At 69.9% G+C, this 57,671-nt stretch carries 52 protein-coding genes and 4 pseudogenes; 15 read left to right on the forward strand and 41 right to left on the reverse strand.

Features of this window, described 5'->3' with window-relative positions:
• The 7 genes from ACWDKQ_RS12730 to ACWDKQ_RS12760 form a co-directional block, all read left to right on the forward strand.
• On the forward strand, positions 1–294 hold a 294-nt coding region (locus ACWDKQ_RS12730; protein WP_450138901.1), incomplete at its 5' end, for a transketolase-like TK C-terminal-containing protein.
• Positions 295–502: 208 nt separating this feature from the next.
• Entirely contained in the window at positions 503–1,609 is a 1,107-nt protein-coding gene (gene tal, locus ACWDKQ_RS12735; RefSeq protein ID WP_450138902.1) for a transaldolase, read from the forward strand.
• A 165-nt stretch (positions 1,610–1,774) separates the two neighbouring features.
• Positions 1,775–3,409 (forward strand): glucose-6-phosphate isomerase, encoded by a 1,635-nt coding sequence (locus ACWDKQ_RS12740; protein ID WP_450138903.1) that lies wholly within the window; start codon positions 1,775–1,777, stop codon positions 3,407–3,409.
• Positions 3,406–4,941 (forward strand): glucose-6-phosphate dehydrogenase, encoded by a 1,536-nt coding sequence (gene zwf / locus ACWDKQ_RS12745; RefSeq protein WP_450138904.1) that lies wholly within the window; start codon positions 3,406–3,408, stop codon positions 4,939–4,941. Before ACWDKQ_RS12740 ends, zwf begins: the two co-directional genes overlap by 4 nt.
• Positions 4,938–5,903: a glucose-6-phosphate dehydrogenase assembly protein OpcA gene (opcA, locus tag ACWDKQ_RS12750; protein ID WP_450138905.1), complete on the forward strand. Its 966-nt coding sequence runs from the start codon at positions 4,938–4,940 to the stop codon at positions 5,901–5,903. Before zwf ends, opcA begins: the two co-directional genes overlap by 4 nt.
• Positions 5,900–6,664, forward strand: a complete 765-nt coding sequence (gene pgl, locus ACWDKQ_RS12755; RefSeq protein ID WP_450138906.1) for a 6-phosphogluconolactonase — start codon at positions 5,900–5,902, stop codon at positions 6,662–6,664. The genes opcA and pgl overlap by 4 nt, the downstream gene beginning before the upstream one ends.
• Before the next feature lie 225 nt (positions 6,665–6,889).
• Positions 6,890–8,104, forward strand: coding sequence for a glycoside hydrolase family 10 protein (locus ACWDKQ_RS12760; RefSeq protein WP_450138907.1), 1,215 nt, complete (start codon positions 6,890–6,892; stop codon positions 8,102–8,104).
• Between the two features lie 35 nt (positions 8,105–8,139).
• On the opposite strand, the gene ACWDKQ_RS12765 is transcribed toward ACWDKQ_RS12760, so the two are convergent.
• From ACWDKQ_RS12765 to uvrC, 15 genes are all read right to left on the reverse strand, one after another.
• The gene (locus ACWDKQ_RS12765) at positions 8,140–8,364 is read right to left on the reverse strand and encodes a hypothetical protein (RefSeq protein WP_450138908.1); all 225 of its coding nucleotides are present in this window, start codon (positions 8,362–8,364) and stop codon (positions 8,140–8,142) included.
• 39 nt (positions 8,365–8,403) lie between these two features.
• On the reverse strand, positions 8,404–9,390 hold the full coding sequence (locus ACWDKQ_RS12770; RefSeq protein ID WP_450138909.1) for a bile acid:sodium symporter family protein: 987 nt from the start codon (positions 9,388–9,390) through the stop codon (positions 8,404–8,406).
• 90 nt (positions 9,391–9,480) lie between these two features.
• The gene (locus ACWDKQ_RS12775; protein WP_450138910.1) at positions 9,481–10,341 is read right to left on the reverse strand and encodes an isocitrate lyase/PEP mutase family protein; all 861 of its coding nucleotides are present in this window, start codon (positions 10,339–10,341) and stop codon (positions 9,481–9,483) included.
• A gap of 474 nt (positions 10,342–10,815) precedes the next feature.
• On the reverse strand, positions 10,816–11,289 hold the full coding sequence (rraA, locus tag ACWDKQ_RS12780; protein ID WP_450138911.1) for a ribonuclease E activity regulator RraA: 474 nt from the start codon (positions 11,287–11,289) through the stop codon (positions 10,816–10,818).
• A gap of 126 nt (positions 11,290–11,415) precedes the next feature.
• On the reverse strand, positions 11,416–12,672 hold the full coding sequence (locus tag ACWDKQ_RS12785) for an RNA polymerase sigma factor (RefSeq protein WP_450138912.1): 1,257 nt from the start codon (positions 12,670–12,672) through the stop codon (positions 11,416–11,418).
• Positions 12,673–12,713: 41 nt separating this feature from the next.
• Positions 12,714–13,136, reverse strand: a complete 423-nt coding sequence (locus ACWDKQ_RS12790) for a YciI family protein (RefSeq protein WP_450138913.1) — start codon at positions 13,134–13,136, stop codon at positions 12,714–12,716.
• A gap of 339 nt (positions 13,137–13,475) precedes the next feature.
• Positions 13,476–13,820, reverse strand: coding sequence for an RNA polymerase-binding protein RbpA (locus ACWDKQ_RS12795; RefSeq protein ID WP_450138914.1), 345 nt, complete (start codon positions 13,818–13,820; stop codon positions 13,476–13,478).
• A 55-nt stretch (positions 13,821–13,875) separates the two neighbouring features.
• On the reverse strand, positions 13,876–14,109 hold the full coding sequence (secG, locus tag ACWDKQ_RS12800) for a preprotein translocase subunit SecG (RefSeq protein ID WP_010310736.1): 234 nt from the start codon (positions 14,107–14,109) through the stop codon (positions 13,876–13,878).
• A gap of 208 nt (positions 14,110–14,317) precedes the next feature.
• Positions 14,318–15,103 carry a triose-phosphate isomerase gene (gene tpiA, locus ACWDKQ_RS12805; protein WP_450138915.1) on the reverse strand — a complete coding sequence of 262 codons (786 nt, stop codon included), beginning with the start codon at positions 15,101–15,103 and terminating at the stop codon, positions 14,318–14,320.
• A gap of 2 nt (positions 15,104–15,105) precedes the next feature.
• Positions 15,106–16,308, reverse strand: coding sequence for a phosphoglycerate kinase (locus ACWDKQ_RS12810; protein WP_450138916.1), 1,203 nt, complete (start codon positions 16,306–16,308; stop codon positions 15,106–15,108).
• 261 nt (positions 16,309–16,569) lie between these two features.
• Positions 16,570–17,580, reverse strand: coding sequence for a type I glyceraldehyde-3-phosphate dehydrogenase (gap, locus tag ACWDKQ_RS12815; RefSeq protein ID WP_450138917.1), 1,011 nt, complete (start codon positions 17,578–17,580; stop codon positions 16,570–16,572).
• 332 nt (positions 17,581–17,912) lie between these two features.
• On the reverse strand, positions 17,913–18,899 hold the full coding sequence (gene whiA / locus ACWDKQ_RS12820) for a DNA-binding protein WhiA (RefSeq protein WP_450138918.1): 987 nt from the start codon (positions 18,897–18,899) through the stop codon (positions 17,913–17,915).
• Positions 18,890–19,858, reverse strand: a complete 969-nt coding sequence (locus ACWDKQ_RS12825) for a gluconeogenesis factor YvcK family protein (protein WP_450138919.1) — start codon at positions 19,856–19,858, stop codon at positions 18,890–18,892. The genes whiA and ACWDKQ_RS12825 overlap by 10 nt, the downstream gene beginning before the upstream one ends.
• Positions 19,855–20,733 (reverse strand): RNase adapter RapZ, encoded by an 879-nt coding sequence (gene rapZ, locus ACWDKQ_RS12830; RefSeq protein ID WP_450138920.1) that lies wholly within the window; start codon positions 20,731–20,733, stop codon positions 19,855–19,857. The genes ACWDKQ_RS12825 and rapZ overlap by 4 nt, the downstream gene beginning before the upstream one ends.
• The gene (gene uvrC / locus ACWDKQ_RS12835; protein WP_450138921.1) at positions 20,726–22,768 is read right to left on the reverse strand and encodes an excinuclease ABC subunit UvrC; all 2,043 of its coding nucleotides are present in this window, start codon (positions 22,766–22,768) and stop codon (positions 20,726–20,728) included. The genes rapZ and uvrC overlap by 8 nt, the downstream gene beginning before the upstream one ends.
• A 92-nt stretch (positions 22,769–22,860) precedes the next feature.
• Between uvrC and ACWDKQ_RS12840 the strand changes: the two genes are divergently transcribed.
• Entirely contained in the window at positions 22,861–23,844 is a 984-nt protein-coding gene (locus tag ACWDKQ_RS12840; protein WP_450138922.1) for an MBL fold metallo-hydrolase, read from the forward strand.
• Positions 23,845–24,014: 170 nt separating this feature from the next.
• Here the strand turns inward: ACWDKQ_RS12840 and ACWDKQ_RS12845 are convergent, their stop codons facing one another.
• The 4 genes from ACWDKQ_RS12845 to ACWDKQ_RS12860 all read right to left on the reverse strand — a co-directional run bounded on the left by ACWDKQ_RS12845 (position 24,015) and on the right by ACWDKQ_RS12860 (position 28,663).
• Positions 24,015–25,094, reverse strand: coding sequence for a glycoside hydrolase family 172 protein (locus tag ACWDKQ_RS12845; RefSeq protein ID WP_450138923.1), 1,080 nt, complete (start codon positions 25,092–25,094; stop codon positions 24,015–24,017).
• Positions 25,095–25,186: 92 nt separating this feature from the next.
• Complete coding sequence (locus tag ACWDKQ_RS12850; protein ID WP_450138924.1) at positions 25,187–26,695, reverse strand: hypothetical protein; 1,509 nt, start codon at positions 26,693–26,695, stop codon at positions 25,187–25,189.
• Entirely contained in the window at positions 26,692–27,507 is an 816-nt protein-coding gene (locus ACWDKQ_RS12855) for a hypothetical protein (RefSeq protein ID WP_450138925.1), read from the reverse strand. The genes ACWDKQ_RS12850 and ACWDKQ_RS12855 overlap by 4 nt, the downstream gene beginning before the upstream one ends.
• 133 nt (positions 27,508–27,640) lie before the next feature.
• Positions 27,641–28,663, reverse strand: coding sequence for a dihydroorotate dehydrogenase (locus tag ACWDKQ_RS12860; protein ID WP_450138926.1), 1,023 nt, complete (start codon positions 28,661–28,663; stop codon positions 27,641–27,643).
• Positions 28,664–28,798: 135 nt separating this feature from the next.
• Between ACWDKQ_RS12860 and ACWDKQ_RS12865 the strand changes: the two genes are divergently transcribed.
• Together ACWDKQ_RS12865 and ACWDKQ_RS12870 are read left to right on the forward strand one after the other, a co-directional pair.
• Positions 28,799–29,554, forward strand: coding sequence for a DeoR/GlpR family DNA-binding transcription regulator (locus ACWDKQ_RS12865; protein WP_450138951.1), 756 nt, complete (start codon positions 28,799–28,801; stop codon positions 29,552–29,554).
• On the forward strand, positions 29,547–30,704 hold the full coding sequence (locus ACWDKQ_RS12870; protein WP_450138927.1) for an MFS transporter: 1,158 nt from the start codon (positions 29,547–29,549) through the stop codon (positions 30,702–30,704). The genes ACWDKQ_RS12865 and ACWDKQ_RS12870 overlap by 8 nt, the downstream gene beginning before the upstream one ends.
• A 166-nt stretch (positions 30,705–30,870) precedes the next feature.
• Here the strand turns inward: ACWDKQ_RS12870 and ACWDKQ_RS12875 are convergent, their stop codons facing one another.
• Positions 30,871–31,626 (reverse strand): nucleotidyltransferase domain-containing protein, encoded by a 756-nt coding sequence (locus ACWDKQ_RS12875; RefSeq protein WP_450138952.1) that lies wholly within the window; start codon positions 31,624–31,626, stop codon positions 30,871–30,873.
• A gap of 329 nt (positions 31,627–31,955) precedes the next feature.
• Between ACWDKQ_RS12875 and ACWDKQ_RS12880 the strand changes: the two genes are divergently transcribed.
• Complete coding sequence (locus tag ACWDKQ_RS12880; protein ID WP_450138928.1) at positions 31,956–32,090, forward strand: hypothetical protein; 135 nt, start codon at positions 31,956–31,958, stop codon at positions 32,088–32,090.
• A 216-nt stretch (positions 32,091–32,306) separates the two neighbouring features.
• Positions 32,307–32,681, forward strand: coding sequence for an FKBP-type peptidyl-prolyl cis-trans isomerase (locus ACWDKQ_RS12885; protein ID WP_450138929.1), 375 nt, complete (start codon positions 32,307–32,309; stop codon positions 32,679–32,681).
• A gap of 550 nt (positions 32,682–33,231) precedes the next feature.
• On the opposite strand, the gene ACWDKQ_RS12890 is transcribed toward ACWDKQ_RS12885, so the two are convergent.
• The 13 genes and pseudogenes from ACWDKQ_RS12890 to ACWDKQ_RS12950 all read right to left on the reverse strand — a co-directional run bounded on the left by ACWDKQ_RS12890 (position 33,232) and on the right by ACWDKQ_RS12950 (position 45,222).
• The gene (locus ACWDKQ_RS12890) at positions 33,232–33,678 is read right to left on the reverse strand and encodes a PH domain-containing protein (protein ID WP_450138930.1); all 447 of its coding nucleotides are present in this window, start codon (positions 33,676–33,678) and stop codon (positions 33,232–33,234) included.
• Positions 33,675–34,172 carry a 6,7-dimethyl-8-ribityllumazine synthase gene (gene ribH, locus ACWDKQ_RS12895; protein ID WP_450138931.1) on the reverse strand — a complete coding sequence of 166 codons (498 nt, stop codon included), beginning with the start codon at positions 34,170–34,172 and terminating at the stop codon, positions 33,675–33,677. Before ribH ends, ACWDKQ_RS12890 begins: the two co-directional genes overlap by 4 nt.
• The gene (locus tag ACWDKQ_RS12900) at positions 34,169–35,467 is read right to left on the reverse strand and encodes a bifunctional 3,4-dihydroxy-2-butanone-4-phosphate synthase/GTP cyclohydrolase II (RefSeq protein ID WP_450138932.1); all 1,299 of its coding nucleotides are present in this window, start codon (positions 35,465–35,467) and stop codon (positions 34,169–34,171) included. Before ACWDKQ_RS12900 ends, ribH begins: the two co-directional genes overlap by 4 nt.
• Positions 35,467–36,114 carry a riboflavin synthase gene (locus ACWDKQ_RS12905; RefSeq protein ID WP_450138933.1) on the reverse strand — a complete coding sequence of 216 codons (648 nt, stop codon included), beginning with the start codon at positions 36,112–36,114 and terminating at the stop codon, positions 35,467–35,469. Before ACWDKQ_RS12905 ends, ACWDKQ_RS12900 begins: the two co-directional genes overlap by 1 nt.
• Positions 36,115–36,137: 23 nt before the next feature.
• On the reverse strand, positions 36,138–37,160 hold the full coding sequence (gene ribD / locus ACWDKQ_RS12910) for a bifunctional diaminohydroxyphosphoribosylaminopyrimidine deaminase/5-amino-6-(5-phosphoribosylamino)uracil reductase RibD (RefSeq protein ID WP_450138934.1): 1,023 nt from the start codon (positions 37,158–37,160) through the stop codon (positions 36,138–36,140).
• Between the two features lie 75 nt (positions 37,161–37,235).
• A complete protein-coding gene (rpe, locus tag ACWDKQ_RS12915; RefSeq protein ID WP_450138935.1) occupies positions 37,236–37,916 on the reverse strand; it encodes a ribulose-phosphate 3-epimerase in 681 nt (226 codons plus the stop codon).
• Between the two features lie 139 nt (positions 37,917–38,055).
• Positions 38,056–39,450: an amino acid permease gene (locus ACWDKQ_RS12920; RefSeq protein WP_450138936.1), complete on the reverse strand. Its 1,395-nt coding sequence runs from the start codon at positions 39,448–39,450 to the stop codon at positions 38,056–38,058.
• 106 nt (positions 39,451–39,556) lie between these two features.
• Positions 39,557–39,964, reverse strand: coding sequence for an OsmC family protein (locus ACWDKQ_RS12925; protein WP_450138937.1), 408 nt, complete (start codon positions 39,962–39,964; stop codon positions 39,557–39,559).
• A gap of 173 nt (positions 39,965–40,137) precedes the next feature.
• Positions 40,138–40,423: pseudogene (locus tag ACWDKQ_RS12930) on the reverse strand (NF041680 family putative transposase); the annotation flags it as partial.
• A gap of 259 nt (positions 40,424–40,682) precedes the next feature.
• Complete coding sequence (locus ACWDKQ_RS12935) at positions 40,683–40,892, reverse strand: hypothetical protein (protein WP_450138938.1); 210 nt, start codon at positions 40,890–40,892, stop codon at positions 40,683–40,685.
• A 288-nt stretch (positions 40,893–41,180) separates the two neighbouring features.
• Entirely contained in the window at positions 41,181–42,491 is a 1,311-nt protein-coding gene (locus ACWDKQ_RS12940) for an MFS transporter (RefSeq protein WP_450138939.1), read from the reverse strand.
• Between the two features lie 133 nt (positions 42,492–42,624).
• Positions 42,625–43,845 carry a PucR family transcriptional regulator gene (locus tag ACWDKQ_RS12945; RefSeq protein ID WP_450138940.1) on the reverse strand — a complete coding sequence of 407 codons (1,221 nt, stop codon included), beginning with the start codon at positions 43,843–43,845 and terminating at the stop codon, positions 42,625–42,627.
• Between the two features lie 66 nt (positions 43,846–43,911).
• Complete coding sequence (locus tag ACWDKQ_RS12950) at positions 43,912–45,222, reverse strand: NAD(P)/FAD-dependent oxidoreductase (protein WP_450138941.1); 1,311 nt, start codon at positions 45,220–45,222, stop codon at positions 43,912–43,914.
• Positions 45,223–45,798: 576 nt separating this feature from the next.
• Between ACWDKQ_RS12950 and ACWDKQ_RS12955 the strand changes: the two are divergent.
• Positions 45,799–46,044: pseudogene (locus ACWDKQ_RS12955) on the forward strand (gamma-glutamyltransferase); the annotation flags it as partial.
• 95 nt (positions 46,045–46,139) lie between these two features.
• Here ACWDKQ_RS12955 and ACWDKQ_RS12960 read toward each other — a convergent pair.
• From ACWDKQ_RS12960 to ACWDKQ_RS12985, 6 genes and pseudogenes are all read right to left on the reverse strand, one after another.
• Positions 46,140–46,310: pseudogene (locus ACWDKQ_RS12960) on the reverse strand (hypothetical protein); the annotation flags it as partial.
• A gap of 93 nt (positions 46,311–46,403) precedes the next feature.
• On the reverse strand, positions 46,404–47,816 hold the full coding sequence (locus tag ACWDKQ_RS12965; protein ID WP_450138942.1) for an RsmB/NOP family class I SAM-dependent RNA methyltransferase: 1,413 nt from the start codon (positions 47,814–47,816) through the stop codon (positions 46,404–46,406).
• The gene (gene fmt / locus ACWDKQ_RS12970) at positions 47,813–48,745 is read right to left on the reverse strand and encodes a methionyl-tRNA formyltransferase (protein WP_450138943.1); all 933 of its coding nucleotides are present in this window, start codon (positions 48,743–48,745) and stop codon (positions 47,813–47,815) included. Before fmt ends, ACWDKQ_RS12965 begins: the two co-directional genes overlap by 4 nt.
• Position 48,746: 1 nt before the next feature.
• The gene (def, locus tag ACWDKQ_RS12975; RefSeq protein ID WP_450138944.1) at positions 48,747–49,292 is read right to left on the reverse strand and encodes a peptide deformylase; all 546 of its coding nucleotides are present in this window, start codon (positions 49,290–49,292) and stop codon (positions 48,747–48,749) included.
• 477 nt (positions 49,293–49,769) lie between these two features.
• A complete protein-coding gene (gene ggt / locus ACWDKQ_RS12980) occupies positions 49,770–51,563 on the reverse strand; it encodes a gamma-glutamyltransferase (protein WP_450138945.1) in 1,794 nt (597 codons plus the stop codon).
• 155 nt (positions 51,564–51,718) lie between these two features.
• Positions 51,719–53,326, reverse strand: coding sequence for a putative glycoside hydrolase (locus ACWDKQ_RS12985; protein ID WP_450138946.1), 1,608 nt, complete (start codon positions 53,324–53,326; stop codon positions 51,719–51,721).
• Between the two features lie 185 nt (positions 53,327–53,511).
• On the opposite strand from ACWDKQ_RS12985, the gene ACWDKQ_RS12990 reads away from it, so the two are divergent.
• The gene (locus ACWDKQ_RS12990) at positions 53,512–54,552 is read left to right on the forward strand and encodes a polysaccharide deacetylase family protein (RefSeq protein ID WP_450138947.1); all 1,041 of its coding nucleotides are present in this window, start codon (positions 53,512–53,514) and stop codon (positions 54,550–54,552) included.
• On the opposite strand, the pseudogene ACWDKQ_RS12995 reads toward ACWDKQ_RS12990, so the two are convergent.
• Positions 54,540–54,803: pseudogene (locus ACWDKQ_RS12995) on the reverse strand (GNAT family N-acetyltransferase); the annotation flags it as partial. The gene ACWDKQ_RS12990 and the pseudogene ACWDKQ_RS12995 sit on opposite strands and share 13 nt — an antisense overlap.
• 109 nt (positions 54,804–54,912) lie before the next feature.
• Between ACWDKQ_RS12995 and ACWDKQ_RS13000 the strand changes: the two are divergent.
• Positions 54,913–55,401: a GNAT family N-acetyltransferase gene (locus ACWDKQ_RS13000; protein ID WP_450138948.1), complete on the forward strand. Its 489-nt coding sequence runs from the start codon at positions 54,913–54,915 to the stop codon at positions 55,399–55,401.
• A gap of 3 nt (positions 55,402–55,404) precedes the next feature.
• Here ACWDKQ_RS13000 and ACWDKQ_RS13005 read toward each other — a convergent pair whose 3' ends face one another.
• Positions 55,405–57,432 carry a primosomal protein N' gene (locus ACWDKQ_RS13005; protein ID WP_450138949.1) on the reverse strand — a complete coding sequence of 676 codons (2,028 nt, stop codon included), beginning with the start codon at positions 57,430–57,432 and terminating at the stop codon, positions 55,405–55,407.
• Positions 57,433–57,671: the final 239 nt, after the last annotated feature.

The following is a 57,671-nucleotide window of genomic DNA, read 5'->3' on the forward strand; positions in this document are numbered from 1 at the left end:
ATCCTGGAGGCCGACGGTATTGCCACCCGCGTGGTGTCGATGCCTTGCGTCGAGTGGTTCGACGCGCAGGACGAGGCCTACCGCGAGCAGGTGCTACCGGGTGCGGTCAAGGCCCGCGTCTCGGTGGAAGCCGGCATCGCCATGCCGTGGTACCGGTTCGTCAAGGACGCAGGTGAATCGGTGTCCATCGAGCACTTCGGCGCCTCGGCCGACTACAAGACCCTTTACAACGAGTTCGGCATCACCGTCGACGCAGTTGTCGCGGCGGCCCGACGCAGCCTGGAAAAGGCTTGACAAATTAGTTTTGCGTAGGTGGTCACCCAGCGGAAACTCAGACGCTCCCTGGACTGTGGGACCCCTCCTCGGAGAGGCTGTCCTCGCCAAGAAGCGCCTGAGAACCCGCTGCGAGGGTGGGCTACGCGGCTGACGCCGCTTCAAAACAAGATCACGATTACCTAGAGGCTCTAAACAACGCCCACTAGGCGTGAGCGGAGGAATTCCTTTGACCACCAACCCGAACCTCAAGGCGCTGCGCGAGGCCGGGGTTTCGATCTGGCTGGACGACCTGTCCCGGCAGCGGATCTCCTCGGGCAACCTCGCCGGGCTGATCACCGACCAGGCGGTCGTCGGCGTCACGAGCAACCCGACGATCTTCGCCAACGCGCTGTCCAACGCCGCCGACTACACCGAGAAGGTGCGCGAGCTGGCGGCCCGCGGCGCGAGCGTGGACGACACGGTGCGCGAGCTGACCACCGCGGACGTCCGGGACGCGGCGGACATCTTCCGCAGCGTCTACGAGTCCACCGGCGGTGTCGACGGCCGGGTCTCGCTGGAGGTCGACCCGCGGCTGGCGCACGACACCGAGCGCACCGTGGCCGAGGCCGTGGACCTGTGGAAGGCCGTGGACCGGCCGAACCTGATGGTCAAGATCCCGGCAACCGTGGAGGGCCTGCCCGCGATCACCCGCGTGCTCGCCGAGGGCATCAGCGTCAACGTCACGCTGATCTTCTCGGTGCAGCGCTACCGCGACGTGATGGACGCCTTCCTGGCCGGCTTGGAGCAGGCCAAGGCAGGCGGTCACGACGTCGCCCAGATCTCCTCGGTCGCGTCGTTGTTCGTGTCCCGGGTGGACACCGAGATCGACAAGCGGCTGGAGAAGTTCGCCGGTGGCGAGGAGCTGCGCGGCAAGGCAGCGATCGCCAACGCGCGGCTGGCCTACGCGGCCTACGAGGAGGTCTTCGGCACCGAGCGCTGGAAGGCGCTGGAGACCGCGGGAGCGAAGGCGCAGCGTCCGCTGTGGGCGTCCACCGGGGTGAAGGACCCGGCCTACTCCGACACGCGCTACGTGGACGAGCTGGTCGCGCCGAACACGGTGAACACCATGCCGGAGGCGACCCTGAAGGCCACCGCCGACCACGCCGACGTGCGCGGCGACACTGTCACCGGCACGGCCGCCGCCTCGCAGCAGGTCTTCGACGACCTCGCCAAGATCGGCATCGACCTCGACGACGTGTTCGCGGTGCTGGAGAGCGAGGGCGTCAAGAAGTTCGAGAAGTCCTGGACCGAACTGCTGGAGACCGTGGGCCAGCAGCTGGACCAGGCGAAGTAAACAACTGCCGAATTCTCCGGGAAATCCGGGCCGGTGCGCACCTGCCGCACCGGCCCAGATCGGCGACACTGTGGTCGCACGAAGTTGGCTTCCAAGATCGAACCCAGGATCGACTGGATCGAACTAGGGTTCGAGTCCAACTGGATCGAGCGCTGAAGGAAGTAAATGGCAACCGAAACCTCCGTCGACATTTCCGATGTGGCGCTAGCGTCCGAGGCCCGACCGCTGGTCGAGGATCTGGCCGCCGATGAGGTTGCCGGCAAGCTCGCCGCCCAGGACGCCACGCTGTGGGGTCCGGACGCCGAGAGCGAGGCATCCATCCGGCTGTCCTGGACGACGCTGCACGAAAGCTCGCGTCCGCTGCTCGCCGAGATCGACGCGCTGCGCGCCGAACTGCACTCCGAGGGCCTGGACCGCATCGTGCTGGCCGGGATGGGTGGCTCGTCGCTGGCTCCGGAGGTGATCACCGCGACCGCCGGCGTACCGCTGGTCGTGCTGGACACCACCGACCCCGGGCAGGTCGCGGACGCGCTGGCCGGTGACCTCGACCGCACCGTGCTGGTCGTCTCCTCGAAGTCCGGGACCACCGTCGAGACCGACAGCCACCGCAGGATCTTCGAGTGGGCTTTCACGCAAAACGGAATCGATCCTGTGACCCGCATCATCGTGGTCACAGACCCCGGTTCGCCGATGGAGTCGATGGCTCGCGAGGCGAGCTACCGCAAGGTCTTCACCGCCGACCCGCACGTCGGCGGCCGCTACTCGGCGCTGACCGCCTTCGGGCTGGTGCCCGCTGGGCTGGCCGGTGCCGACGTCGCGGCGCTGCTGGACGACGCCGCTGCGGCGTTCCGGCGGCTGAGCACCGAGGACACCGATAACCCGGCGTTGCAGCTGGGCGCGGCGCTGGGTGCGGCGCACGCCAATGGCGCCGAGAAGGTCGTCTTCGCCGACACCGGCTCGGGCATCGCGGGCTTCGGCGACTGGGTCGAGCAGCTGATCGCCGAGTCCACCGGCAAGAACGGCACCGGCCTGCTGCCGGTCGTCGTCGAGAACATCGACGCCCCCGGCTTCGCCGACGCCGGTGCCGACGCGACGACCGTGGCCGTCGGGCCGGCCGTCGACGGCGCGCGGATCAGCACCGCGGGCCCGCTGGGCGGCATGTTCCTGCTGTGGGAGTTCGCCACCGCGGTGGCCGGTCGGCTGCTGGGCATCAACCCCTTCGACCAGCCGGACGTGGAGGCCGCGAAGAAGGCCGCTCGGGCGTTGCTGGACGGCCCGGCCGGCGGTCCGCCCGCGACCGCGGCGCTGGTCGACGGCGCGATCGAGGTTCACCCCTCCGGCGACTGGCTGACTGCAGGCGTCGGCAACGTGACCGAGGCGCTGCGGGCCTTCCTGTCCACCGCGCCGAAGGGCGGTTACCTCGCCGTCCAGGCGTACCTGGACCGCCTCGATGACGCCTCGACCGCGGTGCTGCGCCCCGAGTTGGCGCGCCGCACCGGGCTGCAGACGACCTTCGGCTGGGGACCGAGGTTCCTGCACTCCACCGGCCAGTACCACAAGGGCGGCCACCACAACGGCGTGTTCCTGCAGATCACCGGTGCGGCCGAAGAGGACCTGGAGGTCCCGGACCGGCCGTACACTCTGGCCGGGCTGCAGCGCGCCCAGGCGCTCGGCGACTGCCAGGTGCTCGCCGACCGCAACCGGCCGGTGCTGCGACTGCACCTCACCGACCGGGCGGCCGGGCTCGTCGAGCTGGTCAAGGCCGTGCAAGACCTGCGCTCTTTGGAGGACCGGGCGTGACTCGAAGCGAACAGTGGCACAACCCGCTGCGCGATCCGCGGGACAAGCGGCTGCCGCGGATCGCTGGCCCGTGCGGGTTAACGATCTTCGGCGTGACAGGTGACCTTTCCCGCAAGAAGCTGATGCCGGCGATCTACGACCTGGCCAACCGGGGCCTGCTGCCACCGGGCTTCGCGCTGACCGGCTTCGCCCGCCGCGACTGGGCCGACCAGGACTTCGGCCAGGTCGTCTACGACGCGGTCCGGGAGCACGCGCGGACCCCGTTCCACCAGAACGTCTGGGACCGGCTGGCTGAGGGCATCCGGTTCGTGCCGGGTTCGTTCGACGACGACGGCGCCTTCGACCGGCTCGCCGAGACGGTCAAGCAGCTCGACGCCGAACGCGGCACCGGCGGCAACCACGCGTTCTACCTGTCGGTGCCGCCCTCGGCGTTCCCGACGGTGCTCAAGCAGCTGTCCCGCTCGGGGCTGACCGACCAGTCCGGCGACAGCTGGCGGCGGGTGGTCATCGAGAAGCCGTTCGGCCACGACCTGGAGAGCGCGCAGCAGCTCAACGGCATCGTCAACGAGGTGTTCCCCGAGGAGTCGGTGTTCCGCATCGACCACTACCTCGGCAAGGAGACGGTGCAGAACATCCTGGCGCTGCGCTTCGCGAATCAACTGTTCGAGCCGATCTGGAACGCCCACTACGTGGACCACGTGCAGATCACCATGGCCGAGGACATCGGCCTGGGCGGGCGCGCCGGCTACTACGACGGCATCGGCGCGGCCCGCGACGTGATCCAGAACCACCTGCTGCAGCTGCTGGCGTTCACCGCGATGGAGGAGCCGGTCTCCTTCTCCCCGCAGGACCTGCGCGCGGAGAAGATCAAGGTGCTGTCGGCGACCAAGCCGGTCGGCCCGTTCGACCAGACCACGGCCCGCGGCCAGTACACCGGCGGTTGGCAGGGCGGTTCGCTGGTGCCGGGCCTGCACGAGGAGGGCGGTTTCGCGTCCGACTCGATCACCGAGACCTACGCGGCGATCACCCTGGAGGTGGCGAGCAGGCGGTGGGCCGGGGTGCCGTTCTACATGCGCAGCGGCAAGCGGCTGGGCCGCCGGGTCACCGAGATCGCGGTGGTGTTCAAGCGCGCCCCGCACCTGCCGTTCGACAGCACGATGACCGAGGAGCTCGGACAGAACGCCCTGGTGATCCGGGTGCAGCCGGACGAGGGCATCACGATGCGCTTCGGCGCGAAGGTGCCGGGCACTTCGATGGAGGTGCGCGACGTGACCATGGACTTCGGCTACGGGCACGCGTTCACCGAGTCCTCGCCGGAGGCCTACGAGCGGCTCATCCTGGACGTGCTGCTCGGCGAGCCGTCGCTGTTCCCGGTCAACGAGGAAGTCGAGCTGTCCTGGCAGATCCTCGACCCCGTGCTGGACCACTGGGCAGCCAAGGACAAGCCCGAGCCGTACAGGGCCGGGACGTGGGGTCCGCCGTCGGCAAACGCGATGCTGGCCCGAACCGGACGCGTCTGGAGGCGACCGTGATCATCGATCTGCCGTCCACCACCACTTCGCAGGTCAACAAGAAGCTGGTGGAACTTCGAGAGACCGGCGGTGCCGTCGCGCTGGGCCGGGTGCTGACGCTGGTGATCGTCATCGGTGACGGCACCGAGGTGGAGAAGGCCATCCAGGCCGCCAACGACGCCAGCCGGGAGCACCCGTGCCGGGTGATCGTGGTGGCCAGCGGGGCGCGGCAGGCCGCGCCCAGGCTGGACGCCCAGATCCGCATCGGCGGCGACGCGGGGGCCTCGGAGGTCATCGTGCTGCGGTTGTACGGGCCGCTGGCCGACGAGGGCGCCGGCTCCGTGGTGCCGCTGCTGCTGCCGGACGCGCCGGTCGTGGCGTGGTGGCCCACCGACGCCCCGGAGTTCCCCGCGAAGGACCCGATCGGCGCGCTGTCCCACCGCCGGATCACCGACGCGGCGGCCGAAGCGGACCCGATCGCCTCGCTGCACAAGCGCGTGAAGTCGTATGCGGACGGTGACACGGATCTGGCCTGGACCAGGCTGACCTCGTGGCGCGCGATGCTGGCGGCGGCGCTGGACCTGCCGCCGCACGAGGCCGCCACGGCCGCCACGGTTACCGGCTCGGCGGACTCTCCGTCGACCGACCTGCTGGCCGCGTGGCTGGCCAGCTACCTGGGAATCCCGGTGCGCCGGCTTGAACACCCGAATGGGCCGGGCATCGTCTCGGCGATGCTGGAGCGCCCGTCGGGCAACGTGGAGATCGTCCGCCCGGACGGCAAGGTCGGGACGCTGACCCAGCCGGGCCAGCCGGACCGGCGGGTGTCGTTGCAGCGCCGCGAGGTGCGCGACTGCCTCACCGAAGAGTTGCGCCGCCTCGACCCGGACGAGATCTACGAGGCCACTCTGCAGGGCCTGGACGCGATCGTCCGCGGCGAGGAAGAACCGGCGGCGCAGACCGAGTCCGCAGAGGCCGGTTCATGACCCGGCCGGAAGTGGTCGTGCACTCCACCGGCGAGCTGCTCGCGGCCGCTGCGGCCGCCCGGCTGATCACCAAGATCGTCGACGCGCAGGCCGCGCACGGTGTGGCGTCGGTGGTGCTCACCGGTGGCCGCACGGGCATCGGCGTGCTCGAACAGGTCAACGGTTCCCCCGCCCGCGACGCGGTGGACTGGGCGAACGTGGACGTGTACTGGGGCGACGAGCGGTTCCTGCCCTACGGCGACCCGGACCGCAACGAGACTCAGGCTCGACACGCCCTGCTGGACCACGTGCCGGTCAACCCGGAACGGGTGCATCCGATGGCCCCGTCGGACGGCAAGTTCGGACCGGACGCCGACGCGGCGGCGGCGCACTACGCGGAGGTGCTGGCGACCACGGCCTCGCGGGAGACCGACATCGCGGTGCCCCGCTTCGACGTGCTGCTGCTCGGCGTAGGCGAAGAGGGGCACACGGCGTCGCTTTTCCCGGAAACGCCGTACGTGCAGGAATCCGGGCTGACGGTGGTGGGCGTGCACGACTGCCCGAAGCCGCCGCCGACGCGGATCTCCCTGACGCTGCCGGCGATCCAGGCGGCGTCCGAGGTGTGGCTGATGACCACGGGTTCAGCGAAGGCGGGGCCGGTGGCAGCGGCGCTGGGCGGCGCGAAGCCGGCGGACATCCCTGCAGCGGGAGCCCACGGCCGGGACCTGACCCTCTGGCTCCTCGACCGGACCGCAGCATCGGCCATCCCCACCAGAGGCTGATCCCGCCAAGGGTGAAAGGGCACCTTCGGCCGGCGAAGGCCGACCGGAGGTGCCCTTCGCCTTTCGGCGCTTCCTGGCACGCGACGAACCCGCCAATTCGGACCTTCGGCCTGCCAGGACCGACCGGATCAGGTGACGTGGTAATCCTCGCCACTTCAGCGCCGGAAGCGCCGTGGTCGTACCCTGTGGCGCGCAGTTGTCGATCAGTGGCGAAGGCGAGCTGGGATGACCCGCACTCAGGGATTGCGTCGGCTCCGGGCGGACGTGTTGGGCTTGGCGCTGGGATTGGTGGCGATCCTCCTCGGGGTCCTCGGCACCACCGGGGCCGCGGCGAAGGCGCCGAGCACCGCGATGCGCGGGATGTGGATCGCCGGTGTCGAGAACATCGACTGGCCGAGCAAGCCGGGGCTTTCCGTCGCTGCGCAGCAGGACGAGTACCGCAAGCTGCTCGACCAGGCCGTCGCGAACAAGCTCAACGCCGTGTTCGTCCAGGTTCGGCCGACGGCCGACGCCTTCTGGCCGTCGCCGCTCGAGCCGTGGTCGCACTGGTTGACCGGCAGGCAGGGCCAGGACCCGGGTTACGACCCGCTGCGGTTCATGATCGACGAGACGCACAAGCGGGGCCTGCGGTTCCACGCCTGGTTCAACCCGTACCGGATCAGCATGACGGACGATCCGCAGGCCCTCGTCCCGGAACACCCGGCGCGCCGGCACCCGGAGTGGACGTTCGCCTACGGCGGCAAGCTGTACTACGACCCCGGCGTGCCGCTGGCCCGCGCGTTCGTGACCGACGCGATCATGAACGCGGTCGAGAACTACGACGTCGATGGCGTGCACCTCGATGACTACTTCTACCCGTACCCGGTCGGGGGCCAGCAAATCCCGGACGAGAAGACTTTCGCCGAGCACGGCAAGGACTTCGCCGACATCGCGGACTGGCGGCGGCACAACGTCGACCAGTTGGTGTCCGGCCTGGACGCCCGGGTGCACCGGGCCAAGCCGGACGCGGCGTTCGGCGTCAGCCCGTTCGGAATCTGGCGCAACGCCGCCAGCGACCCGGCCGGCTCGGACACCAAGGGCCTGGAGTCGTACTCGGCGATCTACGCCGACAGCCGCAAGTGGGTGCGCGAGGGCTGGGTCGATTACATCGCCCCGCAGGTCTACTGGCAGATCGGCCACCCGGCCGCCGACTACGCCGCCCTGATCCCTTGGTGGTCCAAGACGGTCTCGGGCACCGGCGTGGACCTCTACATCGGCCAGGCGGCGTACCGGGTCGGCCGCGAGGGCTGGACCGATCCCGGGGAGCTTTCCGCTCACCTGACGCTCAACAGCAAGCACCGCGGCGTCAATGGCGACATCTACTTCAGCGCCAAGTCCCTGACCACCAACGCCGCCGAAGCCATGGCCCGGTTGGTCCGCGAGCACTACGCGGACCGGTAGCGGGCCACACCGGACGCGAGGGTGTGGACGGTCGGTCAGTTGTCGTTGTCGGATCCGGCGCTGCCATCGCCGGAGTTGAAGTTGAGCGTCCGGTCGACCTCGATCAGGCTGTCGCCGTTGTTGCTGAACTGGACGAGCGCGACGCCCCGCGTGTCGCTGTGCCCATCGCTGCTGGGTCCGGCGTGCGCCGTCCCGGCAGCGGCGGCCAGCAGGACCCCGGACATCGTTGCGAGACCCGCCGAAAGACCGAAAAGCCGCATTGCAGAACTCCTTTCCAGTAGACGATCTCGGTCGAGGCGTCAGCCGACGCCGACGGGTTCGGCCGCCTGCTTGGCGAAGCGGCGGGCCAGCCAGGCGCACCCGATCAGCTGCATCTGGTGGTAGACCATCAGCGGCAGCACCATCAACCCCAACTCCGCGCTCCCGAACAGCACCGAGGCCATCGGCAGCCCACTGGCCAGGCTCTTGTTAGAACCGCAGAAGACCAGCACGATCCGGTCGCCGCGGGAGAACCCGAACCAACGCGCGAGCAGCACGGTCCCGACGAGCGCCGCGGCGAGCAGCGCGCCGTCGACGACGATGAGCACGCCGAATCCCGCCGGGCTGAGCCGCTGCCAGACACCGGAAACCGTTCCCTCGCTGAACGCCAGGTACACCACGGCGAGGATGACGCCGCGGTCCAGGAACCCGAGCACCTTGGCGCGGCGGCGGATCCATTCCCCTGCCAAGGGCCGCAGTAACTGTCCGGTGCAGAAGGGCACGAGCAGCAGCAGGACGATGTCGCGCACCGCCTGCACGGTGAAACCGCCGGTGCTGCTGGTCATCAGCAGCCCCACCAGCAGCGGCGTGAACAGCACGCCGAGCAGGTTGGAAAACGACGATCCGCAGATCGCCGCGGCCACGTTCCCGCCTGCCAACGAGGTGAAGGTGATCGCCGACTGCACCGTCGACGGCAGCAGGCACAGGAACAGCACCCCGAGGTACAGCGACTGCGGCAGCGCCGCCGGCACCAGCACCGAAGCGGCCATGCCGAGCAGCGGAAAGAGGACGAACGTGGTCGTCAGGGTGGCCACGTGGAGCTTCCAGTTCCGCAGCCCCTCCAAGGCCGCGGCGGTCGACAACCGGGCCCCGTAGAGGAAGAACAGGAACCCGATCGCCACCTTGACCGCCTGGTCCAGGACGAGGGCCGGCTCGCCGCGGACGGGCACCAGCACGGCTGTCACCGCCACCAGCAGCAGTGCGACGACGTACGGGTCCGGGCGCGCTCGGGCGAGAATCCTGGTCATCGAGAGTTCAACTCCCCGGTCGTGAGCGACCACCGGCCGGGCGCGCCGGATGCCGCGGCCGGCCGGTGGATGCGGATGTTCACCTCCCGATCACACGCCCAGCGGGACGCGCTTCGAGTGGTGCCTGCTGATGTTGTGCTCCAAAAGGCCCTGCGCGGCCGCGATGCCGCCCCGGCCGTCCCGCACCTCCGGCAACCGCCCGTCCTGCCTGCGCAGTTCGCTGAGCGCCTCGTCGATCGCCTGCTGCGCGGCGAACAGGCACGGGGTGCTGTAGATCGCGACGTCGACCCCGAGGTCCTGCAGTTCCGGCAGCGACACGCGCGGCGACTTCCCGCCCGCGATCTGGTTGAACAGCAACGGCTTGTCGCCGATGACCTTGCGGACCTTCTCGATCCACTCGATGCTGCGCACCCCGTCCACCAGCAGCACGTCCGCGTCGGTCTCGGAGAGGGCCTCGGCGCGCCGCAGGATCTCCTTCTCCTCGGTGGCGTCCGTGCGGGCGACCACCACGAGGTCACGCCTGGTGGAGAGGACGAGTTCGAGCTTGTCGAGGTACTGCTCCAGTGGGAGCACTTGCTTGCCGTCGACGTGGCCGCACCGGCGGGGCCGCTTCTGGTCCTCCAGGATCACGCCGGAGGCGCCGGTCAGTTCCAGCTGCTCGATCACGTGGCAGGCCACCTCGGGGTCGACGTAACCGTCGTCGATGTCCACCAGGAGGTGCTGCTGCGGGAAGGCGAGCCGCAGGCGCTGCACGAAACCGACGATGTCCGGCCACGCGATGAATCCGATGTCGGGCAAACCGTAATACGAGGCGGCGAAGCCGAAACCGGAAATGAACATTCCGGAATAGTGCTTGGCGGAAATCGAGGCTGAGAACATGTCGTAGACACCGATTAGCGGAGTGATCTCCTCGGACAGGATTTCCCCGCGAAGCGCGGTTCCGTAGTTCAACTCTTCTCCCGTTCGTATTCCTGGAGCATTTTGCGGCGGACGACGTGAGCAGCCGGAAGAACGGGCCGAAAGACCCGTGTCCGGCGATGTATCGCTTCCTCCCGTACCAGCTCGGACACCCCCGCCATCTCGCCACGAAGATTATTGGAACGCAACGGTAGAAAACAAATCACAAATGGGTGCAACCGGACATTACCCCAATGGGAGCAGGTAACCGTTGTCGAATCATTTTCCGGAACAGATTTCGGGAATGATCGTAACGCGCAAACCTCGCCGCAATAACGATGCGATAAATCGACGGGTGAACCTGACGAAGGCGCCGCGCGCCTCGGGGACACCGGCCCCGCAGACCTGGTAGCCCGCGACGCGGCGCCAATTCGCGCCAAACTAACCCAATCGGGCATTGCGTGACACATGGTCATCAAACGGTCGGAGCGGACGCGCCCAACCGCCCTGACTCGCGACCCGCAGGCGCTACGGCTCGGTGATCACCACGACGCCGTCTTGATCGGACACCACGTACTCGCCGGGGACGAACCGGACTCCGCCGAGCTCGACCACCTCGTCGACGGTGCCCTCACCGGTCTTGGTGCTCTTGCGCGGGTTGGTGCCCAACGCCTTGACGCCGAACTCCATCCCGGCCAGCACCGCCGAGTCCCGCACCGCGCCGTTGATGATGACCCCGCTCCAACCGCTGGAGCGGCCGATCTCGGCGATCACGTCGCCGATCAGCGCGGTGTGCAAGCAGCCGCGGCCATCGATCACCAGCACCTGGCCGTCGCCCGGCTCGGACAGGACCTTCTTGAGCAGGGCGTTGTCCTGGAAGCAGGCGACCGTGCGGATCCTGCCTTCGAACGCCGCGCGTCCGCCGAGATTGCGGAACTGCACGTCGCAGCTGCGCACCTTCGGGCCTTCCCGGTCCGCCAGATCAGCCGTCGCCTGAGCCATGAGCCCTCCCGGTCACCACTACGTGAACGGCGAGCGTACCCACCAGTAGCCGGACCTCGTCCAGCGCCGCGATGAACGCCACACCCCGCCGCGCGCTTGAATCGCAGTTCCAATTAAAACCGGAGCTCAGTCACGGGACCGGGCGCGGGCGCGTTCGAGGAGCAGCGTTCGTTCGCGGGAGTTGGTGGCGAGGTCCGCGGCTAGTTCGAACTCGACGCGGGCCTCGTCCTGCCGACCGAGCTTGGCGAGCAGATCGCCGCGGACGCTGGGCAGCAGGTGATAGCCCTGCAGCGATCCTTCGGCGGCCAGCTGGTCGACCAGGTGCAGGCCGTGCTCGGGACCGAACGCCATCGACACCGCCACCGCTCGGTTCAGTTCCACCACTGGCGACGGCGACACCTCGGACAACGCCTCGTAGAGCGCCGCGATGCGCGCCCAATCGGTCTCCTCCGGTGTCCGCGCCCGCGCGTGGCAAGCGGCGATCGCGGCCTGCAACGCGTACGGACCAGGCGCGCCACCCAGTTCATCGACCCGGGCGAGCGCCGCCAGCCCACGCCTGATCAGCAGCTGGTCCCAACGGGAGCGGTCCTGTTCCAGCAGCAGCACCGGCTCGCCCGACGGCCCGACGCGCGCAGCGGCGCGGGACGCCTGGATTTCCAGCAACGCCGCCAGCCCGTGCACCTCGGGCTCGTCCGGCACGAGCCCGGCCACGATGCGCCCTAGCCGCAGCGCGTCCTCGCACAGCTCGGTCCGCATCCAGTCGTCGCCCGAGGTCGCGGCGTAGCCCTCGTTGAAGACGAGGTAGACAACCTCCAGCACCGACGGGAGGCGGGCCGTCAACTCGTCACCGCTCGGCGCTTCGAACGGAATCTTATTTCGCGCCAAGGTTTTCTTGGCCCGCACGATGCGCTGGGCGATGGTCGCCTCCGGCACCAGGAACGCGCGGGCGATCTCCTTGGTCGTCAACCCGCACAGCACGCGCAGCGCCAACGCCACGCGCGCCTCGGTGGACAGCACCGGATGGCACGCCGTGAACACCAGGCGCAGCAGGTCGTCGCCGAAGTCCGGACCGGTGGCAACGTCGATCTCGACGAGCCGGGCGTGTTCGAGCTCGCGGCCGAGTTCCCCCTGTTTGCGCTCCAGGCGCTGGTTGCGGCGCAGCTGGTCTATGGCGCGGTGCTTGGCGGTAGACATCAGCCAAGCTCCCGGATTCGGCGGTACACCGGTGTCCGGCCATTTCTCCAGGGCTATGACCAGCGCGTCCTGCGCGAGCTCTTCGGCCAGGCCGACGTCCTGCACCAGCCGCGCCAGGCCGGCGATGAGCCGGGCCGCCTCGATCCGCCAGACTGCCTCGATGGCGCGGTGCACTTCGGAACCTGTCACCGCGCCATCTCAGCGCGCCGACCCCGAGGACAGCAAGCGCGTCAGCCGATACCGCCTTGCCTGCGCGCCTCTTCGCGCAGCCGGCGTTCGCGCTCGGCTTCCTCCGGCGTCAGCACGTCCGCCGCGAAGTCCTCGGCGGCGTAGACCTGCCGCACCTCGACCGGCCCCGGGCAGCGCTTGGCCCACTCCAGCATTTCGTCCCGGGACCGGACCTGGAGCAGCCAGAACCCGGCGATCAGCTCCTTGGTCTCGGCGAACGGACCGTCCACGACGGTCCGGCCGCCGCCAGTGGCGATCTCGGTGCGGAACCCCTTCGAGCTGGGGTGCAGCCCCTCGGCGGCCAGCAGCACGCCGGCCTTGACCAGCTCCTCGTTGTAGTCGGTCATCGCCTTGATGATCTCCTGGTCGGGCATCACGCCGGCTTCGCTGTCTTCGTTGGCCTTGACCATCATCAGGAATCGCATCGCGGGTAGCTCCCTCGTCGGTGGCGCCGGTCTCTCCGGCCGCTCACCAACGCATCGAACGAGCACCCCGCAAATCGACACGTCCGGCGAATTTTCTTCTGCGAATCCCTAGCCCGCGAGGTGCCGCCTGGTGAACTCGTTGACCAGCCGCGGATTCTCCGATTTCGACATGTGCCCGCAACCAGCGACTTCATCACCTGGTGGTCAGATGCGAGTCGGAGCTGTTCATCCCACATCTGCACCCCATGCGCGCCGGGTCAACGACATCGACGTCGACTGACCTCGAACAACAACCGGGCCGGGCGGGCGATTTCTCGCCCACCCGGCCCGGTTGTTGATTCAGCGGCCCTTGCGTTCGCGGAGCTTGGTCAGCGCTTCCTCCAGGATGGCCATCCCGTCGGCGTCACTGCGCCGCTCCTTCACGTACGCGAGGTGGCTCTTGTACGGCTCGTTTCGCCGCGCCTCGGGCGGATTCTCCTGGTCCAAGCCCGCCGGCAGTCCGCAGCGCGGGCAGTCCCATTCCTCCGGCACCTCGGCGTCCATCGCGAACGACTGCCGGCTGTGGTGCCTGTTGGCGCACCAATAGTCGACCCGTTTGCGCGGCGCGGCTTCCCCCCGCTCCGACTCGCCTACCGTGGGGCCCGAGCCCACACGAGTGCCGCGAATGGCGTTACCACCAGTCATCCATCCTCACCCACCAAGCGGCCCGAGGTCATCGACCGGCTAGGAGCCGGGTCGATCAACCGATCTTGATCAACAGGCCGACTCCGATGATGGAGATGACCCAAAGCGCCATGACGAACAACGTCATCCGGTCGAGGTTCTTCTCCGCCACACTGGAACCGGCCAGGTTGGACTGCATACCGCCGCCGAACAGCGAGGAGAGACCGCCGCCCTTGGCCCGGTGCAGCAGCACCAGCAGCACCAGCAGCACACTCGTCACGATCAACATGATCTGCAGGAAAAGAGTCATCACGTCCTCGTTCGCACAGCGGTCCGCAACCAAGCGTACCGGGCCACCAACAGCGAGTTGACCACCGTCCACCCGTTTGCTTCCAGGACCGTCTCACACTGCTGGAGCCCGGCGGATCCCAGGGGGTGGACACCACGCCGATCGGGCGAGGAGTGAGGGGCGCCCTCCACCAACTCGCTTGGCCGCGGGCACCCCCACTCCTAGAACATCACGGCAGCGGGCCGCCGGCCGCCATCGCGGAGAGCTTGGCGAACTCGTCGCCGTTGAGGCTCGCGCCACCGACCAGTGCGCCATCCACGTCCGCCTGGCCGATCAGGTCGCCGATGTTGCTCGACTTCACCGAGCCACCGTAGAGCACCCGAACCTCGTCGGCGATCTCCTTGCCGTACTTCTCCGTCAACGCCGCCCGCAGCGATGCGCAGACCTCCTGCGCGTCAGCGGCGGTGGCGACCTTGCCGGTGCCGATCGCCCACACCGGCTCGTAGGCCACCACGACCTGGCGCACCTGCTCGGCCTTGAGGCCCTTGAGCGCGTTGATCAGCTGCGTGGCGCAGTGCTCGACGTGGCCGCCGGCCTCGCGCACGTCCAGCTGCTCGCCGACGCACAGGATCGGCGACATCCCGTGCTTGAGGGTGGCGCGCACCTTCTTGCCGACCAGTTCGTCGGTCTCGCCGTGGTATTCGCGGCGCTCCGAGTGACCGACCACCACGTAGCTGCAACCCAGCTTGGCCAGCATCGGCCCGGACACGTCACCGGTGTAGGCCCCGGACTCGTGCTCGGAGATGTCCTGCGCGCCGTGCTTGAGCAGCAGCTTGTCGCCGTCGATGAGGGTCTGCACGCTGCGGATGTCGGTGAACGGCGGGAGCACCGCCACCTCGACCTTGGCGAAGTACTTCTCCGGCAACGCGAAGGCGACCTTCTGCACCAAGGCGATCGCCTCCAGGTGGTTCAGGTTCATCTTCCAGTTGCCGGCGATCAGTGGCTGCCTGGCCATGTTCAGCGCTCACCTTCCAGGACGGCCACTCCGGGCAGTTCCTTGCCTTCCAGGTATTCCAGCGACGCACCGCCGCCGGTGGAGATGTGCGAGAAGCCGTCCTCGGGCAGTCCGAGGGTTCGCACCGCGGCGGCCGAGTCGCCGCCGCCGACGACGCTGAACGCGTCGGAATCCACGACGGCCTGCGCGACACCGCGGGTGCCGTCGGCGAATGCCGGGAACTCAAACACCCCGGCCGGGCCGTTCCAGAACACGGTGGCGGAGTCGCGGAGGATCCCGGCGAACAGCTCGACGCTGCGTGGCCCGATGTCCAGGCCCATCCAGTCGGCCGGGATCGCGTCCGCGGCCACGACCTGCTTCTCCGCGTCAGCGGCGAAGCGGTCGGCGGCCACCACGTCCACCGGCAGCACCAGCTTGTCGCCGTGGCTGGCGAGCAGCTGCTTGGTGGACTCGATCTGGTCCTCCTGCAGCAGCGAGTTGCCGACGTTGTGGCCCTGCGCGGCCAGGAACGTGTAAGCCATGCCGCCGCCGATGAGCAGCTTGTCGATCTTGGGCAGCAGCGCCTTGATGACGCCGAGCTTGTCGGAGACCTTCGAGCCGCCGAGCACCACGACGTACGGGCGCTTGGGGTCGCCGGTCAGGGTGCGCAGCACCTCGACCTCGGCGAGCACCAGGCCACCGGCGTAGGCGGGCAGCCGCTTGGCGACGTCGTAGACCGACGCCTGCTTGCGGTGCACGACGCCGAAACCGTCGGAGACGAAGGCAGCGTTCGGGCCGACCAGCGCGGCCAGCTCATCGGCCAGCGCGCCGCGCTCGGCGTCGTCCTTGCTGGTCTCGCGGGCGTCGAAGCGGACGTTCTCCAGCAGCGCGACCGATCCGTCGGTCAGGCCCGCGACCACGGACTTCGCCGAGTCGCCAACCAGGTCGGTGGCCAGGGCGACGTCAGCGCCGAGCAGCTCGCCGAGCCGCCGCGCGACCGGGGCCAGGGAGAACTTGGGGTCCGGCTCGCCCTTCGGGCGCCCGAGGTGCGCGGTGAGCACTACCTGTGCACCGGCCTCGGTCAACTTCCGGACGGTCGGCAGGGAGGCGCGCACCCGGCCGTCGTCAGTGATCTTCTCGCCGTCCAGCGGCACGTTCAGGTCGGCGCGCACCAGAACACGCCGACCCCGAACGCCCTCGGACAGCAGATCGTCGAGGTTCTTCACGTCTGCTCCTACGCAGTTATGGAAAAGGCCCGCACCAGCCGGGGTCTGTCGAACGGCTCATGCGGGCCTTCAGAGTCTCGCCCTGGCAAGCGGCGAAGCCGCTTAGCCCATCTGCGCAACTGGCATCGTCGGCGGTTCCTCAGAAGCTTTATCGCAAGGACAGCCCCGACACGACGTATTGGTCATACGTGTGCCGGGAATCCCGCAGTCACTTCTGGGATTGCGCTACCTGCACCGCTACGCAAAACGAGCATGGAACCCTCAGGAGAGCTTCTTGGCGACCAGGTCGACGAGGTCGGCTAGGCGGTTGGAGTAGCCCCACTCGTTGTCGTACCAGCCCACGATCTTGACCTGGTTGCCGACGACCTTGGTCAGCGGCGCGTCGAAGATCGTCGAGTGCGGGTCGGTGACGATGTCGCTGGAGACGATCGGGTCCTCGTTGTACTTGAGGATGCCCTTGAGCTTGCCATCGGCGGCAGCCGTCTTGAACGCCTCGTTGACCGAGTCGACCGAAACGTCCTTCTGCACGGTCGCGGTCAGGTCGGTGACCGAACCGGTCGGCACCGGCACCCGCATCGCGTAGCCGTCCAGCTTGCCGTTGAGCTCCGGCAGCACCAGGCCGATGGCCTTGGCCGCACCGGTGCTGGTCGGCACCACGTTGACCGCGGCGGCGCGGGCGCGACGCAGGTCCTTGTGCGGGCCGTCCTGCAGGTTCTGGTCCGCGGTGTAGGCGTGGACCGTGGTCATCAGGCCCTGCTCGATGCCGAAGGTGTCGTTGAGCACCTTCACCATCGGGGCGAGGCAGTTGGTGGTGCAGGAGGCGTTGGAAATGATGGTCTGCGAGCCGTCGTACTTGTCGTCGTTGACGCCCAGCACCACGGTCAGGTCTTCGCCCTTGGCCGGGGCGGAGATGATGACCTTCTTCGCGCCACCCTCGTCCACGTGCTTGCGGGCGTCCGCGGCGTTGGTGAAGAAGCCGGTGGATTCCACGACGACGTCGACGCCCAGGTCTGCCCACGGCAGCTTGCCCGGGTCGCGCTCGGCGAGGATCTTGATGAGCTTGCCGCCCACCTCGATGCCCTCACCGGTGACCTTCACCTCCTGGTCGAGGCGGCCGAGGATGCTGTCGTACTTGAGCAGGTGGGCCATGGTCGCGACATCGCCCAGGTCGTTGGCGGCCACGATCTCGATGTCGTGCTCACTGGCGGTCGCGGCCCGCCAGAAGTTCCGCCCGATCCGACCGAAGCCGTTGATACCTACGCGAACGGTCACGCCGATCTCTCCTCGTGACTGACCCGGCCGCCGACGCGGCGGGTGAGGTTGATGGTCTCGACATCACCCTATCTGCCAGCGGGTCCGTCGCACGCGGGCGGGCGAGCGGCCTCACCCTCGGCGAACCGCCATATCTCCCAGCAGCCGCAACAGGCCCTCAACCAACGGCGACAACCTCCGCATCAGTGCAGGTGAACGCGCCGCGAACCGGCCGGATCCTCGATCTTGTGACTGTCGCACCCGTGATCGGCATCTCTGCAACGGTTCTGGATTCGGTGCCCCCATCCGCTCAATGGAAATCGGAACCTCGATTTTCATTGAGATCGCGGAGGTCAGGCCTCCGCCTCCAGCATCTCGGCCGTCACCGCGGACTCGGTGTCCGGCACACCCAGCTCCCGGGCGCGCTTGTCGGCCATCGCCAGCAGCCGGCGGATCCGGCCGGCCACCGCGTCCTTGGTCATCGGCGGGTCCGCCAACTGGCCGAGCTCCTCCAGCGATGCCTGCCGGTGCGCCAGCCGCAGCCGCCCCGCCACCGTCAGGTGGTCCGGAGCCGTCGGGCCCAGCAGCTCCAGCGCCCGCTCGACCCGCGCGGCCGCGGCGACCGCGGCGCGCGCCGAGCGGCGCAGGTTGGCGTCGTCGAAGTTCGCCAGCCGGTTGGCCGTCGCCCGCACCTCACGGCGCATCCGGCGCTCCTCCCACGCCAGCACGCTGGAGTGCGCACCGAGCCGCGTCAGCAGGGCGCCGATCGCATCACCGTCGCGGACCACCACCCGGTCCGCGCCGCGCACCTCGCGCGACTTCGCCGCCACGCCGATCCGCCGCGCGGCACCGACCAGCGCCAGCGCCGCCTCCGGCCCGGGGCAGGTGACCTCCATCGACGAGGACCGGCCCGGCTCGGTCAGCGAGCCGTGCGCGAGGAAGGCACCGCGCCACGCCGCTTCGGAATCGCAGGCGCCGCCGGAGACGACGTGCGCGGGCAGGCCGCGCACCGGACGACCGCGCGGGTCGAGCAGCCCGGTCTGCCGGGCCAGGCCCTCCCCGTCCTTGACCACCCGCACCACGTACCGGGTGCCCTTGCGCAGCCCGCCGGAGGTGATCACGTGCACGTCGGAGGTGTGCCCGAACAGCTCGTGGACCTCCTTGCGGAGCCGGCGCGCCGTGGAGCCGCTGTCCAGCTCGGCCTCGATCACCACCCGGCCGGCGACGATGTGCAGCCCGCCGGCGAAGCGCAGCAACGAGGAAACCTCAGCCCGTCGGCAGCACGTCTTCGTCACCGACAACCGGCTCAACTCGTCCTTGACGGCCGCGGTCATCGCCACCGGTCCGTCCTCCTCTCCAGTGCGGCGCGCAGGCTGGCCGCGAGCGCCCCCGGGTCGTGCCGTCCCGGCACGGCCGGCGCGGCGATCTTGTCCAGCAGAGTCTGCGCACCCATTCCGGCCGCCGCAGCGCGGAGCCGATCAGGGGTTGGCGCCGAGTCGGCGTCGGCCAACACCGCGTCGACCCGCAGCCGGGGTGCGTGCTGCGAGAGTACGTCGAGGTGCTGTTCGGGTGAGAAGCCCGCCGTCTCCCCCGGTTGTGGGACGAGGTTGAGCACCACAACGCGGCGCGCGAGAGTGGTCACCAACGCCTCGTGCAGCTCCGGGACCAGCAGGTGCGGCAGCACGCTAGTGAACCAGGAGCCGGGGCCCAGCAGCACCAGATCGGCGTCCAGCACCGCCCGAACGGCCTGCGGGCAGGCAGCCGGTTCCTCGTTGCCGTTCGCGTGCAATCGGACCTGTTTCACTCGTCCGGGCGTACTGGCGATCGCCACCTGCCCCCGGATCGTGCGTACCGCTTCCGGGTCAGAGTCCAGCCCGACGACGTCGGCGGCCATGTCCAGCGGCACCGTCGACATCGGTAGCACCCGGCCCCGCACGCCAAGCAGCCGGCAGGCGTGGTCGAGCACCTCGACCGGATCGCCGAGCACTTCTAGCAGCCCGGCCAGTACCAGGTTGCCGACCGCGTGCCCGGCGAGGGCCCCGCTGCCTCCGAAGCGGTGCTCGAACACCGTCGACCACAGCTGCGCGTCGGCGTCGGTGTCGGCGAGCGCGGCGAGCGCCTTGCGCAGGTCGCCGGGCGGCAGCATGCCCAGCTCGCGGCGCAGACGGCCGGACGACCCGCCGTCGTCGGCGACTGTCACCACGGCCGTCACATCGGAGGTGATGCGGCTCAGCGCCGACAGCGTCGCCTGCAGGCCGTGCCCGCCGCCCAGCGCGACCGCGCGCAGCGGGGCGCTCACTCGCGCCCCAGGTCCCGGTGCACCGTCTTGACCATCATCCCGTCATCCTCGGCCAAGCGGCGGGCCAGTTCCTCGGCCAGCGCCACGCTGCGGTGCTTGCCTCCGGTGCAACCCAGCGCCAGCGTCAGGTACCGCTTGCCCTCCCGGTGGTAGCCGGCCCCGACCAGCCGCAGCAGCTGCTGGTAGCTCTGCAGGAACTCCTCCGCGCCCTCCTGGCCGAGCACGTAGTTGCGGACCTCGTCGTCGAGGCCGTTGTACTCGCGCAGCTCCGGGATCCAGAACGGGTTCGGCAGGAACCGGCAGTCCATCACCAGGTCGGCGTCCATCGGCAGCCCGTACTTGTAGCCGAAGGACAGCACGGTCAGCCGGGTGCGGGTACTGGCCTCGGTGCCGAAGGCGTCCTCGATCTTGGATCGCAGCTGGTGCACCGACAGGCTCGTGGTGTCCAGCACCAGGTCCGCCTCGGAGCGCAGCTTGGACAGCAGCGACCGCTCCGCGGCGATCCCGTCGGCCAGCCGGCCCTCGCCCTGCAGCGGGTGGCCGCGACGCACCTGCTCGAACCGGCGGATCAGCACCTCGTCGGTGGCCTCCAGGAACAACACCTTCGGCTTGTAGCCGCGGGCGTCCAAGTCCTTGATCACCGCCCCCAGGTCCTCGGTGAACGCGCGGCTGCGCACGTCCATCACGACCGCGACGCGGGTGACCGCGCCGCTGGAGCGCGCCCCCAGTTCCACCATCGTCGCGATCAACTCCGGCGGCAGGTTATCCACCACGAACCAGCCCAGGTCCTCCAGGCATTTGGCCGCGGTGCTGCGCCCCGCTCCGGACAGGCCGCTGACGACGGCGACCTCGATGCCCGACTGCTCCTCAGTCACTGCTCTCCCCTTCAGCGTTGTCGGCGCCGGGCGCTGCCCGGTCGTCCGGCACCGGGCGTCGCCCGGTTTCCGCGTCGGCCGCCAGCGCCGAGTGCACGGTCTCGGCGGTGCGGCGGCCGATCCCGGGGACCGCGGCGATCTCGTCCACCTCGGCCTGGCGCAGTTTGCGCACCGAACCGAAGTGCTTGAGCAGCGCCGTGCGGCGGGTTTCGCCCAATCCCGGAATCGCGTCCAATGTGGAGCTTGTCATGCGCTTGGCGCGCTTCTTGCGGTGGTAGCTGATGGCAAAGCGGTGCGCCTCGTCTCGGACCCGTTGCAGCAGGTAGAGCGCCTCGCTGCTGCGGGGCAGGATCACCGGGTCCGGGTCGGCGGGCAACCAGACCTCCTCCAGCCGCTTGGCCAGCCCGATGACCGCGACGTCGGTGATGCCCATCTCCGTCAGCGCGTCGGCGGCGGCGTTGGCCTGCGGCGCGCCGCCGTCGATCACCAGCAAGTTCGGTGGGTACGCGAACTTGCGCGGGCGGCCGGTTTCGGGGTCGATCGCCGCGCCGACGGGACCCGATCCGGTCTGCTCGGCAGGGGTCTCGGCCTTCGCCGTTTCGCTGAGGTAGCGGTGGAAGCGGCGGCGCACTACCTCGTCGATGGAGCCGACGTCGCCGCCCTCGGCACCCTCTCGGACCCCGAAGCGGCGGTACTCGGACTTGCGCGGCGCGCCGTCCTCGAACACCACCAGCGACGCCACCACATCGCTGCCCTGCACGTGGCTGACGTCGATGCACTCGATCCGCAGCGGCGCGGTGTCCAGCGCCAGCGCCTCCTGGAGTTCCTGCAGCGCCGCCGAGCGGGCGGTCAGGTCGCCGGCGCGGCGCAGCTTGTACTGCTGGAACGCGTCCTTGGCGTTGCGCTCGACGGTCTCCATCAGCGCCCGCTTGTCGCCGCGCTGCGGCACCCGGAGGCTGACACGGCTGCCGCGCAGCTCGCTGAGCCAACCGGCGATCACGTCCGAGTCGTCGGGCAGCTGCGGCACCAGCACCTCGCGCGGCACCGGGCTGCCCCCGGCGTCGGCCTGGTCGGCCAGCGATGCCTGCTCGCCGTAGAACTGGGTGAGGAACTGCGAGGTGAGTTCTGAGTTGCCGGTCTCCGTGCCATCAGCATTGGCGACCTTGTCGATGACCCAGCCGCGCTGGCCGCGCACCCGGCCGCCGCGGATGTGGAAGACCTGCACGGCGGCGGCGAGCTCGTCCTCGGCGAAGGCCACCACGTCGGCGTCGGTGCCGTCGCCGAGGACCACCGCCTGCTTCTCCATCGCACGCCGCAGGGCCTCCAGGTCGTCGCGCAGCCGGGCGGCGCGCTCGAACTCCAGCTCCGCGGACGCCGCCTGCATTTCCTTGTCCAGCTTGCGCATCAGCTGGTCGGTGTGCCCGGCGAGGAAGTCGCAGAAGTCCCCGACGATGGACCGGTGCTCGCCGGCGGAGACCCGGCCGACGCACGGCGCCGAGCACTTGCCGATGTAGCCGAGCAGGCAGGGGCGGCCGATCTGCGAGTGCCGCTTGAATACCCCGCCGGAGCAGGTGCGCGCTGGGAACACCCGCAGCAGCAGGTCGAGCGTCTCGCGGATCGCCCACGCGTGCGCGTACGGGCCGAAGTAGCGGACGCCCTTGCGGCGCGGGCCGCGGTAGACGTGCAGCCGCGGGAAATCCTCGTGCAGGGTCACCGCCAGCACCGGGTAGGACTTGTCGTCGCGATAGCGGACGTTGAACTTCGGGTCGTACTCCTTGATCCAGGAGTACTCCAGCTGCAACGCCTCGACCTCGGTGCCGACGACGGTCCACCGCACGCCGGTGGCGGTGGTGACCATCTGCCGGGTCCGCGGGTGCAGCCCGGCGAGGTCGGCGAAGTACGACGAGAGCCTGCTGCGCAGGCTTTTCGCCTTGCCGACGTAGATCACTCGGCCATCGGCATCGTGGAACCGGTACACGCCGGGGGCGTCCGGGATCGTGCCTGCTGCTGGTCGGTAGGTGGACGGATCGGCCACGCCTCCACCCTACGTGCGCGGGCCGACTGACCGGATCTCGGTGCGCCGCTCACCGCGGGCGCCCCGGCAGGGCACACTGGGTGGTGCTTTCGATGATCGCTGCAAGCCGGGATCCGAACCTTGCCGGGAGGTCAGCCGTGAACGACGAGAACACCCACCCCGACCGCGCGATGCTGTCCGAGGTCGGCCCTGGTGTGCACGCGTGGGTCCAGCCGGACGGCTCCTGGTGGATCAACAATGCAGGGGCGGTGCTTGGCGACGACGGCATCGTGCTGGTCGACACCTGCGCGACCGCGCAGCGCACTCGCCGGTTCCTGGACGCGGTGCGCGCCGCGGGCGGGGACGCGCCGATCCGGTTCGCGGTGAACACCCACCTGCACGGCGACCACACGCACGGCAACGCCCTGCTGCCCAATTCGACTGTCCTCATCGGACACTCCGCGACCCGCGCGGGCATCCTGTCGGACACGCTGCTCACGGACCTGCCGCCGCTGTGGGAACCGGTGCCGCAGTGGGGCATCACCGAGCACCGCGCGCCGACGGTGGTGCTGGAGAATTCGCTGACCTTGCACAGCGGCGACCGCCGGGTCGAGCTGCACCACCCCGGGTACGCCGCGCACACGCCCGGCGACGTGGTGGCGTGGGTGCCGGATGCCGCGGTGCTGTTCACCGGCGACCTGATCTTCCACGGCGTTACGCCGCTGGTTTTCATGGGTTCGGTCGAGGGCGCGCTGAAGTCGCTGGACTGGCTGGCCGGTTTCGCGGCGGCGAAGGTGGTGCCGGGCCACGGCTCGATCCTGACCGGCCCGTCGTTCCCTCGGGTGCTGGAGGACCACGCCCGCTACTACCGGTTCGTCCTGGACACGGCCCGCCAGGCCCGCACCGACGGCCTCTCGCCGCTGGAGGCGGCCCAGCGCTGCGACCTCGGCGAGTTCGCAGCGTGGCCGGACCGCGAACGCATCGTCCTCAACTTGCACCGCGCCTACGCCGACGCCGACGACACCGATCTCGACATCGCGGCGGCGTTCGCCGACGCGATCACCTACAACGGCGGCCCTCTCCGCTGCGCGGTGTAGCGAACTTTTCGCCGGCGAAGGGCATCTTCGAGCAACCGAGTTGCCCGACTTCTGCCCTTCCCCTCCCCGAAGCCACGCATTGGACAGGCACGAATCGGGCATCCCGCCGACCAGACCGCGTCGGAGGTTCCGCCACGCACCGCCACGCAGAACGAGTCCGGAAACCGCCGCTACAAGGGACGGACGAGGCGGTCGGCGACTGGCGCGAGGGTCACCGGTAGCGCCGGGAGCGTCTGGTACCAGTAGGCGACTGACGAGACGTCGTCGGAGCGCTTGTTGGCGTGCCCGTGCTCGATGGTCGCCTTGATGGACTTCTCGAACACCACCGGGTCTTCGACGTGGAAGCGGTAGTAGGACACCTGCCCGCTCCAGTTCGGCCCGCCCGGCATGGTCAGCCCGTGGTAGGGCGCCTGGTACTGCTGGGTCGGGCACCACGCGGTGTTGAAGTAGTCCTCGGTGCCGGTGCCGTGCAGCCGCGGCGGCCAGGGCTCGCCGTCGATGAAGAACATGTCGTCGCCCTCGCCGTACCAGTTCCAGTCGGTGGTCTGGCGGAGGTTGTGCACGTTGAGCACCGTTCCGACGTAGTGCCCGCGGCCCTCGGCCTCCAGCAGGACGTAGTTGCCCGCGCCGTCGGTGTTGGTGCCGCCGAAGAGGAACTCCTCGTTGCTCTGGTCGCCCTGCCCGACTCCGTCGGTCGGGTTCTGCCGCCGCCACTGCGCGTGGAAGTAGCCCAGCTCCGGGTCGGCCTCGCCGTAGGTCTCGTAGTCGATGTAGTAGTAGAACGTCACCGGTTTGACGCTCATCTCGCTGATCAGCTCGAACCTGGCACGCCCGGCGAAGGGCATCGCGAACCAGCAGTTGAAGCCCTTGCCGTCCTGCGGGCTCATCTGCAGCGGCGCGGACGCGAAGTTGCCGCTGCGGCCGTGCCCCATGCCGAAGAAGTCCCCCAGCGGCACCAGCACGGCAGGGTGCTGCGAGTCGTCCCAGGTGATCTTCAGGACGAGTCGGCGCAAGTAGTCGCCTTCCAGCTCCGCCGGTTTGCCCACGTGGTCGACGGCGACGGTGCACCAGATGTGGGTGATCACGCCGGGGCCGGCGATGTCGGCCAGCACCCTGGTCTCGCCCGGCTCGACGCGCATGTTGTCGGTGTTGCCGCCGGTGCGGTCCCAGCTGGACACCCGGCCGCGCCGGGTTTCCCGCAGCCTGGGCAGATCCCGCAGGCTGCTGCCGAATTTCCCGTATCCGGACACGATTCCTCCCCAGTGGTAGCGACTTCGCTCCTGATCACGTTCTACCACCCAGGGGCGGCAGGACGGGCGCTTTCACCGATCTGCGCGCAGATTCACCGCGCTTGTTGGACTTCGCGCGACACTGGCGCGAAAGTGACTCCCCGCCAGTGGAATCGGTCGATGACGAAGAGGCTGGGCCGGTAGTAGTCGTCGGATTTCCGCCAGCTCCATGATTCGGCGGTGAGATCGTCGCCGTCCAGCATCACCGCCGCCGGGAGCAGTCCCCTTCCCTCCGGGCCGGGATCGCCGCCCAGCAGTTCCTGGATCAGGCGCGGCGATTCGGGCGGTGAGCCGCCGTCGTAGACCTGCACCGCGTTCAACTGGGCATCGCCGGCCAGGGAGCAGCCGATCACGAGCACCGCGTCGGGACGGCCGTCGCCGGTCACGTCCTGGAACTGGGCGTGCTGGACCGGCTTGGGCAGTCCGGGGTCCGGGTCGCAGCCCCGTTCGGCCAGCACCTGCGGCCAGTCGGCCCCGCCGAGCGGGCCGTAGGGATCCGGTCCGCACATCCGCGCCGCGGAAGGCGTCGCCGTTGCGCAGTCGCGCACGTAGGCGTCCCAGGTGAGGAACTTGGCGCCCGGGGAGGACAACGTCGAGAACACCAGCGCGGAGTCGCCGAGCCGGTATTGCACCGCGCCGCTGCGGTAGACCCCGCGGGTCTCCAGGATTCGCGCGATCTCGCCGGGGTCATCGATGTCCACCGACGTCCCGTCGTCGGTGCTGCCGTCGTCGACGACCAGCGGTGTCGACATCAACGACCGCACCTCGCCGGCCCGGTCCTGGCAGGCCATGTCGTGCATGCCTTGCAGCACCATGACCGCCTGATCGCTGAGCGCGCCCGGCGGCAGGTCCCGGATTACGAGGTTCGCGGGTCGGCAACCGCCGCGCGACTCTCCCGGTCGCAGGAAGCGCGTGCCCACCTCGCGATCGAAGTTCTCCAGCAGCGGCGGGTAGATCTCGGCCACCGTCTCCAACGGGGCCGTGTAAGCGCCGACCGCCGCCAGCCACTCGCCGGACATCGTGAACGTCCACACTGGACCGCCGATCGCGAACACGTCCTGCTCGCCCGCTGTTACGTCGGTGGTGGTGAACAGCGCCGACACATCGCCGAACCACGGGCGCGCGATCTTCGTCCAGGCCTGTTCGCCGCCGTCGACCGGGCGGTGGCAGTTGCCGGCCGACCGCAGCGCGTCCTGCACCTGCGCCACGCGCTCCCGGTCCACCCGGACGACCGCCACCTGCACCGGCGTATCCGCGTCGAGAACGTAGCTCGTGAAACCGGCGGAGCTCGTCGTGCGGAACTGCTGGATCGCCGGTACCGGCGCGCAATCCTGCACCGCCGCGAGGAAGCTGTTCCGGTCCAAGCCGCCCTCCCGTGACCGGAAGCGGCCAACGCCTGCGGCGGGCAACAACTCGGCCAGCTGCTGTGGCGATAGCTCCGGTACCTGATGGCGTTGCGGTGAGTCGTCTTTCGGCCAGCTCCACCAGATCCCCGCCGCCACGCCGAGCACGACGATGCCGACGAGGGCCAGCGCCCGCAGTCCGTACCTCGCGCCGCTCATCCGCAGCTGCCCGCGGGATTCTGCGCCGGGTCCGGGAAGCTCCAGCCGTCTCGGCCGCTCCAGTTGAACACCGACCCGTAGTGGTCGCTGACGCCGCTCATCTCGAACTCGCCGTCGGCGGGCTTTGCGGTGTAGGTCTGCGGCTTCCCGTCGATGACAAGGTCGACGTCGATCACCCAGCGGTAATGGCCCCGGGCGGCGCGCGATTCGACCTGGAACACGACCGTCTCACCGTCCGCGAGCTGCTGGGCCTGGTCGGCGAAATACGGCCCGCCGAGCTTCCCTCCGTCGAGAACCCGAGCTAACGGGTGGAATTCGTCCAGGTCGAACCCGATCTTCTCAGCCGGGAGACCGCCCTGCGGCGGGATGCAGAACAGGGTCCCGTCGATGTTCGGCTCGCGGCTGAGGATCCGGGCGTGCATGTTCGTGATCACCACGTCGCGGGAGCGCGCGCCCTCGATGGTCACGGTGGTGCCGTGCACGCCGACCTTCACGCTGCGCCGCAGCGCCGGCGAGTCGGACAGGAACTGCTCCGGGGCCCCGATTTCCGCCGCCTGCTGCCGCGGGACCACCTCGGGCAGCGCGTAGCTGTGATCGTCCAGCTGGCCGCCGTCCGAGCTCGCCCACACCAGCACTGGCGGTCGGGACGCATCCCGCGCGGCGTTCCACAGCGCGGGCGCGGCGATCCCGGTCAGTGCGGCAACGAGCCCAACGACCACGAACGCCGGGCCGCGCAGCAGGCGCTGCCACCACCTGCGTCGCGGTGGCGGGGCAGGTGATTCAGGCTCCGCCGCTGATTCCGTCTCCGCCAAGCGCCGCCTCCTCGGCTACGCCCAATATTCACGAGATCACCCAGCGTACCGAGCAGCCGAACGCCTGTGGCTAGATTCGTCCTATTACCGTTGCCGCAGCGGCGAAAGTCGCCCGATGCGAGCAACGCGGCCCTCAGCGCTCCGGGGGCGTGTAGTTCTCGATGCGGCGCAGCAGGTTCCGGATCCGGGCCGCGTACAGCGGGGACAGGGCGTAGCCCGGGTAGCTGGCGAACCAGCTGGCGCTGCCCAGGCTGACCGCGTCGGCGCCAGCCCAGAAGTACTCGCGGCAGTCGTCGAAGCTGCGGATGCCGCCGGTGGCGATGATCGGCAGCGTCACCTCGGCGTCGCGCAGTTCCTTGACCACGCGCAGGCCGATCGGCTTGATCGCGCGACCGGAGAGCCCGCCGAAGCCGTTGTTCAGCAGCGGCTGCCCGGTGTTCGGGTCCAGCCGCAGGCCCTTGACGGTGTTGATCGCGGTCAGCGCCGACACCCCGTGCCGGGCGGCCAGCCGGGCGTGGCCCAAGTAGTCGTAGTCCGGCGACAGCTTCAGGATCACCGGGTGGTTGCTGCGCGGCACCGCCTCGGCCAGCACCGATTCGATGATCTGGTTGAAGTCGAAGTTGACGTTGTGGCAGGAGACGTTGAACTCGACCGCGGCGATCTCGCCGACCGGCACCGCGGCGTTGACCTTGTCGACCAGCGTGACGAACTCCTCGGCGGAGAAGCCGCCGATGGAGATGATGGTGTTCTGCTCGCGGGTGCGCGGGTAGTAGTCGCGCAGGTAGGCGTCGATGCCGACGTTGCACCAGCCGAAGGCGTTGAGCCAGCCGCCGTCGACCTGCCGCAGCGCCTGCCCGTAGCGCTTGATCAGCGAGGGCAGCTCGTGCAGCGGCCACACGTCGCGGGTGGTGAAGTGCCCCTCGCGGGGTTCGACGGTAACCGTGCGGGTGGTGACCGCACCGAACCGGGCCAGCGACACGAACTGCGAGATCGGGCTCATACCGTAGGGCACCAGCTTGGTGTTGGCCACGCCGTAGCCGAGCAGGCTGGACGAGGTCACCAGGCGGTTGCGCAATCTGATGTCGCCGAGCCGCACGCCGAGCTCGGACGGGACGTCTCGCACCAACCGAAGGTTGCGCTCCTGGGCCACGCTCACGATCTCCTCCTACCCGACGTCTCCACGCCGTCGAGTCCATTGTCCCTCACCCGCAGCGGTGCATGGCCTCGGGTTCGCACGTTCAGTACGTGCGAAGGGTTGTCATTTGAACATGGAACTTGTTCGATGAAACACATGGAAAGTTCGGAACGCAGGTTGGCGATCATCGAGCGGCTGCGGCAGGCGGAGCGGGTGACCGTCGCGGAGCTGGCCGAGGCGACCCGGTCGTCGGAGATGACCATCCGCCGCGACCTCGACCAACTCGCCGAGCAGGGGGTTGCGCGGCGGGTCCGCGGCGGCGCGGTGAGCTTCCTGCGCGGGCACTCCGCGCCGTTCCCGGTCCGCGAGCGCGACGAGGCGGCGCTCAAGCAGCGGCTGGCCGCCGCCGTCGAGGAGCTGATCGCGGATTGCGAGTCGGTGATCATCGATTCGGGCACGACGACGCTGGAAGTCGCCAAGCGGCTCGCCCACCGCCGGATCACCGCGATCCCGCTCGACCTGCACTCGGCGAACGCGCTGAGCAACGCGCCGCAGGTCGACCTGCTGATGCCGGGCGGGCGGACGAAGCCGGGCGAGCTTTCGTTCACCGGTCACCTCACCGAGGCCTCGCTACGCGCACTGCGGGTTGACACCGCGATCCTCGGCGTCTGCGGCTTGTCCGCGAAGCACGGCCTAACCGCGCACGACCTCGAAGAGGTGCCGGTGAAGCAAGCCGCGGTATGCGGGGCCCAGCGCGTCGTCGCGGTCTGCCACGGCGCGAAATTCGCCCGCACCGGCCTGGGATTCGTCTGCCCGATCACCGATCTCGACGTGGTCGTCACCGACCGGTCCGCCCCGGCGGAAGCGCGCGCGGAACTGGCGGCGGCGGCCGTGGAGGTGCGCGTTGTCTGAGGCCACCGAGGAGACCGTCGCGGTCCCCCGGCAGGCCCGCTGGGCCATCACGGCCTACTTCGTGATCACCGGAGCGGCGCTAGGCACCTGGACCGCGCGGATCCCGGCGATCAAGCAGGACCTGGGTCTCGACGACGCGCGGGTGACCCTGGCGCTGTTCGCGGTCGCGGCGGGTTCGGTGCTGGCGATGCAGATCGTCGGGCACCTGGCCGACCGCCTCGGCAGCGCGCGGGTGCTGGGCCCGGCCGGGATCGCGATGGCGGCGAGCCTGCTGCTGCCCGGCTTCGCGGCAAGCCTGCCGGTGCTGGTGATCGGGCTGCTGGTGTTCGGCGCCGGGCACGGGGCCGTCGACGTGGCCATGAACACCCAGTCGCTGCAGGTCCAGCGGCGATACGGGCGGCCGATCGTGAGCACCTTCCACGCGATGTTCAGCGTCGGCGGCCTGCTCGGCGCCGGAGCCGGCGCGCTCGCGGCGCACGCGGAAATCGGCGTGGGCATGCATTTCGCGCTAATTGCGGCCGCGCTGGGCGTGGTGTCGGTGATCGCGCGGCGCGGCCTGCTGCCGCCGGAGGAGCGCGTTGCGAGCAGTTCGGTGCGGCAACGCGGGATTTCGCCGGGGATCGTGTTCCTGGGCGTGCTGGCGTTCTTCTGCTCGCTCGGCGAGGGCTCGATTGCGGACTGGTCGCCGCTGTACCTGCACGACGTGCTGCTGGCCAGCCCGGCGGTCGCGGCGACCGGCTACGCGGTTTTCTCCGCGATGATGGCCACCTTCCGCTTCCTCGGCGACTTCCTGGCCGCCCGGCTCGGACCGGTCGTGCTGGTGCGGGGCTGCGGCGCGATCGCGGGGGTCGGCTTGGGCGGTGCGCTGCTGCTGCACCACCCGATGGCGGCGCTCATCGGGTTCGCCCTGTTCGGCATCGGCCTGTCGTGCATCATCCCGCAGGTGTTCAACGCGGCGGGCAATCGCGACCCCAGCCGCAGCGGTCGGGATCTGGCGCAGGTCAGCACGCTCGGCTACGGCGGTCTGCTCGCGGGTCCGGTGGTGATCGGCCTGATCTCCAGCTGGACGGACCTGACCGTCGGCCTCGCGGTCCCGGCGGTCCTCGCGCTCTTCCTCGCCCTCTCCGCCCCGGCGGTCCGCCCCCGCTGAGCGAAGTTTCGATTGAAACTGCGGATCATGATTCGGTGGCAGCTGATCATGGCGAGCAGGTGATGCCCGACCAGCCGGTGCATGAAGCCCCCTGAAGTCTCACAACGCCGTTATAAAACGCTGTCACAAACCCAGCTTCAAGACTCCAGGGGGCCCGCGCAGCGGCTCACCTGGCCGCGGCCACCGCCGCGTCGCACAAGGCGTGCGCCTCGTCGACCGCCTCGACGAGCGTTGTCGCGGTCAGCCCGGCGACGACCCGGTCGATGTCGCGCAGCCCCGCCCGGGTCAGCAGGCGCTTCTCGTTCGTCACCCACTCGCCGCGGGCCGCGAGGACCGCGTGCGCCGCCTGGCAGGCGGCTTGGGCGATCATCCCGGCCGTCTCCGCGAGCCGACCGTGCGCCGCATGGTTCGCGCGGGCGTAGGCCAACACCATGGCCGCCTGCCCCCACCAGACCGGCGGCGCGGCCTCGCGGAGCGCGTCCGGGTATTGCGGGCGCGGCAATTCCCCGTGTAGCACCCGGTTGATGGCCAGCTCGGCGACCACCAGATAGCTGGGGATCCCGGCGAGGTGGAACATCAGCGGCTGCCACTGGAAGCGGCCGGCCCGCGCCTCGGCGAGCTCGTGCTCCACCACGTCCAGGTCGCGGTAGTGGACGTCGACGTGACGCCCCTCGATCTGCAGCCATGCGCCGCCGTTGAACACGCCGCCGCCCCAGTCGCCCAGTTCGGAGACCTCCCCGGGCCAACCGACGTCGCGCAGGTCCTGCGGATCGAACCGGCCGCGGTAGTAGATCGCGAAATCCCAGTCGCTTTCCGCGCGGTGAACCCCCTGGGCGCGCGAGCCCCCGAGGGTCACCGCCCGGACCCCGGGCAACCCGGCCAACCGGTCTGCGACGAGAGCTTCGAATTCGGCATCTTCCAGCACAAGAATCAGACTCCTCAGGCAACGTAAGCAGGATCGGCGGGCCGGGCCGGTTCTGCCCGCCACAGGCGCGAAAACGCCGGGGATGCGCTACCCGGCGAACCTTCGGTCGCCGTCAGAAGTCCATGATCACGAGATTAGCGGCCGTGCTCAGCCGACGTGGGTCAGCCAGTGCCGGGCCTGCCCGGCGAATCCGGACTGCGGGAGCTGATCGGCGGTGAGGTGCTGATCACGGGCGGCGGCCAGCAGGGCATCGACCTGGCGACCCGCTGCCTGGCCCGCCCGGGCGAGGCGGTGCTGGTCGAGGACCCCACCTACACCGGCGCGGCATGCTGCCCGACGCGTTCCGCGACGTGGTCCCCCTCCACCGGCCCGCCTTCGCCTACGCGCAGGCGGTGCACAACCCTCAGCCGACCGCCGCCACCGCGACCACCTGCACCCTCCGCTTCGCCCCGAGCCCGTAACTCCTCGACCAGGCCGTCGCCGCCCTCGCCCGGACCTGGGCAAAGTGATCCCTGCCCGGGCCTCCCGCCAGGGCGGACGACCGGGAATGCGGGCTCGGCGCATCCGCTCATCGGTGCGGCTTCGGGTCGGGCGCCTGCCCTGCGCTCGGGATTGTTCGAGAGAATCCACCGGCAGCCTTGCAAGACGCTGCGCACCATCGATCGAGGAGAACGCACGTGAGCATCGAGAAGCCGAAGGTCGAGCGGCCGACCGGGAACCCCCCGGCCGACCTGCAGATCGAGGACATCACGGTCGGCGACGGCCAGCAGGCCGTTGAAGGCACCGTGGTGGACGTCCACTACGTGGGCGTCTCGCACAGCACCGGCTCGGAGTTCGACGCGAGCTGGGACCGCGGCCAGCCGCTGCGCGTGCAGCTCGGCAAGGGCCAGGTCATCGCGGGCTGGGACAAGGGCCTGCAGGGCATGAAGGTCGGCGGCCGCCGCAAGCTCACCATTCCGCCGCACCTCGCCTACGGCGACCGCGGTGCCGGCAACGTCATCGAGCCCGGCGAGACGCTGGTCTTCGTCTGCGACCTGGTCGCGGCCAGCTGACGACCGCGGCCCGCGACCGGTGTTGCGCGATTTCGCACGCAATCGCCGCCTCGTGCGTCGCGGGCCGCAGCCGGTCAGCCCATGCGGAGGCGGCGGACCGGCGGTAGCAGGAACTGCTAGACCGCCGCGCCGGTTAGCGCCACTCCCCCGGCGATCAGCGGCGGAAGCACGAACGAGCTGGTCAGGCCGGTGAGCACGCCGATCAGGATCGGCGAGACGATCCCGGCAATGTTCGCGGCGGTGTTCTGGATGGCCGCCGAGCGAGCCGACGTGCCCCGGGGTTGGCGCGAAGCCGGCGGGCAGCGCCCACACGCTCACCGCGGCGAACGTGCCGCAGAAGTACGACGCGGACAGCGCGGCCAACGCCATCCCCATCGACGGGGAGAACCCGTCAGCGCGATCACCGGGTGCCCAGCAGACCGCCGAACAGCGGGATCTTGCACCCTGCGGGATTCGCTGGAAGCCGAGGGGCTGCTGGCATCCCGGCGGCGCGGGGTGTTGGTCACCGGGCTCACCGAGGACGACATCGACGAGCTTTCGAAGTCGATCGTCAGTTGGCGGCGGAATCGGCCTGGCGGCGGAGTTCGCGGAGCCGGCGCATCGCGGTGATCGCCTGCTCGCCGTCGACGGCCTGGATCGCCATGATCGGCACGTACTCGTCCTCAGGCAGCTCCAGCCGGGCCCACGAGGCACCGTCCGGGAAGCTGAAGGCCTGCACCAGCGGCCACGAGTAGCGCTGGGTGCCGATGATGTTGCGGATCTCCACCCCGTCGGCGTCGGCGCGCAGCCGGGGCCGGGTCAACAGCATCACGCCGGCACCCAGCAGCGCGCCCAGCAGCACCATCGACACCTGGTCGGACACCGAGAAAAACGCGCCGGTCGGGGTGTTGCGCAGCAGGAGGCCAGCGACCGCGAACACCAGCACCAGCGCAACCGCGATCGGGATGGCCACCCGCCGCACCTTCCGCGGCCGGACCTCCACCCGCTGCGCACTCACAGGAATCCTCGCTCTCCGTCCCAGCCGCGCAGCTCCCGCAGCACCAGTGCCGTCTCCAGCGCCGCCGCGGTCGCCTCGAAGCCCTTGTCCTCCACCGAGTCGTCGAACCCGGCCCGCTCCTCGGCCTGCCGCATGGTGTCGCAGGTCAGCACGCCATTGCCGATGGCCGTCGACTCGTCCAGCGCCACCCGGGTCAGGCCCTGGGTGACCGAGTCGCAGACGTACTCGAAGTGCGGGGTGCCGCCGCGGATCACCACGCCGAGCGCGACCACCGCGTCGTGCTGGTGCGCCAGTTGCTGGCAGACCACCGGGAGCTCGATCGAGCCGGGCACCCGCACCACGGTCGGCTCGGCGATGCCCGCCTCCTTCGCCGCCGCCAGCGCGCGGGAGAGCATCTGCTCGACGAGCCGCTCATGCCAGCGGATCGCGGCGATTCCCAACCGCAGGTCGCCCGCTTTCGGCACGCTGATCCGCGCCCGTCCCTCGCCACTCATGCCGTAACTCCAGTCTCGCCATTGATCGAGGAGTCCTCGCCATCGTCGAGATTGTCCAGCACATGGCCCATCCGGTCGCGCTTGGTGCGCAAGTAGCGGATGTTCTCCGGGTTCGGGCGGATCGGCAGCGGCACGCGGTCCACGGTCCGCAGCCCGTAGCCCTCCAGCCCGACGCGCTTGGCCGGGTTGTTGGTGAGCAGCCGCATCGACTTCACGCCCAGGTCGCACAGGATCTGCGCGCCCTGCCCATAGTCGCGGCTGTCGACTGGCATGCCCAGCGCGACGTTGGCGTCCACGGTGTCCGCGCCGTCGTCCTGTAACTGGTAGGCCTGCAGCTTGTGGATCAGCCCGATGCCGCGGCCCTCGTGTCCGCGCATGTAGAGGACCACACCGCGCCCGGCCTCGGCGACCTTGGCCATCGCCGCGTCCAGCTGCGGGCCGCAGTCGCAGCGCAGCGAGCCGAGCACGTCGCCGGTCAGGCATTCGGAGTGCACCCGCACCAGGATGTCCTCGCCGTCTCCGATCTCGCCGTAGACCAGGGCCAGGTGCTCGATGCCGTCGATGGTGCTGTCGTAGGCGAAGGTGCGGAACGTGCCGTGCTCGGTGGGGATGCGGGCCTCGGCGACGCGCACCACCTGCTTCTCGAACCGGCGGCGGTAGGCGATCAGGTCGGCGATGGTGATCAGCGCCAGGTCGTGCTCCTCCGCGAAGACCTCCAGCTCGTCGCGGCGCGCCATGTCGCCCTCGGACTTCTGGCTGACGATCTCGCACAGCGCACCGGCCGGGCGCAGCCCGGCGAGCCGGGAGAGGTCCACCGCGGCTTCGGTGTGCCCGGGGCGGCGCAGCACGCCGCCGTCGCGGGCGCGCAGCGGCACGACGTGGCCGGGCCGGGTGAGGTCCTTGGCGGTCGACTCCTCGCCGGCCAGAATGCGCAGCGTTTTCGCGCGGTCGGCGGCGGAGATGCCGGTGCTCACACCCTCGGCGGCGTCGACCGTGACCGTGTAGGCCGTGCCCTTGCGGTCCTGGTTCCAGTAGTACATCGGGGGAAGGTCGAGGCGGTCGCAGTCCTCGCCGGGGAGACCGACGCAGATGTAGCCGGAGGTGTAGCGGACCATGAACGCCACAAGCTCGGGCGTCGCCTTCTCCGCGGCGAAGATCAGGTCGCCTTCGTTCTCGCGGTCCTCGTCGTCGACCACCACCACCGGGCGCCCGGCCGCGATATCGGCCAACGCGCGCTCGATGCTGTCGAACTTGTTCGTGCTCACCGTGTTCGCAACCTCGTCTTCGGGGTTCATCACCGCGCCTCCCTGACGCCGCCATTGTCCCCCGAATGGGCCTGCGCACCATGGTCCTGGTGGACCAGTTGCGCTGCGGCGAGCCGTTCCAGGTGTTTGGCCAGCACATCAACCTCGATGTTCACTTCGTCACCCGGCTCGCGCCGACCCAGCGTGGTCAGCTCCTTGGTGGTGGGGATCAGCGCGATGCTGAACCCGGTTTCGCCGGCCTCAACCACCGTCAGCGATACCCCGTCGACGGTGATCGAGCCCTTCTCCACCAGGTAGCGGGACAGGCGTTGCGGCAGGTCGAAACGGGTGAGCCCGTCGGCGTCGGTGCCGCGCAGCACCGCGGTGCCGTCGACGTGGCCCTGCACGATGTGCCCACCGAGCCGGTCGCCGAGCGCCATCGCGCGCTCCAGGTTGACCCGGTCGCCCGGCGCGATGCCCTTAATCGAGGAGCGGCGCAGCGTTTCGGCCACCACGTCCACGGTGAACCGCCCGTCTCCCACCGTCACCACGGTGAGGCAGACGCCGTTGACCGCGATCGAATCGCCGTGCTTGGCATCTTCGGTCACCACCGGCCCCGCGATGGTCAACCGGCTGCCGTCGGCCAACGGCTCGACCGCTTCGATGGTGCCGAGCTCCTCGACGATCCCGGTGAACACTGCTGCCTCCTAGCGATACCTGCTCAGCGGCCCAGCGGGACCGCGCTGACCCGCACGTCCGGACCACTCATAGTCGTCTCTTCGACATGCAACCGCCATGCCTGCGAGATGCTTCCCACTCCCGCCTCGCCGAGCGCGGCCGGTCCGGCCCCGAGCAGCAGCGGGGCGATGTAGGCGAGCACCCGGTCCAGGCACCCCGCCGCCACGAACGCACCCGCCAGCCGCGGGCCGCCTTCCAGCAGGACGTCGACGATGCCGCGGTCGGCGAGGGCGGCGAGCACCGCGGCCGGGTCGCCGCCGGGCAGCTGGATCGTTTCCGCCGCGTCGTCGAAGACCTTTGCGCCACGCGGGATCTCGCGGTCGCCGACGACGACGCGCAGCGGCTGCCGGGCCAGCAGCGTGCCGTCCGGCGCGCGGGCGGTCAGTTGCGGATCGTCGGCGAGAACCGTGCCGGTGCCCACGACGATCGCGTCCACCCGCGCGCGCACCCGGTGCACCTCGGCCCGGGACTCGGCGGAGCTGATCCACTTGCTGGTGCCGTCGGCGGCGGCCGAGCGACCGTCCAATGTGGCCGCGTACTTCCAGGTCACGTGCGGCAGCCCGGTCCGGGCGAAGTGCAGCCAGGCCCGCAACGGCCCCCGCTGCACCTCGTCGGCCAGAAGTCCGCTGTGGACATCGATGCCCGCGCCGCGCAGCACTTCGGCGCCACCGGCGGCCTGGGGATTGGGGTCGGAAACCGCGTGCACCACGCGCGCGATCCCGGCCGCCCGCAGGGCATCCGTGCACGGCGGCGTCCGGCCGGTGTGCGAGCAGGGCTCCAGCGTGACCACGGCGGTGCCACCGGCAGCGCGCTCCCCCGCTGCGCGGAGCGCGACGACTTCCGCGTGCTGCCCGCCCGGCGGCTGCGTCGCACCGACGCCGACGGACTCGCCACCGGCATCCAGCACCACGCAGCCCACCGGCGGGTTGGGGCTGGTCGTGCCGCGCACCTGCTCGCTCACCGCGAGCGCGGTGCGCATCGCCTGTTCCTCGGCACGAGCGACCATCGCTGTCCCTCCCATCCCCGCGATTTCAATGGAAATCAAACCTTCGATTTCAATGGAAATTGCGGGGGAACGTGGTCATTGACGCGCGTGCGCGAAGTTCGGGGCGGCCTTGGCGCGCAGCGCCTCGACTGCCTTGGCCGGGTCGTCGGCGTTGTACACCGCCGAGCCCGCCACGAAGCAGTCCACCCCGGCCTCCGCCGCCTGCTCGATGGTGTCGGCGTTGATGCCGCCGTCGATCTCCACCAGCAATTTGAGGTGGCCGGTGTCGACCAGCTCGCGCGCCTTGCGGGCCTTGTCCAGCACCTCGGCCATGAACTTCTGGCCGCCGAAACCCGGCTCCACTGACATCACCAGCAGCGTGTCGTAGTGCTTGAGCACCTCGACGTACGGGTCCAGCGGCGTATTCGGCTTGATCGACAGGCCTGCCTTCGCGCCGGCGGCGCGCAGGTCTTTGGCGATGGCGATCGGGTCCTTGGCGGCTTCCACGTGCACCGTGACGTTGTGGGCGCCAGCCTCCGCGTAGCCGATGGCCCAGCGGTCCGGGTCCTCGATCATCAGGTGGCAGTCGATCGGGATGTCGGTCGCCTTCAGCAGCGACTCGACCACCGGCAGACCCAGGGTCAGGTTCGGCACGAAGTGCGCGTCCATCACGTCCACGTGCAGCCAGTCGGCGCGCCGGCCGGGGGCGCCGTTCACGGCAGCCATCTCATCGGCGAGGCGGGAGAAATCGGCGGAAAGGATGGAGGGCGCGATCATCGGCTGGTTCGACACATGCGCGAGTGTAAATCCGAGGTCTCGCGCTTCCCGGAGCGCCCTAGCGCTCCGCTGCTCACCCGATCGGTCCAAGGGTGAGGGGCACCCGCGACCGAGCAATCGGGGCGCGGGCGCCCCTCGCTCACACGGTTCCCGTGGGGGTCCGGCGGCGGATGATGTAGTACGCCGCGCAGAGGATCAACAGGAAGGGCACGCCCGCCTTCCAGGCGGTGTTGAACTGCTCGGTGAACGGTGTGGTCAGCACCACGGCCGCGATGAACAGCATCGCCAGCACAGTGGTCACCGGCGCCCCCGGCAGCTGCACCGGCGAGGGCGGCAGGCCCTCCAGGGCCCGCCGACGCCGGAACACCAGCTGGCTGGCGAAGATCATCAACCACACCACGAGAGCGCCGAACAGCGCCAGACCCAGCAGCATCGGGAACGCGGTTTCCTCGGCGAACACCGAGAGCGACGCGGCCAGCGCCAACCCGACCGCGGAAAGCACCAGAGCGCGGCGCGGCACCCCGTTCGCGCTGACCTTCGCGAACCACTTCGGCGCGTAACCGTCCAGGGCGAGGGAGTGGGTCATCCGCGCGGTGATGTACAGGTTCGTGTTCATCGCCGACAGCGCCGCGGTGAGCACCACGAAGTTCATGATCCCGGCCGCGGCAGGAATGCCCACCAGGCTGAACAGCCGCACAAACGGACTCTCCGTGATCTCGCCTGAGGAGGAGGTCTCGTTCCACGGCAGGATCGAGACGACCACCAGCATTCCGAGCACGTAGAACAGCCCCAGCCGAAGCACCATCCGGCGTGCCGCCCGCGGCACGTCCCGGCCGGGGTTTCGGGATTCGGCCGCGGTCATCGAGACCGCCTCGGTGCCCAGGTACGAGAACGTGACGACGGTCAGCGCCAGCCACACCGCGCCGATGCCGTTGGGCAGGAACCCGCCGTGCTCAGTCAGCGCGCCGACGCCGACGGGCTGCTGGCCGGGCAGGCCGAAGACGATGTAGACGACGCCGAGCACGACGAACACCACGATCGTGACGACCTTGATCATGGCGAACCAGTACTCGAACTCGCCGAAGAAGCGCACCGCTGCGACGTTGATCGCCAGCATCAGCACCGAGAAGCCGACCACCGGTATCCAGAGCGGCAGCTGCGGGTACCAGAACTGCAGGTAGAGCCCCGCCGCGATGACCTCGCTGCCGATGTTGACCACCTGCGAGGCCCAGTAGATCCAGCGGGACGCGAAACCCGCGAGCCCGCCGAGGTAGCGCTGGATGACCGCCCCGAACCCTCCGGCGTCGGGGTGCACCACGATCATCTCGGCCAGCGCGTAGGCCAGCGTGAGCGCGGCGAACGCGGCCGCCGCGTAGGCGATGATCACTGCCGGTCCGGCGATCGAGATCGCCAGGCCGGAGCCGAGGAACAGCCCGGTGCCTATGGCGCCGCCGATGGCGATCATGCCGACCTGGCGTCCAGAGAGTTCTCTGCGCAACCCGGTCTGCCGTGCCGGTGCGGTCTCCTGTGCCACTTGTCCTGTGCCTCCCACTCGTCGCGCCCCATGTGTCGGTGCGCGACGAGCACCTTACGACGCGATCCCGGTCCTGGGATCGCCCCTTTGCACAGTCGCAGTGCGATCAGCGCGGGAGCGACAGCTCGATCGGGGTGCCCTCCTCGACCGAGCGACTGACGGTGCAGTACTTCTCGATGGCGCGCTGCACGGCGTCGACGAGCTTGCCGTGGTCCTCGACCCCGCTGAGATCGACATCGAAGCTGACCTGGACGGATGCGAACTTGTGCTTGTCCTCCGCGACCTTGGTCCGGTCGGCGTGCACCGTCACCTTCGCGTCCTCGCCGAGCCGCCGGACCAGCAGGTTCTCGCTGGTGACAGCGGAGCATGCGGCGATGGCGGCGAGCAGCAGCTCGCCGGGGGTGAAGGCGTCTGGAGCGTCCTCGCGGCCGATCGTCACCTCGCCGCCGCGCGGGTTGGTAGCAGTGAAGGTGTGCTGACCGGTCCGGGTCACTTCGACTGGAGTGGAAGACATTCGTACCACCTGACGTTGGTTGTAGTTGCCGGTCCAGCCTCGGTGCGCAACCGTCGACGTTGACGTGCTCCCCCTGCGCGAAGACGGGGAATTCCGAGACGACTATGCCGCGACTGTGAAGCTTTTCTACTTCATCGACCCTGCCATACCGAGGTGTGGTCTTAGCTTGTTGTTCAACCTTTGTGGCTTTGGTGTTGTTCGAGGGTGGGGTCGCGTTTGATGGTCTTGCCGACGTTGTGACGGGTGGCGCGGCGGGTGTTGCGGGAGCCGGTTGGGCGTCCGGGACCGGGTCGGGAGGGTTTCGGTGCGGCTGCCGGGGAACCGGTCTTCGCGTGGAGGCTGCGCCCCCCGGACGCGGGCGGGCGTCAGCCGACGGGCCTCGGTGACCGGTCTTTCCCAGGGCCGCCGACGGTCTTCAGCGATGGGCCGGGCGAGGCGTGGTTGCGTGTGGGCGTCCAGGGTTGAGTCGGACCGGGCTCCCAATGTGAAGCCCTCGTCGATCTGGACCACCTGGGTCTTCTCCGGTGTCAGCCGTAGCCCCAGGGGTGCGAGCACGGCCGACACCTCTTCGCGCAGGGGCCTCGGCATGGTGTCGGTCGCCCGCCACCATGAGGACGAAATCGTCGCAGTAGACTCGTAGAACCCGTGATCAACGGGGCCCCACCACGCTGCTACCTGGTTAAACAGCAAACTCAGAGACTGTTGGGCAACTGGGTGGTTACGCCGCGATGTTGGTTTCGGCGGCGAGTCGGCGGGCGGCTTCGCGTTCGGTGGCGTTGGACCACTTGACGCTCTGGCCGGCGAGCCGGGTGGCCATGAGAAGGATCACCGCGAGTTTGATCACGGTTTCGGAGTTCGCGGTCAGGCGTTCGTAGTCTCGGGCGAGGCGACGGTTGCGATCAGCCGCCCAAAGGTTTCGTTCGGCCACCCACCTACGTGGCAGCACCTGGAACCCCAGGCGATCGTCTTACTTCCTTGCCATACCGCCCTTTCGGCGGTCCCGTACCGGCATCAACGGTTCCAGGACGGCCCACACCTCATCGGCCAGAGTGGACGGAAAGCATGGGCGGCGATCACCCCCGCCGATATCGCAGTTGCACACACAACAAGATTCCGGCGGGGATGATCTCTCGACACGCTGGCCGCGATCAACATCACTCCACGCTCAGTGTCGTCCCAGTTTTCAGCGACAGGTCGGTCGGTCGGTGTCACGGTGTCAGGTGCGCAGGCTCGCGCCCTTCGTCTCCGGGATGCCTTTCAGCAGGACCGGCAACGCGATCAGCGCGACGACGCTGGCGTAGATCGCTGGCGCGATCAAGGCTCCGGTCCCGGTGACCAGCAGTTCGCTCACCAGCGGTGCGGTACCTCCGAAGACGGCGTACGCCAAGTTGTACGGCAAGGCCATCCCGCTGAACCGGACACTCGTCGGATACAGCTCGAGCACCGACAGCGCGCCCATCTGGAGCAGGCAAACGGCGAAGACGAACACCAGGAGCGCCGTCACCACGGCGGCCAGGCTGCCGGTGCCGATCAAGAGGTAGGCGGGCACGATGAGCACGACCGCCGCGATCGCGCCGAGACGGACCTGGATCCGGCGGCCGTGGCGGTCGGCGAGGACGCTGAGCGTCAGCGCGACCGGTAAGAACACCAGGTTCGCCACCGTCGTCAGCGCGAGCACCGTCCCGGTCGGCATCCCGATCGCTTTGCTCAAGTAGGTGGGCAAGTAGCCGAGGAACATGTGGACCAGCAGGCCAAGCACGGCGTAGTAGACGAACAGCACCAGCAGCGTCCGCCAATGACCGCGCAGCAGCTCGCGGAAGGGACGGGTCGGGACCTTCGCCGCCCGCTCGCGCATCTCCTCGAAGACCGGGCTTTCGTCGACCCGCATGCGCATGACCAGGCCAACGAGCGCGACAACCCCGGCGAGGACGAACATCCACCGCCAGCCGTCGACCGCGAACCGGTCGCCGAACGCGGACCGGAAGACCAGCGCGACACCGGTTGCTCCCACGGGACCGAGCATCGTGGACGACACGACCAGGCCCATGTACAAGGCACGACGGTTGTCGGGCGCGTGCTCGACGGTGAACGTCAACGCTCCCGTGTACTCCCCGCCGGCGGAGAAGCCTTGCACCAGGCGGCAACCGAGCAGCAGAACGGGGGCGAGGGCCCCCACGGACGACCAGCCCGGCAGGATGCCCATGACCGCGGTCGCCGCTCCCATGAGGATGATCGACAAGCTGAGCGAGCTGCGCCGGCCTCGACGATCCCCGATCCGGCCGAACACCACCGCGCCGAGCGGCCGGGCGATGAAGGCGACGCCGTAGACGGCGAACGTGCCGAGGAGGGCAGCGGTCTGGTTCCCCGGCGGGAAGAACGTCAGGGCGATGACGCTGGCGGCGTACCCGTACAACGTGAAGTCGAACCACTCCACGAAGTTCCCCAACGACGAGGCGAACAAGACACGGCGTTGTACCTTCGCGGGTCGAGCTTGGTCGGACGACATCACTGGCGTTGGCTGGCCCATCGGACCTCCTCGGAGGTGGTGCTCGGCAGAGTCGTCCGAGTGTGCGGCGGCGGCGCGGTCCCGGACCAGCGCTGGATGTCGCGTTCGGACCGCCTCCCGGACGACGTTCGTCGCTCGCGGGCCGTGCCGGGGCTCAGCGGCCCAGGTGGTCGCGGTACGCCGCGGCGATGACCCTCAGCTTGAGCCCGAGGTGCAGCATGAGCCGGTCGTCGCCGGAGTCCAGGCTGCACCCGGTGATCTGCTCGATCCGCTTGAGACGCTGGTACAAGGTGGCGCGGTGGACGCGCATCGAGTCGGCCGTGCGCTGGATGTTCCCGCCGTGATCGAAGAAGTCGGTCAGCGTGGCGATCAGCACGTTGTGGGTGTCCTCCTGCTCCACCGCCGCGAGCGCCGGCACCGGTGCCGCGTTGAGGAGGTCTTCGGCCGGGAGCTTCAACAGGAGCTCGTAGGGACCCAGTTCGCCCCAGCGGGCGAGTTCGCCGATGCTGGGCAGCAGAAGGGCCGCGCGAGCGGCCAGCAGCGCCTGCTGGTAGGACGTGACGACGTCGCCGAGGGTCGTGACGGTGCCGCCGAGCCCGAAGACCGGCTGGGCGTTCTCGTCGCTGAGCCGCCGGAACCGGGCGGTGATCCGCTCGGCGACCGACTCGACCAGGCTGCGGGAGGGCGGAACCCGCTGGATGAGCAGGATCCAGGCGCGGGACCGGTTCGCCGCCATCAGCGCGACGTCGTCGGCGACCGCGCGGACGCCGTCTTCGACCGCCGCCTCGAACGCGACCTCCTGCGGCGCGGCGGTGGCGTGCGAGGCCGGGCATTGCACGGCGAGCACGGTGAAGTGGGTGCTCTCGTCACCGAAGAGCTGTTCGGCGCGCAGGTCTTCGATCGCCTGCGCGCGCACCGCGAGGTCGCCGGAGACGAGCTCGCGCAGGATGCCTTCCTGCCTGGCCTTCGAGCGCTCGTGGAGCAGCAGCCGGCGCAGCAGCATCGCGCCGGCGGTGGCGGCTGCCTCATCGGCGGCCGCCATCTCGTGATCGCTGAACGTGCCGTCCTTGTCGATCAGCCACAGGTACCCGAGCAGCATGCCGTTGCAGCGCACCGGCGCGCACAGCCGCGGCATCGCTCCCTCGACGTCGACGACGCCGGGCGCGACCCAGCGGCTGATGCCCTGGGCGAGAATGTGATCGACGATCTTCGGTTCTACCGACCGGTTGAGGACCGAGCTGACGCGAAGGGCGTCCTCGTCCCCGAAGTGGCGGCTCGCCGCGAGAAGGCGGATGGCGGGGTCGTCGATCGCGACCGAACGCTGCAGGCGCTCGGCGAGTTCGTCCACGATGGACTGAAGATCGCGGTCGGACACGGCACACCTCCACTCGGCGGCAGCCGGCGGCACTCACCGGCTGTCGTCCACGGTAGTCCGTGCCGCTCAGCCCATCACCGTGCCTGAGCTGCCCGTGTTGCGTTCCCGTTTGCGGGAGAACACCCCAAGGTCGATCTTCAAACCCGTGTGGACACCCGTGTACCGGACCGGATCGGTGTCGTGGTCGGCGCCCGACTCGACCTGGTCGATCAGCGTCGCCATGAGCCGGCCGACGACCGGGGCGTTCTTGAACTGGTTGCCGCTGGTGCCCATCGCGACGTAGAAGCCCGGCAGCTCGGTACGGTCGTAGATCGGCGTCCAGTCGTCGGCGGCATCGTACACGCCGACGACACCGCGTGCCCGGTTCGGCACCCGCAGCCCGGGCAGCCGGCGCGCCGCCCGCGTGACCTGGGCTTCGAACACTGCCATGGTCGGGTGCAGACCGGCGTCGTCGGGGTCGTCGAGCCAGTGCAACGGGTCACATTCCGGCTCGGTGCCGCCGACGAGCAGGCCGCCGCCGACCTCGCCGCGGAAGTAGGTCCCCAGGTCCATGTCCGCCACCGAAGGACCCACGCCGCCAGCCGGGTGGTATCCCTCGGGCGCGAGCACGTGGGCGACTTCCTGCCGCAGGGGCCGCACGCCGACCGTGAAATCCGACCCGACCCCGGCCAGGGCGTTGAGCTTGCCCGACCACGGTCCCGCGGCGTTCACCACGACCGGCGCGGAGATCTTCGTGCTGTCGGCGAGCAGTACGGCGCTCACCCGGCCACCGTCGGCCTCCACCCCGGACACCGTGGTCCGAAACCTGAACCGCGCGCCTTCCCGCGTGGCTGCCGCCGCCAAGTTCTGCGCCGCGAGCTGCGGATCGGTGATGTATCCGGCGTCGGGGGTGTAGACGCCGCCGAGGGCATCCGTGGGGTCAGTCCAGAAGGCGTCGTCGTCGATGCGCTTGGGCGGCCAGAACCGGCCCGGGTCGATGCCGGGGATGCGGTCGGCGAGGGTGGCGCTATCCCACTCCTCGTAGGGCACGCCGACCTCGTCGAATAGCGGCAGCCAGCCGGCCCTCGGGGCGGCCGCCACGTCGAGCATGACCAGGCCGCTGCGTTCGAACCGGGCCAGGTCGCCGACTTCGTGGCCGAGGTGATCGGCCCACGCCGACCAGCAGAAGTGCGACTCCCAGGCGGCGGCCACGCCCGAGAGGGTGGAGAAGTTGTACCGCACCACGGCACTCGACGCGCTCGTCGAGCCCTGCCCGGCCCCGCTCGCGCGATCCACCACCACGACTCGGCGTGCCGCCCTGGCCAGTTCGAGCGCGATCGCCGATCCGATCACGCCGGCGCCGACCACCACGACGTCCGCGCTGACTTCCGAGCTCATCGTCTTCGTCCTTCCCGTACTTCCCGCGTCCCCACGGGGATCGGTCCAGTGTGCTGGGCTCGGAGCCCACCGTCGCCCGACACCTGTCGCGATCCGGGCGCGAACCGCTCAACGGATGTTCATGGACCCAGGGGCGGTCGAGGCCGAGAGTGGTCGGAGTCCCCATGCACGGACGGGAGTACGGCATGTGGCTCACAGGAGCGACCGTCATGGACGACGTCCTCGGCTGGACGACACCTACAGCCAGGTCCGGATCTTCATGCTCGACGGCGAGCTGACCCGGGAACGTGCCGCTGCCCGGGCGCAAAGCGGTGGTCGAGCTGCCGTTCCCGTTGATGGCGTTGTACCCCGAAGGCCTCGACGACGAATACGCCTTCGCCTTCGCCTCCCTGACGACGTCCGCCGGCTACTACCGGCACCGGAGAAGTCCACTTTGGACACCCTGTTCGCGCCGCGGACGCCCATTCCCCGACGCTCTACGAGCGTTTCGCGGCCCTCGCCTAGGCCCGGCTGCGCGAGTCCGCGGTCCACTGGGCCGAAGAAGGCCACGAAATGACGTCGTTCGAGCACCTCGTGATGGCGCAGACCGTCGACTTCTTCCTCTACACCGAGTCCGGCCGCAAGCACTTCACGCCGAATGGGCACCTGCCGCAGGTCGGCGATCGGTGGGCGTCGCCGGAGCTGGCCGAGACGATGCGCCTCCTCGCGGCCGAAGGCCCGGACCACTTCCTGACCGGCAAGTGGGCGCCGGACTTCGTGGCGCACGGCAACGAGCTCGGCTGGGGCGTGGAACTGGAGAACCTGACGGCGATCCCGCAGCGGTGGTCCTCAGGGCACCGTTGGGAGCACAAGGGTTCCACGGTCGTGCGGCGCTGCCGCCCGGCATTGCGGAAGGCCGCCGTCTCGCCGTGCACCGACGGGTCGTCGTCCTGCACCCGTCGGTTGTGGACGCTCCCAAGCACCTGCCCGTCAGCGCCGATCAGCGCGGCACCGATGGGAATTGCCCTCGGCGAGCCCCACCTTCGCCTCGTCGACCGCAACGGCCAACCAACGTCAGTAGTCCACTTCGGAGGTTGCTCGCCCTTCATCACCAAGGTCCCGAGGGGGATGCAGCGAACGGCCTGTTCACTCGCTCCATTGGAGCGAACGGGCCGTTCGCTCCAACCAGCCCCACATCATCGTCACACCCGCAGCAGGGCGCAGAACATCGCGTCGGTCCCGTGGCGGTGCGGCCAGAGCTGCACGCCCGGCCCGTCGCCCAGGTCCGGCACGTCCGGGAAGTACTGGCGCGCATCCAGCTGCTCGACCCCGATGCGGCGCACGACGTCGGACACCACGCCCTCGGTCTCCGGCAGGTGCGGCGAGCACACGACGTAAGCCACCACGCCGCCCGGGCGGGTCAGCTTGATCGCCGACAGCAGCAGCTCGCGCTGCAACTTCGTCAGGTCGCCGACGTCCGACGGCTGCCGCCGCCACCGCGCCTCCGGTCGGCGCCGCAGCGCTCCCAGCCCGGTGCACGGAGCGTCCACCAGCACGCGGTCGAAGCCGGGCTCCAGGCCGGGGTCGCGGCCGTCGGCCACGTGCACCGACACCGACAGACCTTCGGTGGCCTTGCGCACCAGTTCAGCGCGGTGCGGCGCCTGCTCGACGGCGTCGAGCGAGCCGCCGTCGAGGGTGACCAGCGAACCGAGCAGGTTCGCCTTGCCGCCTGGCCCGGCGCACAGGTCCAGCCAGCGCAGGTCCGAGCCCTCGACCTCTGGCCGGGTCAACGCGAGCGCCACCAGCTGGCTGCCTTCGTCCTGAACCGAGGCGAAGCCCTCCTGCACCGGCTCCAGGTCGCCGGGGTCGCCAGCGCCCGCCTCCAGCCGCACCCCGTACGGCGAGTACGGCGCGGGGTCGCCGCCGGTGATCGCGGCGAGCTCGTCGGCGCTGATCTCGCCAGGGCGCGCGGTCAAGTGCACCGCCGGCCGGGCGTCGTCGGCGGCCAGCGCCGCCTCCAACTCGTCGACGCCGAGCGGATCCGCGAAGGCCTGCGCGATCCACCGCGGGTGCGCGTACCGCATCGCGAGGTGGCCGACCGGGTCCTCGGCGCGCGCCGGGGCGAGCTTGTCGACCCAGCTCTGCTCGTCGGACTCGGCGGCGCGGCGCATCACGGCGTTGGCGAAACCGGCCAGCTTGGAGCCGTTCTCGAACCGCACGAGGTCCACAGTGGATGCGACGGCGGCGTGCGCCGGGATCCGGGTGCGCAGCAGCTGGTAGACCCCGAGCCGCAGGGCATCGAGCATCTTCGGGTCCAGCTCGGCCAGCGGCCGGTTGCTGCACTCGTCGATGACGGCGTCCAGCAGGCCCTGCGCCCGGCAGGCGCCGTAGGTCAGCTCGGTTGCCAGCGCGGCGTCCCGGCCGGTGATGCGTCGTTGCCTGAGCAGCGGCGGCAGCGCCAGGTTGGCGTAGGCGTCGCGCTCCCGCACCGCCCGCAGGGTCTCCACAGCGGCGAGGCGCGCCGGGTCGATATCCGCCGGCCGGGCCGGGGTGGACTTGCGCTGCGGCGGGCGGGCCTTTGCCGGCCGGGACGGCCGACGGCGGCGATCGTTCACTTGAGCCGTTCTCCTTGCTCGATGCGGGTTCCACGTGCCCAGTCGGTGGCGGCCATCCGTTTCTTCCCGGCCGCCTGCACCTCGCCCAGCGCGACCGCCGACGTCCCGGTGCCGACCAGCACGCGCCGCCGCTCCACCCGGATCTCGCCGGGGGCCAGCCCGTCCTCCGCGTCGGCCACGATGGACACCGGGCCGAGCTTGAACCGCTCGTCGCGCAGCAGCGCCCAGGCGCCGGGGTCTGGGGTGACCGACCGGATCAGCCGGTCCACCGCGGCGGCCGGGGCCGCGAAGTCGACCTTGGCGTCTTCGACGGTCACCTTCGGCGCGTAGCTGACGCCGTCGTTGGACTGTTCCTCGGCGCGCAGCGTGCCGTCCTCGATGCCGTCCAGGGTGGCGGCCAGCAGGCCTGCACCGGAGACCGCGAGCCGGTCCAGCAGCTCACCGGCGGTGTCGGTGGCGCGCAGCTGCTCGGTCACCACGCCGTAAACCGGCCCGGCGTCCAGCTGGGGCACCAGCCGGAAGGTGCTGGCCCCGGTGATCTCGTCGCCGTGCTTGATAGCCGCCTGCACCGGGGCGGCGCCGCGCCACGCGGGCAGAAGCGAGAAATGTAGGTTCACCCAGCCGAACTTCGGGATGGCCAGCGCCTTCTCCCGCAGCAGCGCGCCGTAGGCGACCACCGGGCAGCAGTCCGGGGCCAGCTCCTCCAGCCGCTGCAGGAAGTCCGGGTCGGAGGCGCGGGCGGGGGTGAGCACCTCGATGCCGTGCTCGTCGGCGAGGGCCCCTACGGGGGAACGCACCAGCTTGCGGCCACGCCCGGCCGGAGCGTCCGGCCGGGTGATCACCGCGGCGACCTCGTGCCGGTCGGAATCCAGCAGTGCCCGCAGCGCGGGGACCGCGGGAGCGGGCGTGCCGGCGAAGACCACGCGCATGTCAGCGACCCCCGAACAGCGGGTGCGGGCTTTCCTTGATCACCGGCGCGTTGCCGTCGAACCACGCGGTCTGGCGGATCTCGCGCAGCGCGGCCTTGCGGGTCTGCTCGTCGAGCCGGTCGACGAACAGCACGCCGTCCAGGTGGTCGGTTTCGTGCTGGATGCACCGGGCGAGCAGGTCGGTGCCCTCGACCTCGACCGGTTCGCCGTGCATGTTCCAGCCGCGGGCCACCACGTGCTTGGCGCGCAGGCAGTCCCAGTACATGCCGGGAATGGACAGGCAGCCCTCCTGGCCGAACTGCTCCTCGTCGTCGACCGCCGTCCACGTGGGGTTGACCAGGTGGCCGGCGAACCCGTCGCAGTGGTAGGTGAAGACCCGCAGGCCGACGCCCAGCTGCGGCGCGGCCAGCCCGGCGCCGCCCTGGTCCTGCATGGTGTCCCACAGGTCCTGGACGAGGGTGCGCAGCTCCTTGTCGAAGTCGACCACCTCATCGGCCTTGGTGCGCAACACGGGGTCGCCGAAGAGTCTGATCGGCTGGACGGTCACTTGAACTCCCTGGGATGTCGACGACGAGGATTGGCGACCCGACGAGTCTAGTCGTCGCCCGGTCCAGGTCGCCCGCGTGGGAGTTCCGCCGCAACGGCGCCGCGCCGCCCGCCGTCGCACACCGGTTTTCGCTGGTCAAACCGCAACAGCAAGCCTGATGGCACCAATCAGCCCTGGTGGGGCAATCGGGCCCTCGCTTCGCCGTAAGCGGCCCAAGGCGGAGAAGATCCGCGTCAACGAGTCGTTGCGAACAGTCGTGCGGGACAGGCTCAAGCAGAAGTGGTCACCGGTTATCCCCGAACTGGATGCTGATCTCCATGAGCTCCTCCGTCCCCGGCTTCCACGATGGCCCACGAATCAAGCGTCAGACCCCGCCCGGCCTGACCTGCTGTTTCCCTCTGTTCCATGATCGAAATCAAACCCACTTGCTTTAGCACCCAAAAGTGCTCACGGATTGCTGCCGGTTGACTCGCCGCCTCAGCGGGTCGGGACCACCACGGCCGCCGCACCGCCGCCGTGGCGTTCGCGCTCGGCCGCCGCGACCCAGCGGCCGTCGGGCAGCCGTTCGACGCCCGTCGCCGAGCCGATCTCGCCGGTCGGCTTGAACTGGTGGCCGATGGCCTTCAGCTTCTCCGCCTCCGGCTGAGCCAGGAATCCCGGCTCCGCATCGGTCTGCGCGGCGTTGCGCTGCGAAGCGCGGGGCTGCGCGATGGCGTCCACCAGCGACAGCCCGCGGTCCAGTCGGCCGGTGAGCACCTGCAGGACCGTGGTGATGATCGTCGCGCCGCCCGGGCTGCCCGCCGCCAGCAGCGGCTTGCCGTCCTGCAACACGATCGTCGGGCTCATCGAGCTGCGCGGACGCTTGCCCGGACCGGGCAGGTTCGGGTCCGGCTGGCCGGGGGTGACAGAGGTGAAGTTGAAGTCGGTCAGCTCGTTGTTCAGCAGGAAGCCACGACCGGGCACCACGATCCCGCTACCGCCGGTCTGCTCGATGGTCAGCGTGTAGGCCACCATGTTGCCCTGTGCATCGGCCACGGTCAGGTGCGTCGTGTTCGGCCCCTCGTACGGCTCGACGCCGCCGGAGGTGCGCACCTGGCAGCCCTGCGGGTAGCGCGGATCACCGGCCGCGACCGGGGCCGGCAGCACGGCGTCGTCGCTGATCAGGCAGGCGCGGGAGGCCGCGAACTCCTCGCTGAGCAGTTCGTCGGTGGGCACGTCGTTGAACTCCGGGTCGCCCACCCAGCGGTTGCGGTCGGCGAAGCCGATCTTGCTCGACTCCAGGAACCGATGCAGGTACGCGGTCTTGTCGGCGCCAGCGAGGTCGGTGCGCTCCAGGATCTTCAGGGCTTCGCCGACGGTCGTGCCGCCCGAGCTGACCGGGGCCATGCCGTAGACGTCGAGCCCGCGGTAGGTCACGTGGGTCGGCGCCTGCTCGTTGGTCCGGTAGTCGCTCAGGTCGTCGACCGTCATTCCACCGGGACGCACCTGGCGGTTCGCGGCCGGGTCGACCGGCGGCTGGTTCACCGCCTTGACCACGTCGGCGCCGATCTCGCCGTTGTACAGCGCGCGGATGCCTTGGGTGGCCAGGGCCCGGTAGGTGCGGGCGAGGTCGGGGTTGCGCAGCACGCTGCCGACCTCGGGGAGCCTCCCGCCCGGCAGGAACAGGTCGCGGGTCGCCGGGAAGGCGCTGAAGCGCGCCTGGTTCTCCGCGGTCTGCTGGCGGAACGTCTCATCGACGACGAAGCCCCTGTGGGCCAGCTGCTCGGCTGGGCGCAGCACCTCGGCGAGGTCCTTGGTGCCCCAGCGGTCCAGCGCCGCCTGCCAGGTCATCGGGGTGCCGGGCACGCCGACGCCGAGCCCGCTGGTGACCGCCTGGTCGAACGGGATCGGCTTGCCGTTCTCCACGAACATGTCCTCGCGGGCGGCGGCGGGCGCGGTCTCCCGCCCGTCGATCGTCTCGACCGCGCCGGTCTTGGCGTCGTAGTGCACGAAGAAGCCGCCACCGCCGACGCCGGCCGAGTAGGGCTCGGTGACGCCCAAGGCCGCGGCGACCGCGACAGCAGCGTCGGTGGCGGTGCCGCCGCGCCGGAGCACATCGATCCCGGCCTGCGTCGCGTACGGGTCAACGCTGGACACGGCGCCGCCGAAGCCGGTCGCCTCGGCCTGTTTGGGCGGCGCAGGTGGCCCGCCCGGAGTCGCCTGCGCCATGGGCGCGACAAAGGCCAACGACGTTATCACGCCCAGGGTGAGCCGAACGGGCATCGTAGGCATCGCCACCTCCAACATCGACAACGCCGCATACTCTGCCCAGTCTGCGCCCACGGCACAACAGCGCCATGACAAGCTTTGCCGTGCTGAAGGTCGATTTCGCGAGAAACTTGCGGCGCCGGTGGGGCGAGCACCGGCGAACCGCCGTTCTCCGGCGATCAGCCCGCCGGGCCGAGGGCTGCGTCGTGGTAGCGGCAGTTCGGGGCCCACAGCAGGAACGAGTTCATGCCGTTGGCCCGCGCCGCGTTGATCTGCGCCGCCACCTCGCCCGGGCCGTAGCTGACGCCGAGGCTGAAGTCTTGCAGCCACGGGATGATCTGCACGTCCGTGCCCTCGACCGCCTTGGCGAACGCCGCCAGCGAACGGACCACGATGTCGTAGGGCTGGGAGTTGGGGTTTCCGACGCCGAACTCTCCCGGGGCCCAGTGCGACGGGTACACCATCGGCGAGATGTAGTCCACGTACCGCGAGATCTGCCGGATGTCCTGGGCGATCTCGGTCGGCCGGTCCACCGAGATGCCGAACACCGACGCGCCCAGCAGCGCGCCCCGCGACCGCACCTCGGCCTGGGTCTGCCGCAGGAAGTCGGCGATCGCGGCCTCCGGCGTGGTGGTCAGGCCCGGGATGCGCATCTGCTCGATGTGCCCGTCGGGCCGCCGCACGTAGTCGTAGAGGACGTCGTCGAAGCCCAGCGCGGCGGCCTCGGCTGCGATGTCGATGTTGTACCGGACGACCACGGGGTCGGAGAAGTTGGTGAACGCGTAACTGCCGTAGGCACCACTGGTCCAGGGCTGCCCGGCGGCGGTCTGCACGACCCGCTCCGGGTGCCCGCCGTTCCAGGACGCCGCGCCCAGCACCGGGTCTTTGAAGGCGACCAGCCGACCGACCACCCGCACGCCCATGCCGTGCAGTTGGTCGAGGACCTGCCTCGCGTTGTAGTAGCCCTTGACCGCGCCGATCTGGTGCGCCATCGGCACCGCGGAGTCGTAGACAACCTCGCCGCTCTCGTCCTTGAGGTCCAGCTCGATGGTGTCGATCTTGCCCTGCCGGGCCATTTCCAGGACGGGTTCGCGCAGCGAGCCGCTGGTCCAGGCCAGTCCGGTCAGGTGCACGGCGCGCATCCCGGGGTGTCTGATGTGGACGGTCATGGTCCGCTCGGCCCGGTTGCCCGCCGCATCGGTCGCGACCACCTGGACCTCCCGGTCCAGCCGGTCGACGACCGCGCTGAACACGCCCTGCACATTGGGCACCACGGGTTTGCCGGCCACCTCCACCCGGGTGGCGTCCTGCACGGTTCCGGTGACCGTAACCGGCTTGTTCGACCTGTCCGGCCGCAGCGAGTCATCGACCTGCAGCGCAGGTGGCACGCTGTCCACTGTGAACATCCGGGTGATGGTGACCGAACCGAACCAGGACGGGCTGCGGGGCACCACGACGCGCATTTCGTGCGGCCCGTCCGGCACCCCCGCAGCCTTCACCGCTCGTGCGCCTTGCTGGTCGACCGTCGGGACTTCCCGGCCGTCGAGCAGCACGCGCACGTCATTGGTGCTTCCGGCCCGGATCTGGATCGAACCCACCTCAGCCGGCGCGATCGGATGGTCCGGCAACCCTGCAATTTCAACGTCCTCCGTGGACATGGATCTCAGCAGCAGGAAGCCGAGGAGCAGCACCACCAGGCTGCCCACCACGACCACAACAGATTTGGGCATGTCGGCCAGCACCGACACCGACTTGGCGCGGGCCGTGCTGGAACCAGCGTCCGTCATCGCTTTCGCCTCCCCGACTTCAGGCGAACTCGCGCGGCTGCACGAAATTCGTGCTCGATCAAGTTGCGGCCGGCCGCGATGACCGACAGTTCCAGCTTCGCAGCCAAAGCGCGGAAGATCAATGACCACTTGGAGTATCCACAGCAGGCAGTCAATCTCCTACGTTGGGAGGGATGCGGTCAGCAATGCGCAAAGTTCGCGTCGGCGTCGTGGCGACGGCGGCGGTCCTGCTCGCGGTCTGCGCAGGTTGCAGCGGCGAAACCGGCCCGGCACAACCCAACGCGGTCGTCCAACGGCCCGCGCCACCGACAGTGCCACCGCCCGCTCCACCCCCGCTGCCGGCACCGGAATCGGTGCACGCCAACGAGCTCGGCGACGTCCCGGTCCTCATGTACCACCGGATCACCCCCACCGCGAACAGCGTTTACGAACGCACGCCGGAGGATTTCCGCGCGGAACTGGAACGACTGGCCGCCGAGGACTACGTGCCGGTGACCGCCACCGAATACGCCACCGGCCGGTTCGACGTCCCGGCCGGCAAGCACCCGGTGGTGCTCACCTTCGACGACGGCTCGATCAGCCAGTTCACATTGGACGGTGCGGGCGAGCCGGCGGCGGGCACCGGCATCAGCATCCTGCTCGACGTCGCCGCCGCGCACCCCGGTTTCCGCCCGGTGGCGACCTGTTACGTCAACGATCCGCCGTTCGAAGAACCCACCGGCAAGCGAACCCTGGCCTGGCTGCACGAGCACGGCTTCGAGATCGGCAACCACACGCTCGACCACGCCAACCTCGGCCGCACCTCGGATGCCGAGGTGCGGCACCAGATCGCCGGGATGCAGCGGTTCATCACCGATGCCGTGCCGGGCGTGCAGGTCCGGTCGATCGCGCTGCCGCTGGGCGTGCACCCGAAGAACAAGCGGTTGGCGGCGGACGGCTCGGCCGACGGGGTCGACTACCACCACGACAGCGTCATGCTGGTCGGCTCCAATCCCGCGCCGTCACCGTGGTCGGCGGACTTCGACCCGGCCAACGTGCCCCGGATCCGCTCACAGCGCCTGACCGGCCAGGACGCACAGTACGGCTCTGCGGCGTGGCTGGACAAGCTCGCCGCCGACCCGGGCCGCCGCTACACCTCGGACGGCGACCCGAACCGGATCTCCGCTCCTGCCGACCGGAAGACCGCGCCGTCGGCCGCGGTCGGCCCGCTGCTCTACGAGTACTGAGCCAGCCACTCCTCTCGGGTCGCCGCGTATTCGACGTCGCCCCGCTCGGCATCTTCGATCGGACCGCCCGGCCAGTCGTTGAAGAACGTCCGCACGTAGCGCAGCCCGACCTTCTCCATCACCCGCCAGGACCCCGGGTTGACGGTCACCGCCTGTGCGAACACCCGCTGCACCCCGAGATCGGTGAACGCCTTGCCCAGCAACGCGAACGAGCCCTCGCTGGCGTAGCCCTCGCTGGCGTAGCCCTCGCCCCACGCGCAGTAGTGGAACCGCTAACCCAGCTCCGGGTCCTCGGGCCGAAGATGCCACCGAACGGCCGGTGGCCTTCTCTATGGCGGCCCACTTCCCGAGCCGAGGGTTGTGCGGTCGGGGCGGGTCGCTGACGATGAAGGCATGGTCGACTTGCGGGAGGCTCGTGCGACGGACGTCGCCGCGCTGGAGGATCTTGCGCGCCGGTACTATTCGCTCTACGCCGAGCGCACGGACCGGCCTCCGGCTCCGATGACCGCCGACTACTCGGCTGCCGTGCGCAATCACCAGGTCTGGGTCGCCGAGGACGAAGATCGGATCGTGGGGATCCTGGTGCTCGTGCCGGAAGGCGACGTGATGCTGCTGGAGAACGTCGCGGTCCATCCCGACGCCCAAGGCCGGGGCCTCGGGCGCGACCTGCTGGCGCTGGCCGACCGGGAGGCGGCCAGGCAGCGGATGACCGAAATCCGGCTCTACACCAACGAAGTCATGGCGGAGAACCTCGCCTACTACCCGCGCCACGGCTACGCGGAAACGGGACGCGCCGAACAGGACGGCTACCACCGCGTCTTCTTTCGCAAGCCGGTAGTCGCACCTTGAGGCCTACAGCATTTCCAGGGGATCCAGGCGGACTTGGAGTTCTGCGGCCTTCCGGGCCGCTCGGACCGCTTGGGCCGCGTGGAGGGAGCCCGCCAGGGCTCGGCCTTCGGACCGGTCGACGCGGACGATCAGGCGTTCCCGCTCCGAGCTGCCGTCCTCGTCGACCTCGCCCAGCGGCACCGGGCCGAGGACTTCAGCGGTCGCAGGCAGGTCCGCCGAGTCCAGCAATGCCTCGATCGCCTCCGGCGTGCCGTCCACCGCGGCGACGCGGCGGGCCGGCGGGAAGCCGAGCTCCGTGCGCTCGGCGAGTTCCAGGGATGCGAACCACGCCGGGTCCCAGCGCACCAGTGCTTGCACCGGTTGCAGCGACGAATCGGCCATGACCACCACCCGCCCACCATCGCGGGCGGGCCGGACCAGCGCTGCCGCCGCGAACCACAGCCGCAGCGCCGTCTCGGCCGCACGGAGCTCGGGGCGGCCCAGCAGGGTCCGGCCGTCCAGCAGCAGCGCCGCGCCGTAGCCGCCTTCGGCGACCGGCTCGGCGCCTGGGGTGCACACGATCAGCGCCGGCTTGGCCGGCACCTTTGCCAAGATCTCGCCCGCGCCCGAAGTCCGCACCGACACGTTGCTGAACGCTCGCCCGAGCTCCTCCGCGGTGCGGCTGGCGCCGACCGCTACGGCGCGCAGCCGCCGCGAGCCGCAGGAGGCGCACTTGAACGCCGCTTCCGCGGCTCCGCACCAACTGCACGCCGCGGGCTTCGGCGCTCCGCCTTCGCTGCCTCCCGGCAGCCCCAGCGGACCCGCGCACCGGCGGCACCTCGCTCGCTCGCGGCAGTCGCCGCACGCGAGCGCCGGCACGTAGCCGCGCCGCGGCACCTGCACCAACACCGGCGCTCCCGCGCCTAGCGCGGCTCGCGCCGCTTCGAAAGCCACCGACGGTAGCCGCGCTGCGCGCGCCGCCGGGTCGCGGGCAAGTTGGGTGTCGTCTTCGCCGATCGCGGTCACCCGCGGCGCCGCTGCCCGCACTTCCGTGCGGTGTGCGACCAGTTCGTTTGCCCAACCGGATTCGGCCAGCAGTGCCGCTTCGGCGGTTCGGGCGAATGCTCCGACGATCAGCGCCGCTCCCGCCGCGTGCGCGCGTTGGGTCAGCACGTCGCGGGTGTGCGGGTAGGGCACCTGCGGGTAGCTGTGCAGGTCGTCGCCGTCGTCCCAGACCGCCGCGAAGCCCAGGTCGTGGACCGGGGCGAACATCGCCGCGCGGGTTCCGATCACGACGCGCACCGCCCCGCGCAACACGGCCAGCCAGCGGCGGTAGCGCATCGACGGGGCGAGATCAGCGACTAGGGCGACGACACCTTCCTCGCCGAGGAGCGCCGTGCAGGCGTCTTGTAGTCGTTGCAGGTCTCGATGGTCGGGTACGACGATCAGCGCGCCGCGTCCAGCCGACGCGGCGGTGGCGGCGGCTTCGGCCAGGCGTGTGGGCCAGTCCTCACCGGGTAGCGCCTGCCAGACCGCCCTGGCCGATCGCCCCGCGTACACGGCGTCCAAAAAGGACGTTCCGTGCTGGTAGCGGGCCCAGGCTTCGGTCGCGGGCCTGGGCGGCGGTGGTCCGGGTTCGCGGGGGGCGGATTTCTCCGCCGCGGCGTGCCGGGGCGGGATCGCCAGGCGCACCACGTCGGCGAGCATCCCGCCGTAGCGGGTGGCCACCGCGCGGGCCAACTCCAGCAGCTGCGGGGTCAGCACCGGTTCCGGGGAGGCAATCCGCTCGACCCACGACAGGGTGCCCTGGAAGTCCGTGGTCTCGTTGCGCTCCAGCAGGTAGCCGTCGACCAGCTTGCCCCGGAAGCGCACCCGTAACCGGCAGCCCGGCACCGCCTCGGCGTCCAGCCGGTCGGGCACCAGGTAGTCGAACGGGCGGTCCAGGTGCACCGGCAGCGGGACGTCGACCAGCACGCGGGCCACCGGTCGGGTCGCCGCCGCGGTCCGCTCTGCCGTCGCCCCCTTCCGCTGGTGGGGTTGTGCACCTGCCATGCCCTCTTCTCTACCAGAGCACCCGGACCCGGCCGTCAACAGCACGTCAGAACGGACTCGCCGGGCGTCAGGCCCTCGGCCGGACATCGGTGGTGCGGGCCGCCCGGGCGTAGGCGGGGCCGCGCGTCTGATTAGCTGCTGGTCGGGGGCGTCATCGGGCCCGGGGGCAGCGCACACAACTGCGCCACAAGGCTCAGGCGGTCCCGACCCCGCGTGCCGACCGGCTCAGCCCGCCCGAT

The organism is Saccharopolyspora sp. NPDC000995 (genome assembly GCF_053599315.1).

Coding starts and splice junctions, on each gene's coding strand:
- ACWDKQ_RS12740 (WP_450138903.1), top strand. CDS start 1,775: ATGGCAACCGAAACCTCCGTCGACATTTCCGATGTGGCGCTAGCGTCC.
- pgl (WP_450138906.1), top strand. CDS start 5,900: ATGACCCGGCCGGAAGTGGTCGTGCACTCCACCGGCGAGCTGCTCGCG.
- ACWDKQ_RS12760 (WP_450138907.1), top strand. CDS start 6,890: ATGACCCGCACTCAGGGATTGCGTCGGCTCCGGGCGGACGTGTTGGGC.
- ACWDKQ_RS12765 (WP_450138908.1), bottom strand. CDS start 8,364: ATGCGGCTTTTCGGTCTTTCGGCGGGTCTCGCAACGATGTCCGGGGTC.
- ACWDKQ_RS12770 (WP_450138909.1), bottom strand. CDS start 9,390: ATGACCAGGATTCTCGCCCGAGCGCGCCCGGACCCGTACGTCGTCGCA.
- rraA (WP_450138911.1), bottom strand. CDS start 11,289: ATGGCTCAGGCGACGGCTGATCTGGCGGACCGGGAAGGCCCGAAGGTG.
- ACWDKQ_RS12790 (WP_450138913.1), bottom strand. CDS start 13,136: ATGCGATTCCTGATGATGGTCAAGGCCAACGAAGACAGCGAAGCCGGC.
- ACWDKQ_RS12795 (WP_450138914.1), bottom strand. CDS start 13,820: ATGACTGGTGGTAACGCCATTCGCGGCACTCGTGTGGGCTCGGGCCCC.
- secG (WP_010310736.1), bottom strand. CDS start 14,109: ATGACTCTTTTCCTGCAGATCATGTTGATCGTGACGAGTGTGCTGCTG.
- tpiA (WP_450138915.1), bottom strand. CDS start 15,103: ATGGCCAGGCAGCCACTGATCGCCGGCAACTGGAAGATGAACCTGAAC.
- ACWDKQ_RS12840 (WP_450138922.1), top strand. CDS start 22,861: ATGATCGCTGCAAGCCGGGATCCGAACCTTGCCGGGAGGTCAGCCGTG.
- ACWDKQ_RS12850 (WP_450138924.1), bottom strand. CDS start 26,695: ATGAGCGGCGCGAGGTACGGACTGCGGGCGCTGGCCCTCGTCGGCATC.
- ACWDKQ_RS12865 (WP_450138951.1), top strand. CDS start 28,799: ATGGAAAGTTCGGAACGCAGGTTGGCGATCATCGAGCGGCTGCGGCAG.
- ACWDKQ_RS12880 (WP_450138928.1), top strand. CDS start 31,956: ATGCTGCCCGACGCGTTCCGCGACGTGGTCCCCCTCCACCGGCCCGCC.
- ribH (WP_450138931.1), bottom strand. CDS start 34,172: ATGAGTGGCGAGGGACGGGCGCGGATCAGCGTGCCGAAAGCGGGCGAC.
- ACWDKQ_RS12900 (WP_450138932.1), bottom strand. CDS start 35,467: ATGAACCCCGAAGACGAGGTTGCGAACACGGTGAGCACGAACAAGTTC.
- ribD (WP_450138934.1), bottom strand. CDS start 37,160: ATGGTCGCTCGTGCCGAGGAACAGGCGATGCGCACCGCGCTCGCGGTG.
- rpe (WP_450138935.1), bottom strand. CDS start 37,916: ATGATCGCGCCCTCCATCCTTTCCGCCGATTTCTCCCGCCTCGCCGAT.
- ACWDKQ_RS12925 (WP_450138937.1), bottom strand. CDS start 39,964: ATGTCTTCCACTCCAGTCGAAGTGACCCGGACCGGTCAGCACACCTTC.
- ACWDKQ_RS12940 (WP_450138939.1), bottom strand. CDS start 42,491: ATGGGCCAGCCAACGCCAGTGATGTCGTCCGACCAAGCTCGACCCGCG.
- ACWDKQ_RS12950 (WP_450138941.1), bottom strand. CDS start 45,222: ATGAGCTCGGAAGTCAGCGCGGACGTCGTGGTGGTCGGCGCCGGCGTG.
- fmt (WP_450138943.1), bottom strand. CDS start 48,745: ATGCGCGTGGTCTTCGCCGGCACGCCCGCTCCCGCGGTCCCCGCGCTG.
- ggt (WP_450138945.1), bottom strand. CDS start 51,563: ATGCCTACGATGCCCGTTCGGCTCACCCTGGGCGTGATAACGTCGTTG.
- ACWDKQ_RS12985 (WP_450138946.1), bottom strand. CDS start 53,326: ATGACGGACGCTGGTTCCAGCACGGCCCGCGCCAAGTCGGTGTCGGTG.
- ACWDKQ_RS12990 (WP_450138947.1), top strand. CDS start 53,512: ATGCGCAAAGTTCGCGTCGGCGTCGTGGCGACGGCGGCGGTCCTGCTC.
- ACWDKQ_RS13005 (WP_450138949.1), bottom strand. CDS start 57,432: ATGGCAGGTGCACAACCCCACCAGCGGAAGGGGGCGACGGCAGAGCGG.